This is a genomic window from Halalkalibacter oceani, from assembly GCF_040544555.1.
GTDB lineage: Bacteria > Bacillota > Bacilli > Bacillales > Bacillaceae_D > Halalkalibacter > Halalkalibacter oceani.
Genome location: NZ_JBEPKD010000017.1, coordinates 1 through 57,671, shown reverse-complemented (window position 1 = coordinate 57,671; position 57,671 = coordinate 1). Strand labels below are relative to the sequence as shown.

The 57,671-nt window shown below is 47.9% G+C and carries 57 protein-coding genes and 1 riboswitch (1 of these 58 running past the window's edge); of the genes, 7 read left to right on the top strand and 50 right to left on the bottom strand.

What is annotated here, in order from left to right; translation table 11 throughout:
• Positions 1-157, bottom strand: a riboswitch (cobalamin riboswitch) (it extends 27 nt beyond the left edge of the window).
• A 239-nt stretch (positions 158-396) separates the two neighbouring features.
• Together ABMB67_RS16515 and ABMB67_RS16510 are read left to right on the top strand one after the other, a co-directional pair.
• The gene (locus tag ABMB67_RS16515) at positions 397-981 is read left to right on the top strand and encodes a hypothetical protein (protein WP_354572740.1); all 585 of its coding nucleotides are present in this window, start codon (positions 397-399) and stop codon (positions 979-981) included.
• Between the two features lie 118 nt (positions 982-1,099).
• Entirely contained in the window at positions 1,100-1,312 is a 213-nt protein-coding gene (locus tag ABMB67_RS16510; protein ID WP_354572739.1) for a hypothetical protein, read from the top strand.
• 77 nt (positions 1,313-1,389) lie between these two features.
• Here the strand turns inward: ABMB67_RS16510 and ABMB67_RS16505 are convergent, their stop codons facing one another.
• From ABMB67_RS16505 to pssA, 15 genes are all read right to left on the bottom strand, one after another.
• Complete coding sequence (locus tag ABMB67_RS16505) at positions 1,390-1,779, bottom strand: type II toxin-antitoxin system death-on-curing family toxin (protein ID WP_251193133.1); 390 nt, start codon at positions 1,777-1,779, stop codon at positions 1,390-1,392.
• The gene (locus ABMB67_RS16500; RefSeq protein WP_251192950.1) at positions 1,779-2,036 is read right to left on the bottom strand and encodes an AbrB/MazE/SpoVT family DNA-binding domain-containing protein; all 258 of its coding nucleotides are present in this window, start codon (positions 2,034-2,036) and stop codon (positions 1,779-1,781) included. Before ABMB67_RS16500 ends, ABMB67_RS16505 begins: the two co-directional genes overlap by 1 nt.
• Positions 2,037-2,318: 282 nt before the next feature.
• The gene (locus tag ABMB67_RS16495; protein WP_251192951.1) at positions 2,319-2,621 is read right to left on the bottom strand and encodes an anti-sigma factor family protein; all 303 of its coding nucleotides are present in this window, start codon (positions 2,619-2,621) and stop codon (positions 2,319-2,321) included.
• On the bottom strand, positions 2,602-3,141 hold the full coding sequence (locus tag ABMB67_RS16490) for an RNA polymerase sigma factor (protein WP_251192952.1): 540 nt from the start codon (positions 3,139-3,141) through the stop codon (positions 2,602-2,604). Before ABMB67_RS16490 ends, ABMB67_RS16495 begins: the two co-directional genes overlap by 20 nt.
• 32 nt (positions 3,142-3,173) lie before the next feature.
• Positions 3,174-3,461, bottom strand: a complete 288-nt coding sequence (locus tag ABMB67_RS16485; protein WP_354572738.1) for a hypothetical protein — start codon at positions 3,459-3,461, stop codon at positions 3,174-3,176.
• The gene (locus ABMB67_RS16480) at positions 3,458-5,446 is read right to left on the bottom strand and encodes a hypothetical protein (protein WP_354572737.1); all 1,989 of its coding nucleotides are present in this window, start codon (positions 5,444-5,446) and stop codon (positions 3,458-3,460) included. The genes ABMB67_RS16485 and ABMB67_RS16480 overlap by 4 nt, the downstream gene beginning before the upstream one ends.
• A 110-nt stretch (positions 5,447-5,556) precedes the next feature.
• The gene (gene zupT, locus ABMB67_RS16475) at positions 5,557-6,366 is read right to left on the bottom strand and encodes a zinc transporter ZupT (protein ID WP_251222580.1); all 810 of its coding nucleotides are present in this window, start codon (positions 6,364-6,366) and stop codon (positions 5,557-5,559) included.
• 149 nt (positions 6,367-6,515) lie between these two features.
• Positions 6,516-7,757 (bottom strand): glutathionylspermidine synthase family protein, encoded by a 1,242-nt coding sequence (locus ABMB67_RS16470; protein ID WP_354572736.1) that lies wholly within the window; start codon positions 7,755-7,757, stop codon positions 6,516-6,518.
• A gap of 13 nt (positions 7,758-7,770) precedes the next feature.
• Positions 7,771-8,187, bottom strand: coding sequence for a DUF350 domain-containing protein (locus ABMB67_RS16465; protein ID WP_354572735.1), 417 nt, complete (start codon positions 8,185-8,187; stop codon positions 7,771-7,773).
• A gap of 1 nt (position 8,188) precedes the next feature.
• A complete protein-coding gene (locus ABMB67_RS16460) occupies positions 8,189-9,415 on the bottom strand; it encodes a glutathionylspermidine synthase family protein (RefSeq protein ID WP_354572734.1) in 1,227 nt (408 codons plus the stop codon).
• A 4-nt stretch (positions 9,416-9,419) separates the two neighbouring features.
• A complete protein-coding gene (locus tag ABMB67_RS16455; protein WP_354572733.1) occupies positions 9,420-9,884 on the bottom strand; it encodes a hypothetical protein in 465 nt (154 codons plus the stop codon).
• A 201-nt stretch (positions 9,885-10,085) separates the two neighbouring features.
• A complete protein-coding gene (locus tag ABMB67_RS16450; protein WP_354572732.1) occupies positions 10,086-11,450 on the bottom strand; it encodes an FAD-binding oxidoreductase in 1,365 nt (454 codons plus the stop codon).
• Between the two features lie 258 nt (positions 11,451-11,708).
• On the bottom strand, positions 11,709-13,145 hold the full coding sequence (locus ABMB67_RS16445) for an amidase (protein WP_354572731.1): 1,437 nt from the start codon (positions 13,143-13,145) through the stop codon (positions 11,709-11,711).
• Between the two features lie 20 nt (positions 13,146-13,165).
• Positions 13,166-14,221 carry a tartrate dehydrogenase gene (locus ABMB67_RS16440; protein ID WP_354572730.1) on the bottom strand — a complete coding sequence of 352 codons (1,056 nt, stop codon included), beginning with the start codon at positions 14,219-14,221 and terminating at the stop codon, positions 13,166-13,168.
• Between the two features lie 124 nt (positions 14,222-14,345).
• Positions 14,346-15,041, bottom strand: a complete 696-nt coding sequence (pssA, locus tag ABMB67_RS16435; RefSeq protein WP_251222588.1) for a CDP-diacylglycerol--serine O-phosphatidyltransferase — start codon at positions 15,039-15,041, stop codon at positions 14,346-14,348.
• A gap of 218 nt (positions 15,042-15,259) precedes the next feature.
• Here pssA and ABMB67_RS16430 point away from each other — a divergent pair, with 218 nt between their 5' ends.
• Both ABMB67_RS16430 and ABMB67_RS16425 read left to right on the top strand, forming a co-directional pair.
• Positions 15,260-15,766, top strand: coding sequence for a DUF2062 domain-containing protein (locus ABMB67_RS16430; protein ID WP_251222589.1), 507 nt, complete (start codon positions 15,260-15,262; stop codon positions 15,764-15,766).
• A gap of 35 nt (positions 15,767-15,801) precedes the next feature.
• A complete protein-coding gene (locus ABMB67_RS16425; RefSeq protein WP_354572729.1) occupies positions 15,802-17,280 on the top strand; it encodes a phospholipase D family protein in 1,479 nt (492 codons plus the stop codon).
• Positions 17,281-17,658: 378 nt separating this feature from the next.
• On the opposite strand, the gene ppc is transcribed toward ABMB67_RS16425, so the two are convergent.
• The 5 genes from ppc to ABMB67_RS16400 all read right to left on the bottom strand — a co-directional run bounded on the left by ppc (position 17,659) and on the right by ABMB67_RS16400 (position 25,143).
• Positions 17,659-20,412 (bottom strand): phosphoenolpyruvate carboxylase, encoded by a 2,754-nt coding sequence (gene ppc, locus ABMB67_RS16420; RefSeq protein WP_354572728.1) that lies wholly within the window; start codon positions 20,410-20,412, stop codon positions 17,659-17,661.
• 206 nt (positions 20,413-20,618) lie between these two features.
• A complete protein-coding gene (locus tag ABMB67_RS16415) occupies positions 20,619-21,554 on the bottom strand; it encodes an AEC family transporter (RefSeq protein ID WP_251222593.1) in 936 nt (311 codons plus the stop codon).
• 142 nt (positions 21,555-21,696) lie between these two features.
• Positions 21,697-22,992 carry a (Fe-S)-binding protein gene (locus ABMB67_RS16410; protein ID WP_354572727.1) on the bottom strand — a complete coding sequence of 432 codons (1,296 nt, stop codon included), beginning with the start codon at positions 22,990-22,992 and terminating at the stop codon, positions 21,697-21,699.
• Positions 22,985-24,403 carry an FAD-binding oxidoreductase gene (locus tag ABMB67_RS16405; protein WP_354572726.1) on the bottom strand — a complete coding sequence of 473 codons (1,419 nt, stop codon included), beginning with the start codon at positions 24,401-24,403 and terminating at the stop codon, positions 22,985-22,987. The genes ABMB67_RS16410 and ABMB67_RS16405 overlap by 8 nt, the downstream gene beginning before the upstream one ends.
• A 2-nt stretch (positions 24,404-24,405) precedes the next feature.
• Positions 24,406-25,143, bottom strand: coding sequence for a FadR/GntR family transcriptional regulator (locus ABMB67_RS16400; RefSeq protein ID WP_354572725.1), 738 nt, complete (start codon positions 25,141-25,143; stop codon positions 24,406-24,408).
• Between the two features lie 142 nt (positions 25,144-25,285).
• On the opposite strand from ABMB67_RS16400, the gene ABMB67_RS16395 reads away from it, so the two are divergent.
• Positions 25,286-25,630, top strand: coding sequence for a YflT domain-containing protein (locus ABMB67_RS16395; RefSeq protein ID WP_354572724.1), 345 nt, complete (start codon positions 25,286-25,288; stop codon positions 25,628-25,630).
• A 362-nt stretch (positions 25,631-25,992) separates the two neighbouring features.
• Here ABMB67_RS16395 and ABMB67_RS16390 read toward each other — a convergent pair whose 3' ends face one another.
• The 28 genes from ABMB67_RS16390 to ABMB67_RS16255 form a co-directional block, all read right to left on the bottom strand.
• Entirely contained in the window at positions 25,993-26,730 is a 738-nt protein-coding gene (locus ABMB67_RS16390; RefSeq protein ID WP_354572723.1) for a Cof-type HAD-IIB family hydrolase, read from the bottom strand.
• A gap of 235 nt (positions 26,731-26,965) precedes the next feature.
• Entirely contained in the window at positions 26,966-27,757 is a 792-nt protein-coding gene (locus ABMB67_RS16385; protein WP_354572722.1) for a (2Fe-2S)-binding protein, read from the bottom strand.
• 170 nt (positions 27,758-27,927) lie between these two features.
• Positions 27,928-28,146 (bottom strand): hypothetical protein, encoded by a 219-nt coding sequence (locus tag ABMB67_RS16380; RefSeq protein ID WP_354572721.1) that lies wholly within the window; start codon positions 28,144-28,146, stop codon positions 27,928-27,930.
• A gap of 102 nt (positions 28,147-28,248) precedes the next feature.
• Entirely contained in the window at positions 28,249-30,429 is a 2,181-nt protein-coding gene (locus ABMB67_RS16375; RefSeq protein ID WP_354572720.1) for a GDYXXLXY domain-containing protein, read from the bottom strand.
• Positions 30,430-30,862: 433 nt separating this feature from the next.
• Positions 30,863-32,125: a molybdopterin molybdotransferase MoeA gene (locus ABMB67_RS16370; RefSeq protein ID WP_354572719.1), complete on the bottom strand. Its 1,263-nt coding sequence runs from the start codon at positions 32,123-32,125 to the stop codon at positions 30,863-30,865.
• 12 nt (positions 32,126-32,137) lie between these two features.
• Complete coding sequence (locus tag ABMB67_RS16365) at positions 32,138-32,377, bottom strand: MoaD/ThiS family protein (protein WP_354572718.1); 240 nt, start codon at positions 32,375-32,377, stop codon at positions 32,138-32,140.
• Entirely contained in the window at positions 32,377-32,838 is a 462-nt protein-coding gene (locus ABMB67_RS16360; RefSeq protein ID WP_251222604.1) for a molybdenum cofactor biosynthesis protein MoaE, read from the bottom strand. The genes ABMB67_RS16365 and ABMB67_RS16360 overlap by 1 nt, the downstream gene beginning before the upstream one ends.
• Positions 32,839-32,874: 36 nt before the next feature.
• The gene (moaA, locus tag ABMB67_RS16355; RefSeq protein ID WP_251222605.1) at positions 32,875-33,888 is read right to left on the bottom strand and encodes a GTP 3',8-cyclase MoaA; all 1,014 of its coding nucleotides are present in this window, start codon (positions 33,886-33,888) and stop codon (positions 32,875-32,877) included.
• Between the two features lie 24 nt (positions 33,889-33,912).
• Positions 33,913-34,404: a cyclic pyranopterin monophosphate synthase MoaC gene (gene moaC / locus ABMB67_RS16350; RefSeq protein ID WP_251222606.1), complete on the bottom strand. Its 492-nt coding sequence runs from the start codon at positions 34,402-34,404 to the stop codon at positions 33,913-33,915.
• Between the two features lie 262 nt (positions 34,405-34,666).
• Complete coding sequence (locus ABMB67_RS16345; RefSeq protein ID WP_251222607.1) at positions 34,667-35,188, bottom strand: MogA/MoaB family molybdenum cofactor biosynthesis protein; 522 nt, start codon at positions 35,186-35,188, stop codon at positions 34,667-34,669.
• Positions 35,189-35,295: 107 nt separating this feature from the next.
• Positions 35,296-35,589, bottom strand: a complete 294-nt coding sequence (locus ABMB67_RS16340; RefSeq protein ID WP_354572758.1) for an EamA family transporter — start codon at positions 35,587-35,589, stop codon at positions 35,296-35,298.
• Between the two features lie 11 nt (positions 35,590-35,600).
• Positions 35,601-36,182: an EamA family transporter gene (locus tag ABMB67_RS16335; protein WP_354572717.1), complete on the bottom strand. Its 582-nt coding sequence runs from the start codon at positions 36,180-36,182 to the stop codon at positions 35,601-35,603.
• A 21-nt stretch (positions 36,183-36,203) separates the two neighbouring features.
• On the bottom strand, positions 36,204-37,259 hold the full coding sequence (locus ABMB67_RS16330; protein WP_354572716.1) for an XdhC family protein: 1,056 nt from the start codon (positions 37,257-37,259) through the stop codon (positions 36,204-36,206).
• A gap of 14 nt (positions 37,260-37,273) precedes the next feature.
• Positions 37,274-37,969, bottom strand: a complete 696-nt coding sequence (locus tag ABMB67_RS16325; protein WP_354572715.1) for an RraA family protein — start codon at positions 37,967-37,969, stop codon at positions 37,274-37,276.
• A 10-nt stretch (positions 37,970-37,979) separates the two neighbouring features.
• Positions 37,980-39,434, bottom strand: a complete 1,455-nt coding sequence (locus tag ABMB67_RS16320) for a UbiD family decarboxylase (protein WP_354572714.1) — start codon at positions 39,432-39,434, stop codon at positions 37,980-37,982.
• Between the two features lie 19 nt (positions 39,435-39,453).
• A complete protein-coding gene (locus tag ABMB67_RS16315; protein WP_354572713.1) occupies positions 39,454-39,939 on the bottom strand; it encodes a (2Fe-2S)-binding protein in 486 nt (161 codons plus the stop codon).
• On the bottom strand, positions 39,939-42,314 hold the full coding sequence (locus ABMB67_RS16310) for a xanthine dehydrogenase family protein molybdopterin-binding subunit (RefSeq protein WP_354572712.1): 2,376 nt from the start codon (positions 42,312-42,314) through the stop codon (positions 39,939-39,941). The genes ABMB67_RS16315 and ABMB67_RS16310 overlap by 1 nt, the downstream gene beginning before the upstream one ends.
• Before the next feature lie 14 nt (positions 42,315-42,328).
• Complete coding sequence (locus tag ABMB67_RS16305; RefSeq protein WP_354572711.1) at positions 42,329-43,192, bottom strand: FAD binding domain-containing protein; 864 nt, start codon at positions 43,190-43,192, stop codon at positions 42,329-42,331.
• A gap of 17 nt (positions 43,193-43,209) precedes the next feature.
• Positions 43,210-43,671, bottom strand: a complete 462-nt coding sequence (locus ABMB67_RS16300) for an SRPBCC family protein (RefSeq protein ID WP_251222614.1) — start codon at positions 43,669-43,671, stop codon at positions 43,210-43,212.
• Positions 43,668-44,381 carry a cyclase family protein gene (locus ABMB67_RS16295; protein ID WP_354572710.1) on the bottom strand — a complete coding sequence of 238 codons (714 nt, stop codon included), beginning with the start codon at positions 44,379-44,381 and terminating at the stop codon, positions 43,668-43,670. Before ABMB67_RS16295 ends, ABMB67_RS16300 begins: the two co-directional genes overlap by 4 nt.
• A gap of 17 nt (positions 44,382-44,398) precedes the next feature.
• Positions 44,399-45,427, bottom strand: coding sequence for a Bug family tripartite tricarboxylate transporter substrate binding protein (locus ABMB67_RS16290; protein WP_354572709.1), 1,029 nt, complete (start codon positions 45,425-45,427; stop codon positions 44,399-44,401).
• Positions 45,428-45,814: 387 nt separating this feature from the next.
• Positions 45,815-46,588 (bottom strand): IclR family transcriptional regulator, encoded by a 774-nt coding sequence (locus ABMB67_RS16285; protein ID WP_251222617.1) that lies wholly within the window; start codon positions 46,586-46,588, stop codon positions 45,815-45,817.
• A 62-nt stretch (positions 46,589-46,650) separates the two neighbouring features.
• A complete protein-coding gene (locus ABMB67_RS16280) occupies positions 46,651-46,953 on the bottom strand; it encodes a hypothetical protein (protein WP_354572708.1) in 303 nt (100 codons plus the stop codon).
• 120 nt (positions 46,954-47,073) lie between these two features.
• Complete coding sequence (locus ABMB67_RS16275) at positions 47,074-48,714, bottom strand: UbiD family decarboxylase (protein WP_354572707.1); 1,641 nt, start codon at positions 48,712-48,714, stop codon at positions 47,074-47,076.
• The gene (locus tag ABMB67_RS16270) at positions 48,689-50,173 is read right to left on the bottom strand and encodes a tripartite tricarboxylate transporter permease (RefSeq protein ID WP_251222620.1); all 1,485 of its coding nucleotides are present in this window, start codon (positions 50,171-50,173) and stop codon (positions 48,689-48,691) included. Before ABMB67_RS16270 ends, ABMB67_RS16275 begins: the two co-directional genes overlap by 26 nt.
• Before the next feature lie 48 nt (positions 50,174-50,221).
• Positions 50,222-50,689, bottom strand: coding sequence for a tripartite tricarboxylate transporter TctB family protein (locus ABMB67_RS16265; protein WP_354572706.1), 468 nt, complete (start codon positions 50,687-50,689; stop codon positions 50,222-50,224).
• 66 nt (positions 50,690-50,755) lie between these two features.
• Positions 50,756-51,805, bottom strand: a complete 1,050-nt coding sequence (locus tag ABMB67_RS16260) for a Bug family tripartite tricarboxylate transporter substrate binding protein (RefSeq protein ID WP_354572705.1) — start codon at positions 51,803-51,805, stop codon at positions 50,756-50,758.
• Between the two features lie 96 nt (positions 51,806-51,901).
• On the bottom strand, positions 51,902-52,462 hold the full coding sequence (locus ABMB67_RS16255) for a UbiX family flavin prenyltransferase (RefSeq protein WP_251222623.1): 561 nt from the start codon (positions 52,460-52,462) through the stop codon (positions 51,902-51,904).
• A gap of 306 nt (positions 52,463-52,768) precedes the next feature.
• Between ABMB67_RS16255 and ABMB67_RS16250 the strand changes: the two genes are divergently transcribed.
• Positions 52,769-53,719 carry an aldolase catalytic domain-containing protein gene (locus ABMB67_RS16250; protein ID WP_251222624.1) on the top strand — a complete coding sequence of 317 codons (951 nt, stop codon included), beginning with the start codon at positions 52,769-52,771 and terminating at the stop codon, positions 53,717-53,719.
• Positions 53,720-53,812: 93 nt separating this feature from the next.
• On the opposite strand, the gene ABMB67_RS16245 is transcribed toward ABMB67_RS16250, so the two are convergent.
• Positions 53,813-54,586, bottom strand: a complete 774-nt coding sequence (locus ABMB67_RS16245) for an IclR family transcriptional regulator (protein ID WP_354572704.1) — start codon at positions 54,584-54,586, stop codon at positions 53,813-53,815.
• 190 nt (positions 54,587-54,776) lie between these two features.
• Positions 54,777-55,697 (bottom strand): NAD(P)/FAD-dependent oxidoreductase, encoded by a 921-nt coding sequence (locus ABMB67_RS16240; protein ID WP_354572703.1) that lies wholly within the window; start codon positions 55,695-55,697, stop codon positions 54,777-54,779.
• A 344-nt stretch (positions 55,698-56,041) separates the two neighbouring features.
• On the opposite strand from ABMB67_RS16240, the gene ABMB67_RS16235 reads away from it, so the two are divergent.
• Complete coding sequence (locus ABMB67_RS16235) at positions 56,042-57,511, top strand: alanine/glycine:cation symporter family protein (protein ID WP_251223565.1); 1,470 nt, start codon at positions 56,042-56,044, stop codon at positions 57,509-57,511.
• Positions 57,512-57,671 lie beyond the last annotated feature (160 nt).

Here is a 57,671-nt window from a genome sequence, read left to right as displayed (position 1 = left end):
CTGGCTCAAGGTCTTACGCTGCTGCTCCTTCCCGTCCGATGGACAGTGGCTCGTGCATACAGCACTCCTTTTACAGTGGCGGGACCGCGTCGGCTTTTCACCGAACTTCCCTTTTAGAAAGTCAACGATGACTTTCACCTTTTCCCAAACATATGCAATTTCATGTTTCTTTTACAGTACGTAACAATCTGATAGAAGTCAACTATTTTTTCCTGCATTCCTTGTTTCACAGCTTACGAGAGATTCACTGTGATAAACCGGATAATCGGCGATTTCAACTAGTGGAGAAGGACATTTTCTCATTGACAACACAGCTTTTAAAAAGATAATGAGAGTAGGATTCTTTTTCCAATTCCAAAAATACTAGAAGCCATTCCTCATAAAGGAGTCATAGAGATGAACAGGAAAAAAACAATCATAATTTCAGCAATTGTTGCTCTACTCGCAGCGACGGTTTACGTGGTCGCCGATGCGACAGTCGTTAAAACGGCTCCGCTACAATTCGGCATGATGGAAACATTTGAGAATTACGAAGAACGACTGGAAGGCAGCGATTTAGCGGTCGTCGCCGTCCTGAATGGTGAGCCGGAAAACGTCGTTTACTATGAAGATGGATTACCTACCCCCAGCAGCCACCATTTGAGCGATATTTTCATACAAAAAGTGATCAAGGGTGACGAAAGTTTGGAAGGTTCTACGATCACGATACGTGAACCATATTATATTGTCGATAACGGATGGGCGCCAGGCGTTACTGAAATCTATTACGGCGACTATACCGGCATGAAAAAGGGCGCTGAGTATTTGCTGTTCCTCGGATGGACGGAAAGCTGGGGGCAATACGGTATCGCCTCCGCCCACGAGGGGAAATTTGATTTAAGCCAACACGATGAAGAAGAAAAGCGGGCGGTTGAACAAAATCCTGATTTGCAAGAACTGAGAAGCGACATTTTAGCCAATGTGGAGCTTGAGCTTGACTGATCGGGTGGTGAGGACGGTGTAACTGCTAGACTAGATTTGACAGTTTCTGCTTGATCATGAACCCAATCCGTTAAGCTATTCTTCGTACAATCAAGATGGTTTGGGGGCTAAAGAGAAAGTGAGAAACCATGATCAAATGAAGCTGCTGAAAAAGGACGATTTTCACTTTTTCAGCAGCTTTTTCGTAATGAGCGGAGCCATTACGAAAAAGGGTGCTGAATATTTGCTGTTTCTCGGATGGACGGAAAGCTGGGGGACAATAAGGAATCGCCTCTTCCATCGTTCTGAGGTTGTTCAGTTAAATGGAGAAAGCCATCGAATTAAAAAATAGGAAGTCGCTATTTTTAACGAGCAAAAATTGTTCAAAACCACTTGACGGTTACAAAGCCCTGCATCACGAGTACCAGGCTACATTTTTACACTATATTCTTTAATAATGGCCACCACTTCATCAAATTCATATTTTTGATTCACGACATCCACAACAAAATCCTCGGCTTGCTTTTGACTCATGGTAAACTGAAAACCGTTGTAGGCAAGGAATTGAATCAGTGCCAAAAAGGCCGTTCGTTTGTTTGCGTTATGAAAGGTATGATTTTTGGCTAATGACTCAAACAAAGCTCCCGCTTTTTCGAAAATGGTCGGGTAAGCCTCTTCCCCAAAAGCGGATTGTTTGGGGCGGTTGATGGCTGAATTGAGAAGATCCGGCAACTTCACACCTTTATGTTCCTTGGGACTATATCGTTCAATGACTAGTAAATTGATGGCAATCACTTCTTGTTCAGTTAAATAACGAATCAACGGTCTACCAGCCCTTTAATGGTTTCATCATACTGTTTCATGTTCTTATCTAAAATATCAAAAAAGTCGTCGCTAACACCTTTTGGCAACTGTACTTTTTTACTTTTGCGGATCACAATCGCGCCATCCTGTTCCTCAATAAAAACGTCATCACCATGCGCTACTCCAAGACGTTTTAATAATTCTGCTGGAAACGTCACACCTAAACTATTTCCGATTTTCGTTATTTTTCGTTCCAAGTTTTTCACCGCCATTCTTTTTCCCTCCTTCTATGCTATTCAAACTCCTATATTTTATAACTGTTCTAACAATTATAATTGAACACAAATCAAAATGCTATTGAAAACCTTTTACATTTACTGTTATTATTTTTTATTGTTTTAGTTACACTTTCTACCCTTATGGATTATTTTGGAAAATTGTACAAGTCAATTTTGGAACCGCTCATATAAATAGAAGGGAACTTTAGACAAAGGCTGTTTAGGGTGGGAAAAGGGCAAATCCTCTCTTTTGGCCCGGTCCCTCCCTTTTATCATTTACTTCCCGGCATGATACAACGTCAACAGAATGATATAAACGGCGAAAAACAGCAGCGTTCCTTTGATGATCATCCTGCCAAAATATTTGCGCCACACATGGCGGTCTGTTTGCACCGCCTCTTGTGATAGGATAGCGGGCACCGGCAGAGGGGCAACCGTATCGTCCGAGCGCAGTTCCGCCAGCAGCTCCTGGCAGCCGTGGCAAGTCGAGAGATGCTGTTCAACCAGCTTCTCCGATTCAGGGCGGCATTCTGCTTCGACATAGTGCGGCAGCAAATCTCTAATAATTGAGCATTTCATCGCTTCCGACTCCTTTCTTCCCGGCTTCCTTTTTGTACTGTAGGCGCGCGCGATGGATCGTCGTCTTGACCTTGCTTAACGACCAGCCGAGCACATGGGCGATTTCCTGGTAGGACAGCTCCTGCATATCACGCAAAATTAAAATATCGCGAAAAACCGGCTTCATTTCATCAAGAATGCGGTAAAGCTCGTCCAGCTTTTCTTTTTGTAAATAAAAGTCTTCAGGTGAATGAACAGCGCTGAGAAGCGGATACAAATTCGTATCTTCCATCACAGTCACGACTTGCACGTCTTTTTTGCGAAAATAAGAGACATAGTGATTATGGGCTATCCGGTAGAGCCATGATTTCATCGTTGCGTCTCCACGAAAATGCGGCAGCGCCTCAAATGCTTTTAAAAAGACATCCTGACAGAGATCCTCGGCCGTAGCGGTGTTTTTCGTCTGTCTGAGCAAGTAAGCATAAATTGCCGGCTGATAGGCTTTGTAGATCGATTCCAATTTTTCTAAATACGAGGTCATTTTTCAAAAGCCCTTTCTTTAACACAAGTCATTTAAATATACAGCCAAATCGACACCCATATTAGGAAAAGTGCGATCATGCCGACCCCCACCGCTAAAAATCTTCTCGCTTTTTTGATCGTTTCCAGCTCTGAGCTTTCGTTTTCATTACTGGGCAGCTCCGGCTGTTGCTCCGCTCTGCTTTGCTCATTTTCGCTCCAGTCAGGGCAGAAGGGACAGCTCATTTGATGATCTGCCATCCATTCAGCGGTTTCCGATTCCACCATCCCCTCCTGCCAGTCTTCTTTCAAGTCCCGAAATACAGCGCATTCCCGTTTCATGATCTCACCCCGTCAATATCGTCGTACACATCGGTAATTTCCCCTGTTTCCATGTCAACAAAATGAACCTGCTTATGCGGCTTCGCGAATGGAACGACAACAATCATCCAGACAAGCTCCGCCTCTCCCTCGCGGTTATAAATCAGCGCCAGCTCCCCACGCTGGGCATAAATTGAAAACATCGGATACTCATCAGCCACGAGCTTCATTGCCTTGCTCATGGAAACAGCTTTTTCAGCGAGTACGGTTTGATTGATCTTCTTACGATGTTGCGACGGATACCAGCCTTGATAAAAAGAAATCAGTTCGCCATCGGCCGTAAGATTGACTTGGACATGATGAGACAGAAGGCCATTGTCATACTCCCACGAATAATCGCCATATTCACCCTGCTCATATTGCGCCCCCTGCTTCGCAAACTCAGGAGATAATTTTCGCGCAAAATAAGTGGCTTGCTTTACAAAAGCTCCTTCATCTCCTGCTTTGTCTTCACTTAGTTCCAGCTGCAAAAGCTCACCAGTTTCCGCGTGAAGGTAAATCGTTTCTCCATTTTTCGTTTTGATCGTAATAGTCGGCTGCGATTCGTAAGTGAACGAGCTCCACACATGGTCAATATAAGTCGGTGAGGAAGGCCGGCCAAGCACGTTCAGAACGTCCTCTACTTTTTTATTCAGCTCTTCCTTTGTCAGCTGGACGACAGAATTCTCCAGCTCTAACGGAGCGCCGATCGGAGTCGGTGAAAACGAAATGAGCCGCAAGTCATAATCCCAAACGATCAAACTCACATCAGTGTTTACCCTTTCGCCGTCTGACCATAATGGCAGAACGGAAACTTTGGCTTGCTTTGCTGCATCATCAAATTGAACCGCGATCTCAAACCGTTCTTGATCATAATTAATTTCTGCTCTTTCAAGCAGGCCCTCCGTCTGCTGGAGCACGTCCTGTTCGGAAGGGGGCGCAGCTGCCGATGACGCTGCCTCCTCTGGATCGGTTCGTGACAAGCTGAACAATTCGCCCGAACTGTCAAATCTGATCGAATAACCGCCCCCGTCGAGCGTATAGGCATTATAAAAATCTTCGCGAATCGAGGAATGAGCATTAAAGCTTACTTCCTCGCCGATCAGCAGCCTTGCGCGCTCCTGCATCTCGGCAAGTGAAGGCATCTCCGTTTCCGCGCGATACGCAGTATGAATATAATAGTTTGCCTTTGCTTCGACGACATGCCATAGATTGTAGAATGGGTTGGCGATAACTATTAGGGTGACACTAATGCTTGCGACAGCAGCATACCACCCCTTCCCTCCGATTAGCGGGCGGCGTTCCAGCAGCTGCTTGACCCACTCTGATCCGCCGAGCAAAAGCAAAAATAACGTCAGTGGAAATAACGCTTCAAACTGACTCATTCTCGTAAAGGCCACCGTTCCGCCACTGACGACAAAGAACACGAACCACACTACCATGCTCTGGCGCCAGTAGCTCTGAAACAACATGTACATGACGGCAAAGCTGGCGGCAATCAACGCCAAAGCCGCCCACATGTACCAGTCGGACAGATCCGCAAGCCTCAGGCTCGGAAGCATCAAAAGGATCGGAATACAGAGCACAATCACATCAAACAGATAAAAAAATCCGTGCAACGCCCGGAAAGGCAAGGTGATGAGATAATGCATTCCGACAACTAGTATGTATCCGTAAAAAATCACATTCACAATTTGATTCAGAACATTATACTGAAAGCTGACATGTTCCCCGCTAATAAGAAAATGATGAAAAAATTCAAGCGTGACCGCGAGAAACAGTAACGCCCGCAGCATAACACCTGCCCTGATCATCCACTTCTCACGATTCTTCGCCGACGGACGCTGAGCCGCCAAAGCGGTCAGGCTTAAAAGCATCAAGGCAACCCCGACCAAGAACAGTGTCCATAAACTGACCGGGATGTAACGCTGGATATGGTTAATGACACTATACAAAACATCCCACATCTTCCTCACTCCTTTGTATCGTCTGTTATATAGACACATTAGAATGATAAAAGTTTCAGAGTGCCTTAAAAAAAAGCCGCTTCAACAGGCAAAAGGCCTATTAAAGCAGCTTAAATAAACAGCAGCAAACTAATCGCCATGACGGCCATTCCGCCGATCAGGCCGTAAATCGATGTATGGGCTTCATCATATTTTTTCGCCGCCGGGAGCAGTTCGTCGAGCGAAATGAAAACCATGATTCCCGCCACCGCTGCAAAAATGATGCCGAACATCACATCATTTAAATACGGCATTAAAAACAAAAAGGCGACGAGCGCGCCGACCGGCTCGGCAAGACCGGAAAGAAATGATAGTCTGAACGCTTTCTTTTTGCTTCCGGTCGCGAAATAAATCGGCACCGAGACGGCGATCCCTTCAGGAATATTGTGAATCGCGATCGCCACGGCGATGGCAATCCCGAGCGCCGGGTCCTGCAAAGCCGAAGTGAATGTCGCAATGCCTTCAGGGAAGTTGTGGATCGCAATCGCCAGCGCGGTGAACGTCCCCATTTTCAATAGCTGGCGATCCTTCACCTCCGGCTTTGCTGTTTCCATATCCTCGACTTTCTTGATCTCGTGCGGGTTTCCCTGCTTTGGAAGAAGCCGGTCAATCGCCGCTGTCAGCACCATTCCGCCGAAGAAGCCGGCGGCCGTCAGCCAATGGCCAAGCTCATTTCCAAGCGAAGCAACGAGCGCGTCCTGCGCCTTCATAAAGATTTCCACCATCGATACATAAATCATCACCCCGGCTGAAAAGCCTAAGGAAAAGGACAAAAATTTCGTATTTGTTGTTGAAGTAAAAAAGGCAAGCAGACTGCCAATGCCTGTTGCAAGACCTGCCATTAAAGTTAAACCAAATGCCAAAAGCAGATTTTCCGTCATGATGTCCGCCTTCTTTCAAGGGCTTTTTGCTCTATCATTTTAGACTATATGTCATCCAAATCAAAAAAGTGTTTGTTGCACCCATTTTTTTATTTTATCGAAAAACACCCTTGAAAGAAATCTTTATTTTAGCCATTCCTAAAAATCAGCTAGCTGTCTGTATAGGCGACGAACATCGAGAGGTTGCCGGTGATCGCCTCTCCCACTCTGAAAAACAAACCGGCCGGCTGCCCGTTCAGCACATGCGAGCCAATCAGCAGCTTGCCTGTATAGGGGCCATCCCATGTCGCTACCGTCTGCTCAGGCATCGGAAAATAGTGCTGATAAATCACTTCCTGATCCTGATAATGATCAACATCCTCATCAAGAACCGCCCCATTTTCCACAATCTGAATCCCGCCACCTTCCCGGCCTAACACCGGCTTTTTCACATAGGAAGACATTCCGTTCGCCGTATGGAAGGTCGGTAAAAAATACGTATCGATCGCCCTCTGTTCACTGCGCGAATACCATTCGTGACGCTTTTCCCAAATCAAGGCGAATACTGCCTTTGACTGCATCAGCAAAGCGGAAGGCGGGTTAATGATTTTTAGCTTGCGGTCAAGCAAATGGACGAGAAATTGCTCGCCTATCAATTCCCCGGTATGGCTCTTTTCCGCGAGAAAATAGTCAAGCGGGTACAACCGGTAGAGAAATTCGATTTTTTCGCCATTCGGCGTCCGCACATCGTCTTTTTCCACAACGATCTCCTCCAGCGGGATGTATCTCGCTTTCTGTGGATAATGCTTCATCAGCAAACCGACCGTTTGCTTGTCTTCTTCATGCCAGTCGGCACAAGTAAAATAAAGCGTATCGCCGCTGCCGATCTGATAATCCTTGATCACTTGATTCCACGCTTCTGCCAGCTTTTTTGTTAGACCGGCATTCGGATTGCGCGCTCCATGCTCGCGGCAGATCACCTCCTGGGCGACAGCCGCCTCAACGAGACCGACCGGTGTATCGGTATTGGCCTCAATCACCTTTAAGCCGTCTGCCGAAGCGATGAAATCAAAGCGGCAAAAGTAGGAAAATGCCGTTTTCACCTCGGCTAACAGCAGATCCCAAACATAAACGGAAATCCCCAGCCGATGGATCAGCGAATGATCGGCGAGAATGCGCTGATACGTTTTCGCCAAAATATCGTATACGGCGCGCGAAGCATTTTCGACTTCCTGAACGAGCGAAGCCGGCACGCGGAGCAAAGAATCGCTCATATATTGATTGTCCTCATAGTTTTCGTACAATGTCGCCCACGTAAAGCCCTCGCTGGCGACCTTCCGCTCAAGCTCCAGCCACCTTTTCAGGTACGCTTCCTCAGAAAATGGCTCTGTTAATGATTGATAGGGTAGCATCGCAAGCCTCCTTTTAATAGCTGATCGTCGCAGCGACGATCAGACCGACAAGGACCGATACGCCGCCGAGCAAGAGGCCGACTGCCGTGTTGCCGTTTTCAACCTCTTTCGTTAAATTCGTATTGCGCGTCAGTCCGTATTCAATGACGAGATGAAGGACAATTTGAATCACGATCGCGATAAAAGCCCAAATGATCAAATCAAGTAAATTTATCGAGTGACGAATCGCCGACTGCAGCACGACGACGACCCCGGCCATTTTTCCGAGCAGCTTTAACGTCACGGCGATATTGCCGCTCTTTATCAGCTTTCTTTCGGAATACGGGGTGATCAGCTTGAAAATATACGTCGCTATCGCGAATAAGGCGAGGGCGACAAGCAAATAAATGAGAAACCGATCGAGAGTATCCAAATAATAGGAAATGTTCATGTTATACTCCTTTCACTCCACAAGGTAAGAAATAAGCCAGATTATCGGTAATTTGCGCTCCGGCTCGAATGCCGAACGCGCTTGCTTTTCCATTGACAATAAAGCTGCCAAACAATAGATGAGCCTGCTTTTCACCTTTTTCTGTCCGGATCGTCCCGGACGGCAGCTGACAGAAGGCTTGATACACTTTTTCATAATGCTCATAGCTCGCCGCCTGTTTTTCGCCCAAAAGCTTGCCGTGCTGCTTAATCTCGACGGTATCTCCTTCTCGACCGAAAACGGGCTTCGCCACATAGCGCTCCCCTGCTTCGATAAACGGCTCTTCATCCAAATAGGTCGGCAGAAAATAACGGCTGATCGTCTCATGCTCAGCAGTCGTAAAATAAGGTGACTGCTGCTCATGCATTCCCCAGATTGCCGCCAGCACTGCCTTGCTTTGCAGCAAAAAAGCAGAAGCCGGGTTCAGCATCGCCACCTTTTTTTCCCGGACGAGGTTCATAAATTCAAGCCCGATCGGAAACCGATCATCCGCTTCGTCCTCGATCAGCGCTTCAAGTGGATATGTATGTCTGTACACAACATCAATTCGGCGCCCTGCTTGATCAAAAACGCCGACTCCTTCTACAATTTGCAGGTGATCGAGAGCGACGAAGGCGGCGTCTTTCAGCTGCGTGATTTTCAATAAATAGTTCATCGTTTCCCGATCTTCAATATCATCCGCATGAGCGGTAAAGACAACATAAGGATGACGTTCCAAGGCGATTGACGTCATACTGTGGTAAATGCTGTTGCGGATCGCCCGCCCAAGCCGCTCCTCTTCGCCTTCATTCGGATCGGCAGCAGCAAAGGACCGGCAAACACGGCCGTTCACCTCAAATAGCTCGCGAATAAAGGTCGGCGTATCGGCGTTAAATTCCAGCAGCTTGAAGCCGTCTTTCACCTGGACAAAATCAAAGCGCCCGATCACCGTCTCATAAGGGATCGTTTTCATTTGCAGAAAGGGCACCGCTTTGACTGGAAAGCCGAGCTCATGCAAGGTCTCGACAGGAGCGTTCCGCAGCAGCGGCGCGATCTTGGCAAAAATCCGATAAGCAGCCTCGGTCGCCGTACGAATCTCTGCTACTTGTCCTGCTTCAAGCAAATAGCAATCATATAAGGCATATTCCTCGCCGTAGAGGCGGTCCCAAAAAGCGGGGATCTCCTGATAAAACAGATCCCGGCTGCTCATGTGCTTACCCGCCAAAGGAACCACCGCTTCCCATTCCGGAGCGTGGATTCGTTGCCCGGTTTGGCGTTCTCTGCTGTTCGTTGTCCTGCCTTGGCGGCTGGGTCACATTTTGATCCGGACGGTTCGGCGCCGGCTGTCTCACCTGCCCCGAGCCACCGCCCATTGCTCGTCCGGCCATAAAAGCAGCGATCGTCGGGAACCACATTCCTCCGTAATAATAATGGCCATTGTTCTCGTTGCCTTCTTCGGCGCACTGATAGCCTTGCGCTTCTTCATCCCACGTCCATGTCTGGCAATCAGCTTCTTCCGGTGATGGTAGCGCCGCCGGATCAGGCTCAACCTCCTCGGTTTCCGGAGCAACAGAAAAGAACTCCTCCTGAATCCCCTGCGAGCAGCCTGTCACGCCTAAAAGTGCGACGCTGGACCCGACCAGTCCTTTCAACAGCCGGTCTGTTTTCGGCTTTTTCATCCTTCACACCCCCCTCGTTCTTTCTACGCATTCTTTTTTACATGGTTTCACTTTGTTTTGATTGTACCAATAGTATGACAATCAATTGAAGCTTTTTATCCCTTTTTCTTTTCTGCTAACAAAATTGCACCGTAGCCTTTATAAATTATTTAACAAAAAAAGAGCATCCGCAATGTCTCTTGCGTTCTGCCCTCTTTCTTATCAATCGATAAAAATCTTCCCCGGATTCATGATCCCATTTGGATCAAGCGCTGTCTTGATCGCCTTCATCACCTCGAAAGCGGCGCCGTGTTCCTGACGCTGATAGATCGCTTTTCCGACGCCGACGCCGTGTTCGCCCGTACATGTACCGCCACGGGCCAGCGCATAATGAACGATATGCTCGTTGAGTCGTTTTGCCCGCGCCACTTCCTCTTCATCCTTCATATCAATCATGAACAACGCGTGATAATTTCCGTCACCGACATGACCCAAGACAGCACCATCAAGATCTTCTTTCTCAATCGCGGCACGAGTATCCTGAATCGCCCCGGCCAGCTCGGTTAACGGCACGCTAACATCGGTCACCATCATTTTGCGGCCGGGAGAGCCGTGGATAAAGGCATAGGCCAAATTATGACGCACCTCCCACAGCTGCGCCTGAGCTTTCGTATCGAGTTCAAATTGCAGCTCCTCACAGCCAAAATCGTTCACTATTTCCTGGGCGAAGGCGACATCTTGTTTCAGCCCGGCTTCATTGCCGTGAAATTCAAGAAAAAGCGTTGGCCGCTCAGCGTAATGCAGCTCGTTGATTTTATTTACCTGTTGAATCGAGCGGGCATCGACCAGCTCCATTCTGGCGATTGAGATTCCCGATGTCCGGATCATCGTCACGGCGTCCACAGCAGCTTGAACTGTCGGAAACGTCGCCCGGCCTGCCATGATCGCTTCTGGAATGCCATACACTTGCAAGGTCAACTCAGTGATCACTCCAAGTGTTCCTTCAGAGCCGACGATCAATCCATTTAAATGGAGGCCGGATGATGATTTAGCGGCCATCCCCCCGGTATGAATGACCTTACCGTCAGGCAAAACGACCTCCAGATCCTTCACCTGATCCCGCATAATGCCGTATTTGACTGAGGTCGTGCCGCTCGCGTTTGTCGCCGCCATCCCTCCAAGTGTGGCGTCAGCTCCGGGATCGACCGAGAAAAACAAGCCATGCTTTTTCAATTCTTTATTAAGCTGCGTCCGCGTCAGTCCCGGCTGTACTTTGACGAGAAAATCCTGAGGCCTGACATCCAGTACCTTGTTCATCAGCGAAAGGTCGAGTGAAATCCCACCTTGATACGGAATGACATGCCCTTCGAGGCTTGTGCCAAGTCCGAACGGAATGAGCGGAATGCGCCGTTCATTCGCAAAGGCGACGACTTTTTGCACGTCCTCTGTGGAAGCGGGAAAGACAACAGCGTCGGGCAGACTGAGCGGATGATAGCCTTCATCACGTCCGTGCTGCTCAAGCGTCGTCTCATTGGTCGAAACCTGCTTCGGTGTAAGGAGTTGCTGCAATTCTTCGATATAACTCATGGATAAATCAGCCCCCGTCATCGTTTGATTATTCAGTTAATAAAGAATGGAACAAAAGGTCGTTTTTTACCTTTTGCCGAGCCGTTACAACGGTATTCGTTCTCCATGAAAGCGTGGGTCTTTCATGGAGAACGTAAGCGCGGTGCGAAGTGCCTTTCTGGAATCTTCCCGCAAATTTAATCTCTTTTCTGCAAATCATCCTGCGAGACAGTCCTGCTTTTCCCTGTCCTGTATCGTTCAGAGGGCACTGCCGTTTAGTTAGTTTGATTGCTTCTGCCCAATTTGCCATTTGGCCGGCTGAAGAGCGAGTCCCTGCTCTAACGCATAGCCGATTTGATACAGCAACGCCTCCTCCAGAGGACGGCCGATCAGCTGCGCTCCGATCGGCAGCCCGTTGTCAGCTCGGCTTGACGGTAGCGATAAACTTGGAAGGCCGGTAAAATTCGTCGGTGCGGTCAGCTTCATAATCGACCAGCGGATGTGCTGCTTTTGATAGGACTCGATATCAACATGGCGCCCATTAATTTCAGGAGCTAAAATCGGAACCGTCGGTGTAAGCAGTACATCTACCTGCTGTAAAGCCGCGGCGAACTCTTCTTTCGCCTGCTGACGTATTTGCAGCGCTTCAGCGTATTCAAAGCCTTTCGTCTCCAACCCGGTCAAAAGCCGCTCTTTGACCTCATCATCCCACTCGTCGGGATGGGCTGCCAACCGCTCGCGGTGAACTGCATAGGCATCCGAACGGAGAATCACTTTATGCGCTTCTGCGAACTGCTCGATATGCGGCACGTGCACCTCTTCGATCACCGCTCCGCTTTCACGCAGGACGGCAATGCTTCGTTCCATGCTTTCCCTCACTTCCGGATGCAAATCCGTATAGTAAAAGCTTGATGGAAGGCCGACTTTTATTCCTTTGATGCTTGCTCCGATCTTTTTTGACACATTCTCTTCTTCGACAGCGAGGCTGTAAGGATCGCGCCGGTCGTAGCCCGTAAGCACCTGCAACAGCAGCGCATTATCTGTCACCGTACGCGTCATCGGCCCGACATGATCGAGCGTCCAGGAAAGCGGGAACACCCCGTGCTTGCTCACTCGGCCAAAGGTCGGCTTCATCCCGACAATCCCGCAAAAAGCCGCTGGCACACGAATCGAGCCACCCGTATCGGTCCCCAAAGCGCCAAAGCACATGCACGCAGAGACGGCGGCGGCCGAACCGCTGCTTGATCCGCCTGTCATTTTCGTCAGATCGTACGGATTCTTAACCGGACCCGCATGAGAGCGGTCGCCTGTAGGACCGTACGCGAATTGATGCGTGTTCAGCTTACCTATGATAATCGCTCCGGCCTCTTGCAGCCTCTCGACGACTGACGCATCAATAGATGGCACGTAGTCAGCAAAGAGCGGCGAACCCATCGTTGTTTTCATATCCTTTGTGTAAATCAAATCCTTAAGCCCGATTGCAACCCCATGCAAGGGGCCTTTATAGCGGCCGGCCTGTATTTCCTGTTCCGCCTCTGCCGCCTCGCTCATCACCCGCTCCTGATCAATCGTAATAAAAGCATTAATCTCCGGGTCGACCTCCTCAATCCGCAAAAGCAGCTGCTTCGTCACTTCCACCGGCGAGAGCTTTTTTTGCCGGAAATGCGCTGCAACCTCTGCCAGGCTTAATGTCAGCATCTCTTCCTGTCCCTTCATCCGCGTCTCCTCCACCATTTCTACTTTTTCAGCTGCTCACAAATCGCAGCCGTCACTTCTTCCGTCGTTGCGCTTCCGCCGATATCAGGCGTCTTCACCCCGTTTTTCGTTACTTCTTCGACCGCCGCCAATATCCCGGCGCCAAGCTCGGTCTCCCCTAAATGGTCAAGCATCATTTTCGCCGTCCAAATTTGCCCGATCGGGTTGGCGATATGTTTGCCGACAATATCCGGTGCTGAACCGTGGACAGGCTCAAACATCGATGGAAACTCACCGCTTAAGTTGATATTGGCTGCCGGGGCAATACCGATGCTGCCCATGACCGCTCCGCCGATATCGGTTAAAATATCGCCGAACAAGTTGCTCGCCACGACGACATCAAACGCTTCCGGCTTCGTCACAAAGAAGGCGGCGAGCGCATCGATATGCGTGCTCTCGGCTTCAATCTCCGGATAATCAGCCTTCACATCGGCAAATACTTCATCCCAGAACGGCATCGTATGGACAATTCCGTTTGACTTCGTCGCGCTCGTCACATGACCCTTGCGCCCTTTAGCCAGCTCAAACCCGTAGCGCAGCGCATTTTCAACCCCCGGCCTCGTGAAAATCGAGTTTTGGATCGCGATTTGCGAGGACCCTTGGTGAATCCGGCCGCCGACTTCACTGTATTCCCCTTCGCTATTTTCACGGACGACAATGAAATCAAACTGTTTCGGATCAGCTAACGGCGAGCGCAGCCCTTCAAAATATTTCGCAGGCCGAATGTTGATCGATTGCTGAAAGCCGCGGCGGATGTTAATTAACAGCCCCCAGAGGGAAATATGATCTGGAACGAGCTGCGGATTCCCGACCGCTCCAAGGAGAATCGCATCAAACTTCTTTAATTGCTCCAGCCCATCTTCAGGCATCATCTCGCCATGCTCCAAATAATATTCGCAGCTCCAGGGGAACTCCGTATAATCAAAGGCAATGCCGCCATGGGCGGAGGCCGCTGTATCAAGCACATTAAGCGCGGCAGGCACAACCTCTCTTCCGATTCCATCCCCCGGTATTACAGCAATTGAAAACCTTTTCATAAATGCACACTCCTCTAGTATTCTATTATTTTATTTATGTACAATGACCGCCTGAGACGAGTCAATTTTACCGAGCTTCCCCCTGCACGGTTGCAGGGGAGAGTGCTCAACCAAGAAAGACGTCTTACTGCTGCTTTGACTGCTTGCCCCGTTTTACGAAACGGTAGGCAAGATAAGCAATATAAATCGGCGTTGCGATGTAAATCAAATAAGGAAACGAGCTGTACGTTCCTCGATAAATGATAAAGAGAAGACAGCCTAGAAAAAGAGTTACAATCGTTCCGTATTTCGGCAAAGGAACTTCCTTCAGGCTTGGAATCCTCAGCTTGCTGATCATCAAAAAGCAAAGCGCGGTAAAGATCACCGTCGTAATAATTTGCGGGATATGATTACCGAATAACGTCAGCAACGCTAAAATTCCGCCCGCAGCCGTAATTGGTACACCGATAAAATAGCTGGTTGACTGCTTAGGAGAACCGATATTAAAACGCGCAAGCCGATACGCCCCAAACAACGGAAACAAGCCGGCGACAGCCAGTCCTAAAAGGCCAAATTGATAAAAGTAGGTATAATACATTAAAAACGATGGCGCCACACCGAACGTAACAACATCGGCCAATGAATCCAATTCCTTCCCAAGCTGACTGTCCGCCTTCAGCATTCTTGCCAAACGCCCATCCATACTGTCCAGCATCATTCCGATTAAAATTAAAATCGCCGCATTGTTAAATTGACCGTTTGCGGCAAAACCGATCGAGAGAAATCCACAATAAAGATTCCCCTGGGTAAACATATTTGGAATGCTTTTTGTCCAACGCATATTCTATCTCACTTTCCAACATCAATTTCATCGCCCATAGAGACATCCTTTATCTCTCTAGTATAGCATGGGGATTTAGCCTTTACTATGGATGAAAACAATTACAGGTTGATTCAAGTATAAATTGGTAGACCAGCAATGGCTTTGCGCTGAATTCAAAAAAGAAAAATTGTAAAAATGTCAAAAAACGATTATGATCAGATAAGAACAAATTGATTATGACAACATGGCTGGTGGACACTATTAATAAATATATTCGTAAATTCAAATTTTTATTAATCCGTTTGTTACGCATTAAAGATAATGCCCATCACATTGCAATTGGTTTTACTGCCGGTCTGTTAATTAATTTCGTCCCTTCGTTCGGAATTGGCCCGATTATCTCCATTGCCAGCGCCAAACTTGTAAGGGGAAATTTAACGAGCGGTTTCATCGGCGGCATATCAATTATTTGGGCGTTCCCGCTCTTGTTTTATTTAAATATGGTCGTGGGAGAAAAGCTCATTCCTATTGAGCTTGATGAATTAGGTGAAAGTATTGAGGAGACGGTAGAAGTCCTGAAAGTAGGCGTCCGAATCGGCAAGGCTTTTTTTATTGGGATGTGTATGAATATGCTCGTATTTGGTCTCATTATCTATTTCCTGACGTATACGATTATTAAACGCTATCGCAAAAGCGCGCTCACATTTCTCACAAAGAAATGGAAAGTCCCCAAGTCATCATAGTCAGCTGTCACGCTACTACAAAGGAGAATCATCTTATGTCAACCGTGATTAGACAGATTATCTTTACGTCCAATCAAAGGAATCGAAAAGTGATGTGGCTTGGAACTTTTTTCTTTGTTCTCTTATTATTAGCCTGTGTCGCGATCTACCATTATCTTAAGCCATTGCCGGCCGGGCTTTCCTATGAGAGCGAGGTCCATCACATTGAACATATTGAATTCCTTTATGACTTGACTTATATGAAGGAAGGCGTCCCTTATCAGGAACAAAGGATCTTTCAAAAAATGAATACGATGATTGAGGAAGCTGAGGAGTTTATTCTGCTTGATATGTTTCTCTTTAATGAAGAGTATGACAGCTCGCTTGAATTCCCTGCGCTCTCTCAATCTATCACCAGCCTGCTAGTAGAAAAAAAGCAGCAGCAGCCGGATCTTGATATTATCTTTATTACGGACCCGATCAATACGTTTTACGGCTCATACGCATCGCCGCTGCTCAGCGCGCTGGAGCAGCAAGGAATAGACGTCATCATCACCGACCTGACGAAGCTGCGTGATTCAAACCCCGCTTACTCCGGCGTTTACCGCAGCCTTTTTCAATGGTTCGGCACAAAGGGAGACGGCTGGCTGCCAAACCCATTCAGCGATGTGGCTCCGCCTGTCACCCTGCGTTCATATTTGCAGTTAGTCAATTTTAAAGCGAATCATCGCAAAATCATCGTGACGGAGAAACAGGCGATGATCAGCTCAGCCAATCCACATGATGCGAGCAGCTATCACTCCAATATTGCGTTCGTCGTCGAAGGCAACATTTTGCGTGACATTATTGAGACGGAGCGCGCCGTCGCCCAAAGCAGCGGCTATCGTGGCTCTCTGCTTGACCGGCTTGAGCTACCCCCTTCCCCTCCTGCTGACGAAGGCTATCAGCTCCAGCTTGTAACGGAGGGAAAAATCAAACAGCATTTGCTGGCAGAGATCAAGGCGACCACAGACGGTGATGCGATTACAATTGGCGCCTTTTATCTTTCTGATCGCGACCTGCTCGCAAGCCTGCTTGCCGCCTCAAAACGCGGCGTTGACGTGAAATTGATTCTCGATGCCAATAAAGATGCGTTCGGCCATGAAAAGAACGGAATTCCTAATCGTCCTGTTGCGGCAGAGCTGAAGAAAAAGTCAAAGGACCGCATTATGATTCGCTGGTACGACACACACGGCGAGCAGTACCATAGCAAGCTCGCTTTGATTGAAAAAGCAAAAGAAGAAGAAGGAATCGTTATCGGTGGCTCCGCCAATTTCACCAAGCGTAATCTGGACGATTTCAACCTCGAAACCGACGTGAAAATCACCGGCCCAATTGACGAAGGCCTGATCGCGGAAGTCGCCAATTATTTTGAGACGTTATGGACAAATGAAACGGCAAGCTTCACCCTCGATTATGAAGCCTATGCCGATCACTCCACCCTCGCCCATCTCCTCTACCGCTTTCAGGAATGGAGCGGCTTCTCGACATTTTAAGAGGCTGGACAAAAGGTTGTTTTTTTACCTTTTTGTCCAGCCTCTAAGCAATGAGCGGCGCCACTGCAAAGTTTTAAAGTCTGCTAGAAACGGGGTTCTTCTTGCAGACGGGCAGCGGGCAGAGCCATTGAGAGCTGATTCTCCCACCCAAAGGCGGGGTTTGCTCGGGCTTCCTCGGCGCCCGGGGGAGGACACTTCACCTCCCCCTTTTTAAAATCTTGCGCCGCTCCGCCCTAACCTTGCCGCGCTCTCCCGACTTTAGCAGCGGCTTCGTTCGCTACTCGCCCGGAGAGGAGAAACCCGCTCCTCTCCGGGCTTTTTAAAAACGGTAGCGACTTCGCTCACTGCTTCGGCTGATCCTCCCAAAACCGGGGAGGATCAGCCTGTATTCACGAGTCCGGCGGCGATGCCGCTGATGGTGAGGAGGACTTCGGTGAGGAGTTCGTCTGATTGCTCGTCGGATTCTCTCATTTTTTGAATCAGGTTGACCTGCAGGAAGTTTAGCGGGTCGACGTATGGATTGCGGCGGTGCACTGATTCCTGAATGTTAGGTGTGTGATCAAGCAGCTGCTTGCTGCCGGAAATCTTCAGCAATACGTCTTCTGTCCGCTTGTACTCGGCTTGAATATCATCAAAAATCCGGTTGGCCATCGCTTCATCCTCGACGAGTGTAATATACTCCTTCGCTGTCGATAGATCAGCCTTCATCAGCGCCATTTGCAAATTATTGACCGTTGACTGGAAGAACGGCCATTTTTGATACATCTCCTGCAGCAATGTAAGATTTTCGTCGCTCTTGGCAGCAAAAGCTTCAAGTCCAGTTCCCGCCGCATACCAGGCCGGAAGCATTTGCCGGCATTGCGTCCAGGCAAACACCCACGGAATCGCGCGCAAGTCCTCGAAACGTTCACTGTTTTTGCGGCTCATCGGCCGTGAACCGATATTCAGCTCACCAAGCTCTCTGAGCGGCGTTGCCTGCTTGAAATAGGTGAGGAAATCCGGATCACCGAACACGAGCTGCTGGTATTTCTTGAGCGAATGCCGGGAAATTTCCTCCATCGCCTCTTCCCATGCTTTTTCACGGAAATGACGCGGTTCTGCTTCATTGCTCACTTTAGCCGACGCTGACAAGAGCGCGGATGCCGCTTGTTCGAGGTTCCGGTAAGCGATATCCTCAAGCAAATAACGCGAGGAAAGCACTTCGCCCTGCTCGGTAATTTTCACGCCGTCGCCGAGCGTTTCCACAGGCTGGGAGAGAATGCTGCGGTAAAGTGGACCACCGCCCCGGCCGAGCGATCCGCCTCTTCCGTGGAAAAACTTCAGGCGAATGTTGAAGTCCTTCGCCATTTCATGAATTTCCTGCTGCGCTTTAAAGAGCTTCCAGTTCGCCGTCAGCGTCCCGCCATCCTTGCTGCCGTCCGAGTAGCCAAGCATAATTTCCTGATGATTCCCGCGCTGCTCAAGATGCTTTTTGTACACATCCATCTCAAACAACTGCTTCATAATATGCGGTCCGGCAATCAAGTCATCAACGGTCTCCAAAAGCGGCGCGACATGCAGCCCGCTCTCAACCGTGCCGTCGGCGTGCAAGCGATAAATTCCCGCCTCCTTCGCCAAAACAAGCACCTCCAGCAAATCGCTCGCTGATTGCGTCATGCTGACGAGGTATACTTCAATCGAGCGGCTGCCAAATTCCTGATGCGCCTTTTTAATCATTTGGAACACTTTAAAAATTTCCTGCGTCTCTTTTGAATAATCTTCCTGAAGCAGCATTAAAGGCCGCGGCTCACTTAGCACCTGCTTCAAAATACGAACCTTCTCGTCTTCGTCCAGGCCGGCATAGTTGTCACAAAGGTTGACGACACGTAAAATTTCTCCAATCGCCAATTCATGCTCGCCGCTATGATTCCGAATATCGAGCGTCGCCAGATGGAAGCCAAACAGTTGGACTTGCCGAATGAGCTTGCGCAATGTTTTCAGCTTGCGTCCGGATGGCTGATGCTTTTCAGCACTTTCTTGAACCTGTTGGAGATCTTTTAGCAGCTCCTCGGCTGATCGATAGCCGGCAGCCGATTGGCCGACATGGCGCAGACGCTTAAGCATAACAGCAAATTTCCGCCGGTAAAGCTCGGCTTCAATCGGCCATGCTTCCCCTTCCTCCAAATAAGTGTTCTCTTCACGTTCAATCGCAGAAAGAAATTCCGGCTGAAGCTCGACGCGCATCGTCGACTGGCTGAAGCGCCGCATCAGTTCGATCACCGCTTCCTCATACTTATCCAAAACGAGCCTGCGCTGCAGCTTTAACGTTTCCCATGTTATTTCAGGCGTAACGTTCGGGTTGCCATCACGGTCCCCGCCAATCCAGGAGCCGAAATGGAGAAAATTCGGTACATTCCAAGCATGTCCAGGAAAATAGTGATCCAATTGCGTCTCCAATTCCTGATGAATGTCCGGCAGCACATCAAATAGTGTTTCCTTAAAATAATAAAGCCCATTTTTCACTTCATCGAGCACGGTCGGCTTCCGTTGCCGCAATTCATTCGTTTGCCACAATGCCGTTACTTCATTAAACAGACTTTCATCCAGTCTCTCTTTCTCTTTTTTCGTCAGCAACGGATGGTCAAACTGCTGCAAAATAAGCGAAATTCTTTTCTGTGTCTCCAGCACCGTCCGCTTCGTCGCCTCCGTCGGATGAGCTGTCATAATCAGCTCAATTGACAGGTCATCAAGCACTTCCTGTACTTGCTGATCAGGTAGGCCGTACTGCTTGACCGCCAGGACAGCCTCTTCCAGGGAAAACGGCTGAACCCCTTCCTCATCCTGGAGCTGATACTCACGCCGACGGCGAATCCGATGCGTCTGCTCGGCAATATTCACTAAATGAAAGTAAATCGAAAATGCCCTGATCACCTGCTGACGCTCCGGCGGCACGAGTGTCTGAATTTGCGCCTTCAGTGCCTCATACGCATCCTGATTGTAGCTCTGGCGCAACTGTTTCGCCGCTGTGCGAATATCTTCCACTTTATTAAAAAGAGACTTCCCGCCATGATGGACTAAAATCTCTCCTAAAATGCTTCCTAATTTGTTAACATCACGCCGTAATAACGCATTATGATCCGCAGTTTCTACCATTTTCTCTCCTCCTAAGCAAAGCTTTTTCTTTCTGAATATAAAGGGACATAATAAGTCCCTTTAGGACAAAAAACGTCCCTTAATGAGTACAAGACTCGTTATTGTTTATTATCATACTGAAACAACTGACAAAAATCAATTATTTCTGACTAATCGCACAAGCTCTTGGGAAGCACGCTGCTGTAAAGAAGAGAAGTCACCCTTTTTTACAGCAGATTCGCGATGTAGATGACGACCGGGATTGACACTAGCGACAGCAGAGTCGAATAGACCGTCGTCACGACAGCCGATTCTTCGTCATTCGTGTAACGAGCGATCAATACCGTTGCCAGCATAAAGGTTGGCATCGCCACTTGGATATACGTAATTTGCTTCAAAAGGTCAGAAATAGAAAGCGTTTGCAACAAGCCGATTAAGACGAGTGGAATGACGACAAGCTTCATCGTCACGGAAGCCGTAACAAAGCGAGCTGCGACTTTCCTTTGCTTATTCCGCAAAAATCCCGGAATTAACAGGCCGATATAAATCATCGCCAGTGGCGCTGCTAAATTGGCTAAAAAGCCGGCCAGATCTTTTGCAACAGCTGGCGGCTGATAATTAATCATCGCCATTGTTAGTCCAATCATAATCGCGATAAACGGAATATTAACAAGGGCCTTCAGCTGCCGGAATGAGAAAACCCGCCCCTGCTGAAGCAGCATAATCACTAAGGAAAATGTGACAACATCAAGCGCCGAATCAAAAATCGCCGCCAGCAGTCCGCCGACCGGTCCGAAAATTTGCGCGCAAAGCGGTATGCCGATAAAGCCGGTATTGCCAATTCCGGCCAGCACAGCCAGCTTTTTCGCTTCCAGCGAGCGAAAGCCGAATAAATATGCAGCTCCCCAGCCAAGCAGAATACCGATCGTGTTAAGCGAAACCGAAAGCAGAAAAATCGTCAGCATATCCGCCAGCAGCTCATTTGTAATCTCCGTATTGAAAATTCCGTTAAAAATAATCGCCGGAACAGCGACATTGACGATAATCGTCATCAACAACTGCTTCGCCTCAAGTGTAACAGCCAGCCTTGAGCCAATCAGCACGCCGATCAGAATAATAATCGCCATTAATGAAATCGAGGTTAGGATAATCGTAATGTCCACGCTGCTTACCCTTTCTGCCTTTAATCCTTTACGCAGGCCTTTACACACTGCTTGAGGATGCCGCAAAGGGGTACCTCACCCTTTACGACATCCTCACATTGACTGTCAGCTTTTTGATTCTTTTACTATATCATTCTTTCATTCACTTGCCTAGCTCACATGCTTCCGCCAACAACTCAACCAAATGAACAACTTTCACCTTCCCAGCCAGTCCTTCCCGCTCCACCCCTACTTTCATTTGCAGGTGGCAGCCCGGATTTGTCGTCACAATCAGTTCTGGCTCGGTCTCCTTCACATGCTCCATCTTCTGATCGAGTATTTTCATTGATTCATCAAAATGAACCAAATTATAAATCCCCGCTGATCCACAGCACATATGAGGCTGCTTATGCTCTTTATACGTAATGCCTGGAATCGAGGTTAAAAGGGCTAAAGGAGCGGCAGTATTTTTTTGGACATTCGTCATATGACAGGAAGGCTGGTATGTCACAACCTTATTCACTTCCTTTTTCATTGGCAGCTCAAGCTCTGCCAGCAAATAACTGATATCCTTATTCTTAGCAGCAAAGGCTTTCGCCCGCTCGTACCATTCAGGCTCATCTTCAAATAAATGATCGTACTCGACGAGCATCGCCCCACAGCCGCCGATGCTGTTAATGACGAAATCAAACTCATACTGTTCAAAGGCGGCAATGTTTTTCTTGGCAAGCTCCTTCGCAATTTCGCGATCCCCACTGTGATTTTGTAAAGCACCGCAACAGGTCTGCTCTTCGATTAAGACGACTTCGCAGCCGCTTTCCTGTAACAGCTTCATGCTTGCATCATTGATCTCGGCAAACATCGTATCCATTATGCAGCCTTTAAAAAAACCGACGCGATAGACCGGTTCACCCTGCGGCTTCAGCTCCATTGGCCGCTTTTTCTTCCGCCCGGGACTCGCGACAGTCGGCGTCACTCGTTCAAAAGCCGCCAGCCTTTCGGGAAAGAGCTTTAGCACACCGAGCTTTTGCGCAACTTTTTGCAAGCCGGTTTGCTGATAAAAGCGGAGTCCGTAGCCGGCAAGATCAAGCAGTCGCTCGTTTGGAAATGTGTGCTTAAACACCGCTTCATTGGCGAGGCGGATCCGCTTCGATTGCTCGTATTTTTCCTTTTGCAGCACGGCCTTCGCCGATTCGAGAATTTTCCCATATTGAACATTGGTCGGGCAGACTGTTTCACAGGCCCGACAGCCGAGACAAAGGTCGATCGGCTCCTTTAACGTATCAAGCGACACCTTGCCCTCGGCGGCCATCTTAACGAGATTGATCCTGCCGCGCGGCGAATGCGTTTCCTTTTCCATCGACTGATAGGTCGGGCAATCGGGGAGACAGTAGCCACACTGGACACAGCTAAACGTTTCATGATAGGCGAGTTCTGTTTGATAGCTCTGCTTACTCACTGCGCAACACGAACCTTTGACCTTCTTCAGGGAAGATTTTCCCCGGATTTAAAATATTATCCGGATCCCAGCTTTGCTTCATTCGCTTCATCATCTCCAGCCCCACCTTTCCTAATTCAAGCTCCATAAACGGTGCCTTCATCGTGCCAATGCCATGCTCCCCGGACAACGTCCCTCCCAATTCAATCGCCGCCTGAAAAATTTCTTCAACCGCCTGCTCGACGCGGCGCATCTCCTCCTGATCACGCTGGTCGGCAATAATATTCGGATGGAGGTTGCCGTCGCCGGCATGCCCAAAGACGACGAGGTCAATTTGATATTTGGCGCGAATCTCCTTTAACCGTTTGAACATATCTGGAATTTTGCTGCGCGGCACGGTCGCATCCTCAGAGATCTTTGTCGGTTTCAGCCGGACGATTGCCGGTGAAACGAGCTTGCGGGCCTTCCACAGCTCCAGCGCCTCAGCAGCGTTGCGCGCCACCTTGACTTCCCGCGCCCCGACTTCAACACAAATCGTCTGCACGCGCTCGATTTCTTCTTTAATCGCCTGCGGATGACCATCCAGCTCAATTAAAACGATTGCTTCAATATCGGTCGGCAAACCGAGCGGCTGGTAGTCTTCAACAGCCTGAACGGAAGCCTGATCCATAATCTCCATTTTCGCCGGCATAATTCCTGAGCTTAGCACCCGCGAGATCGAGCTGCCTGAATCGACAATATCATCAAAAACAGCCATCAAGGTTGCCGTCGCCGGCGGCTTCGGAATGAGGCGCAAAATCGCTTCGGTAATCACGCCCAATGTCCCTTCAGAGCCGACGATGAGCTTGGTCAAATCATATCCTGTCACATTTTTCACCGTACGCCCGCCTGTCCGAATGACGTCTCCCGCGGCGGTCACAACTTCCAGTCCAATGACGTAGTCCTTCGTTACGCCGTATTTCAGTCCTCTCGGACCGCCGGCGTTTTCCGCTAAATTGCCGCCAATCGTCGAAACATTGGAGCTGCTCGGATCAGGTGGATACATCAGTCCAAACTGATTAGCCTTCTCGTTAATCGCCGCTGTTTTGACACCGGGCGAGACAATTGCCACCATATCATCCGGGTAAACATCCAGCCTGCTGTCCCACTGTGAAAAATCGAGCACGATTCCGCCTTTTACCGGCAATGGACCGCCGCTTAAGCTTGTTCCCTGCCCGCGTGGGTATACTGGAATTTTATAAGCGCTCGCGATTTTCATAATCGCCTGTACCTCCGCTGTTGCAAGCGGTTGCACAACGACCTCTGGAATATGAACGCCGAAGGAGGCGTCATAAGAATAACTTACGCGATCCTCCTCTTTCGTTAACACTCTGCTTTCATCAAGAACCTGCTTCAGCTGCTCAATGACCGCACCCTCTACCGTGCTTCTCATGCTTATCTCCCCCGTTTCTCCTCGTCTTGCAGTCGTTTATCGCCGAGCTTGAGCCGCGCCGTTTCTAAATGCTTCTTCATCGCTCGAGAGGCCGCTTCCGGCTCACGTCGGCGAATCGCCTCGAAAATCGCTTGATGCTCTTCAAACACACTTTTTCGCTTTAAACGCAAACCAACATTTTGCTTCAAGGAAAAGGTCATTGCTTTTTGATAAAGATCTGCAATGTTTTCCATCGTCTGAACGAAGAACGCATTTCCCGCCGCCCTGACAATCGTCTGGTGAAACTCGTAATCGACTTCACTTCCAATTGACTCCACATCATCGAGCATCTGCTCTTCTAAGCCTTGCAGCGCCCCGGCAAGCATCTCAATGTCCTCTCTGTTGTGCCGGACGGCCGCCAATGCCGCCGCTTCGGTCTCAATCGTTGTCCGCAGTTCAAGCAGATCATAAATTTGCTGTGCATCAATCATTTCCATCGTCATCGGCTCAAACATGTTGACCAGCTCTACTTTGCGGACCCAATTTCCGCCTCCCTGGCGCGACTCGACAATGCCGCTTGCCGCCAGAACGCTGATCGCTTCTCTGACCGGCGAACGGCTAACCTGAAACAGCTTGGCCAGCTCCGTTTCGGAAGGCAGCTTTGAATCAGCCGGGAATGTCCCATCTTTAATTAATGCTTTGATTTCATCTAAAATCTGTTCCGACATTTTACGCCGTTGAATAGGTGAAATGATGTCCATCCGCTTTCCACCTTCCTTAAATTCGTCTACTTGTATTACAAGTATACAACACATCATTTGATTTGCAACTCTTTTCTGAACATTCACTTCGATGTTTAGCTTTCGGCAAGCCGGGTATTTTTCTACCAAGGAGGCGATAAACATGAACCCATTCTATAAGGAATTTCAAAATGACGAAGACGTGATTCAAGCTGTAAGACGGTTGCAGGCTGACGGGGTCAAAGATGACGATATTTATGTGATCACCCATGACGATGACCGGACGAAGCGCCTGACCGAACAGGCCGAGGCAAATCAGGTTGGAACAAGTGAATTGGGAGTAGGAACCTCTATAAAAAATCTGTTTCGAAAACAAGGGGACGAGCTGCGCGCGCAATTCAAGGAGCTTGGCTTCTCCAAGCAAGAAGCAGAGCAGCTCGAAAAGAAACTCGATGCCGGCAAGGTGATCGTCGTTGTCAAAAACAAAACGGCGTCCATGAATCTATAGGTAGAAAAGGGGCAGGGCCAAAAGGAAAAACCTTTTGCCCTGCCCCTTAAGCAATGGACAGAACCGCCACGATCTTTTAAGTCCGGTGTGAGCTTTTTAATTAAATGAGGGCTGCCAGAAGGATCGTATTTCCTTTTGACAGCCCGATGTTTTTTGTTCAGCTTTATTATGCTAGCGCTGGCGACTGGCCGGATACGTACCACGCTTCTTCTGATTCCGCTTCGCCATCCATTTCTTCACAAATGGGTAAGCAATCACGCCCCATTTGACCAGCTTCGATAATTTCCCCATCACAACAGCCTCCTATGCTCGTTTCCCTTGTTATTCCCTGCTTTCTGCAAAGCTAAACAAACGATGAGCCCTCACGCCAAGGCGAATTTCCGGATCGCGACGGCTACTCCATCATCAAGATTCGTCTCCGTCACCCAATCAGCGGCATCCTTGACGACCTGCTGGGCATTTCCCATCGCCACCCCACAGCCGGCCGCTTTGATCATCGCTAAATCATTTAAGCTGTCGCCCATCGCCATCACATTCTCCATCGTAAAGCCAAGGCGCTCGCATACCTTTTCAATCGCCGCGGCTTTATTGACACCGGCCGCATTGATTTCCAGATTCGTTGGGCTGGAATTGCTAATTTCCAATGCTTTATTTTTTTTCAGCTCTTCGAGAATGATGTTTCGCACCCGGTCATCCTCAATGTCGAAGCCGAACTTCATCCATTGATAATGGGAAAGATCCTCTGGAAACGGCTCGCGCCACACTTGATCAACCGTAGCCGCCCAGCATGCTGTCTCGTATTTATTTTTTAACGACCACATTTGTTCAATATGCTCCAGATCGAGCAATTGGCGCTCAAGCAGATTGCCTTCCCCATCCCAAATTTCGCTGCCGTTCACCGTAATTAAGTATGTACCAAGCTCAAGTGAGGCGACAAGATCGCCACAGGACATCCGGGTTCTGCCCGTGCTAATGACGATGTGAATTCCGTGATCGCGCGCTTCCCGAATCGCCTCGCGGTTCCCGTCCGAAATGTCCTGCCGGTCATTTAGCAAAGTACCATCCATATCAATCGCGATAAGCTTAATGTTCTTTGTCATGATTTCATCTCCACCTCTGCTCCATTTGCTTCTATTCTAACAGAAAAAAATAAACAGGATAAGAAAACCGCGTAATGGCTTTTTTATTTAGCAGGGTTTGGCTCTTCGCCCTCCCGCGATGGGGGGCGCGCTTTCCGCAGGCGGGCGTTGCACCTGAAGGGGCTCGAAAAAAAGTTCCATGCTCACGATGCTTGCGTAGCGGCTTTTCTATACTAAAAAAGAAGAGATGCGACGGTTACCCAATCGCGATCTCTTCCTTTATCTTCGCTTTATCGGCCGCAGTCAGTCGCGGACAAGTGACGCACTTCCGTTTCGCCTGTTCCGTCTGATAGTAAAGACAGCAGGTCGGCTTCATCCGCTTCATGACTCCAGGCTCCGATAGGCTTTCTACAAGCCGATGCGGGAAGTCCAATGCGTTTTTCCGGCTGGCAAACAGGGCTGGATCGGCATCCTTCATCAGCCACTGAAAGTCCCGTTCAATCCGTTCCGCTTCCTCATCATCCCCTGCAAGCGACAACCCGACCGTTTTGCCATATTCCAGCCCGGCGGCAAGCTGACCCCACAGCTCGCGCGGACGAATGTCAACAGCTTGCGAGAAAGTCGTCACAACAGGAGTGAGAAGATTGTGGATCATCTGCTCAATTTCAGTACGCCGCCATTCATCCGTACGCGGCCCCTCCTGCCAGTTAAGCGAATTGATTTTGAACACCATCCCATCTACCTGATAAGTATCATCCCAATAAAATTGCGCGCTTAGCGAAGCCGGCGTCATCGGCAAAAGGAGATGATGGCGGGCAAGCATCGTCACAATTCCAGCAGCGGCAATCCCCAGCTTACTGCAAAAATAGGTTGCCGGCGGATGGGGCGTCAATGCTTTAATTTGTTTTCCGTATTTATGTAAAAAAGCTTTTGCTTCCTCCTGCAGAAGCAGCTGCTCAACGACAAATTCCTGATGAACGACTGGCTGATCTTTTGTATAGAGAAAAAAACGCGCTTCTAATTCAGCAACCATTTGATTGTAGTCCACATTCTTTCTCTCCCTTTATCATGTTTCCGTCCCGGCGGACAGGTAATTAAAATCAATAATCATTCTCAACTAAAGTATACGCGCCTGCAGCAAAAAAAGTCAACTGAATTCAGTTGACTTTCAAAAAAGACAGACTATGTCTAAAGGTCAAACAGCTTTTTTCACGCGCCCTACTTACTTTGATCTGACAAGCCATTTAAATAGACGATCGCTCCCTTTCGACCAAGTCCTTTTATTTGTTGAAGTGTGCCGAGGACATTTTCAGAGCTTCCCTCCCTTTCAACCTGGAGAAGCAGCTCTCTGACAACGACCTTTTTATTCGTTACCGGAGAGATCAAAATGTCTTCCCTCATAATACCAAAGGACTCCTGTAAATATTGCTCGAGCATTTCATCCCTCCTCATAAGTGTCATTCAGGTCGTCTGGCTATAGTGTAGCGGGCGCGCTCTGCTTTCATCAACTTCTATGTGAGATAATCTCCCTTGAAATCTCTATTCAATCTCAACGAGCAGAGCATTGCCGTTCTCTGCAACTTTCACATAAGCATATTCCGCTTCCGATTCAGCTTCACTCCCGCTGCCTTCTTCAATAAAGTAGCTTTCGATCCCGAACGAAAAGCGGTCATAGCCCGTCGCTTTCCCATTCATCAGCACATCCTCCTCCTGCAGCGTATACGGCTGATTATATGCGCCATTCTGCTGGTAAATGCCTGTATAATGGTAGACGTTCTGGTCGTCAGGAGACAGAACGAGCTTCAGCTTCTCCCCTCGTTGCATCTTCCCCTCCAGCTCAGGAATATGCGAGATCGAGAATTGCAAAGTCAGATAATCTCCCTGCAAGAGCGAGCGGGGATCAAGCGGTTCCAGTTCAAGCTTGATCAAGCTTCCATTGGCAAGCTGCCGTTCATACTGCGCATACTGAAAGCCGATAAAAGCAAGCTGTAAGCATATAACAACGACCAGCGCCCATTGATTGGCAAAATGAGCCGGTGGCAAGTCGTCCCTCTCTTCCTTCCTCTTTCGGTCAAGCATAATCGCGACAGCAAGCAACAGCAGGCCGAGCAGGAACAAGGCGACTGATTTGTGAAGCAGCCTCCAGACGAGGTCGTAATATTTATAAAAAAGAAAGGCGAACCAAAATACGAGCACCGTCCGTGCGAGTACCTGCTCATTGCTTCGGACAAAACGGAAGCCGAGGTAAGTCGTCACGGCAAAAAACAGCGCATTATACAAATAATAGGCCGACGGGGGTGATGTCGTTAAAAAGGTCAGTACAAAGCCGAACAGCAAGCTGTATAGCATCGCCTGCACGGTCAGCCTTTTTTTCAACAGCGGCTCCTTCAGCAGCAGACGGCCAGCCAGCGCTAGCAGATTGAGCCCAACCATCAGCCACATGATCGCTTCGGTTGAACGATCAGGCCAGAATATGAACAGAAGAACCACGTTAGTCGCTCCATAAAGAAGCAGATCCATCCAGACGCTTTCCTCTTTATACCATAGCAGCAAAAGCAGCAGGACACTGACGAGCGCCAAATAAGTCGGGACATCCCAGACAAAGGCGAGTGTAAGAAGGACGCCTACATGAACGATCGTATGACGCCATACTTCCTCCAATCTTTTGCCAAAGATCAGCACCGTTACCAAAAGAGCGGCTGCAAGAAGGACATACAAAGCTGAAAGCAGCGATTGGGCCACCATCGTCATCAGGCCGATGAATGCGGTGGTCGCCACGACAGCACTAACCGTGCTGACGGCGTGGACGATCAGACTTTGCCACCAGCGTACCTCCTGATTCTTTTGCTTTTCATAAACATTCCGCAGCTTTTTTATTACAAAGCCTGCCGCAAAAACAGTCAGCCCGGCAAGCAGCAAAATAAGAACAAAAAACAGCTCAGACCCGTGCTCGAGCATCCAGAGAATCGCTTTCGCCGCCACGTAAACCGCCACACTGCCAACCGTAAGCAGCAATAGAACGCGGTTTGGCCTTTTCTTCCAAAGCCAATACAAGAACACGATCGAAACAAGCAGATAAAGGCTGTTAAGCAGATAGGTGTACGATTCAAACACCCAGCGCATCGTTATCACTAGCCAAATGAGCTGACTGACGAGATAGGACAAATACGATAAAGCGCGATAAGGACTTTGCCTTGCTTCAAGCCCTAGGCCGAGTAAAGCGTTACCTAACGCTAGGCAAACAAGCCACGCAACCAGCTCTCCTTCAGAGCGGTAAATCGCAACAGAGCTAGGAAATAAGAAAAAACCGATGGTCGCATGCAGCAGCATATAAGATAAAAGATAAAAAGATTGCAGTTTCGTCAATACCGCAAATAAAAAAGCCGGCGCAAGCCAGACGAGAAACAAAAGATAACTGTCCGCATGTGAATTGTACATTTGACCAAGCAAGGCAACGCTAACGCCAAAGGCGATAACGCCTCCAAGTAAAAACAGCTTTCCGACAAATGGGCGCCATGGCAGGCGATAACGAAAGAAAAACGCAATGCCGTAGAAGCCAAGCAGCAAGAGCGTGATCAAGCTGATTTTGCTTCCGTGCCCGAGCGCGCTCCAATTCGCGGCAAAAAAATAAACAACAGCAGCCACTAAAAGCGAAACGCCAAAGAGGTATGCCAGATCAATGATGCGGGAATGACCCAATCTCTGTTGCTCCTGATCCATTCTGATTCCCTCCTTTTTTCTTTTATTGTACTCCATTTCAATCAGTGTGTGGCAAAACTTTTATACCGGGGCTAGGCGGAACAGGATTCCGCTATTGCTCATTTTTACGCATTTCTTCGCAAACAAGAGGAACGAGATTCCGTTCATAAACCAAAACAAGCGATCAGTCCCCCTTGCAGCAATCAATAGAGGAATGACGTTCCTTTTCTATCAATAAAAAGGGCAGTGCAAGCCGGATAACGGAATGAGGTTCCTCTTTCACTGCCGCATTTCCCCCGCTAACTCTCAGTCTTTCGTCCAGCCCTCGTTCTCATTCATTGATTGTCCGTTTATCAAATCGCAAACGAGAAAAAAAGGATGCCTTAAAGGGCGATTTTCCCTTTTTAAGACATCCCGAAACAGCAAATCAATCGAGCTGCTGAAAGCTTTTATGTTAAGCGCCGGGCAAGCCCGGATTCATCTCTAAACAAATGACATCCACCTTCTCGCCTGCTCGCAGCTTCTCCGTTCGCGGCGGGACGACGAGCAGGGCGTTCGCTTCGGCGAGAGACGACACGATCCCCGACTTTTCCAGCCCAACCGGCGTGACAGAAAGCGTCGCGTCCTCCAGCGTCAACCTTGCCCGGACAAAGCGGGCAAACTCGTTCGGCCGGCCGAGATCCGTTGTCAACAGCGCTGCTGCTTTGCGAAGATGTGGTGTTGATGAACCTAAATAGGTTTTGACAATCGGACGGACAAACAGTTCAAAGCCGACAAAGCAGGCTGATGGATTGCCGGACAAGCCGAAAAACCATTTATCGCCAACTGTCGCTACCGTCGTGACACTGCCGGGCCGCATTTCAACTTTATTAAACAGCACTTCGGCCTGAAGCTTGTCCAAAATCGCCGGCACATAATCAAAATCGCCGACTGACACGCCACCGGTGGTGATGACATAGTCGACTTCTTTCAGCGCCCCGACAACCGCCGCGTAGCTTTGATCGAAGTCATCGACGAGAATCCCGTAATAGCGCGGAATCGCGCCTGCCTGCCGAATCTGCGCCTCAAGCATCGGTGAATTGCTGTTTCGGATCTTCCCCGGAGCAAGCGGTTCATCGACGGAAACAAGCTCGCTTCCCGTCGCAAACACACCGATCACCGGCTGCTGAAAGACGTTGATTTCGCCGTAGCCAAATGTCGCCAGCAAGGCGATTTCTCCCGCTGCCATTTGTCTGCCGGCTTCAAGCAGAACCGTGCCCTCCTTCATATCCTCGCCGCGCCGGATAATGTTTTCTCCCGCCGCCACCGGTGAAGTGACCTCAATCACCGGCTGGTCCCCTTCCAGCGTTTCGGTCACATGCTCCAGCATAATCACCGCATCGGCGCCTTCCGGGATCGGCGCTCCGGTCATAATCCGCACCGCTTTTCCACCGACCACCGGCTGGGTGGCGACATAGCCGGCGCCGAGCGTTTCGACAACCACAAGCCGCCGCGGCGTATCCGGTTCTGCGCCCTTCGTATCTTGCGCTTTAATCGCAAAGCCGTCTACCGGCGAACGATCGAAAAAAGGCACATCATGCGAGGCGACGATATCCTCCGCGAGAGATCGTCCTTGCGCCTCCGCGAGCGAAATACGCTCTGTCGCTCCTGTCTTGACACGCTCCATAATCCGTCTAATTGCTTCATCTACAGGAATGCTCTGCCGAATTTCTACCATCTTCCCGCCCCTTTACCCGCCGCTTACCGGCGAAATGATGGCAAGTGTATCGTCATCACTGAATGTTTCGCTCAACTCGGCATATTCCTCATTTTTCGCCCAGATCACCTGCTCCAGATCAGCGCTTACTTCAGGATGCTGTTCAATCAGCCATTCACGCACTTCGGCGATTGTGTTCAGCTCCGGATCAATCGTTAAAGCATCTGTCTCCAGCTTTTCTTTTATTGATGCAAATAGCAATAAACTTGCCATTATTCCACCTCCGGCTGCCCAGTTTTGTAATAGGTTGTTTCTTTTTGGTCACCAACCCAAAATTCCCCGTTTTCCCAATGCTCTTTTTTCCAAATTGGAACAATTTCCTTGATGCGCTCAATCGCGTAGCGGCTCGCTTCAAATGATTCCGCCCGGTGCGGAGTCGCGACGGCAATGACGACGGCAATATCTGAAATCTCAAGCCGGCCGACACGATGCGAGATCGCCACTTCTGCTCCCGGCCATTTTTCCTTGATTTCAGCTCCGACCTTTTGCAGCTGTTTGACCGCCATCGCTTCATAGGCCTCATAAATTAAATATAATGTCTTTTTTCCTTTTGTCAGTTCACGAACGGTTCCAATAAACGTATTCACCGCTCCGGCGTTGGCGTGCACAACCTTTGCCACAACGGCCTCAATCGAGATTGGTTCTGCTGTAATCTCAAATAAAGATGTTGTCAAAGATAAACCTCCTCTGCTGTCTCTTCCTGGCAAAGCTTACCCGCCAATTCGTGACATTTCGACTTTTTTCTTTCTTTTTTTCGTTTGGCTTAAACGCTCCTCTGAATAACGGTCTGTTCGCCCGTTCCAAATCTCGCGAATCCGCTCCTTTACCCGCTCATCATCGGCTTGTTCTCGTAAAGCCGGTAACAGATCATGGCCCTTGGCGGCAAATAAACAATTGTACATTTTGCCGTCGGCCGACACCCGGGCGCGGGAACAGGTCGAGCAAAACGCGTTCGTCACCGACGTGATCAGGCCGATTTCCGTCGTCGTTCCAGCATAACGGTAGCGCTTGGCGACTTCGCCGTAATACTCAGGTCCGACCGCTTCAAGCGGATGCTCGCGGTTGATCATTTCGACGATTTCCCGGCTCGGCACGACTTGATCCAGCTTCCAGCCGTTTGAATTGCCGACATCCATGAATTCGATAAAACGCAGCGTATGGCCCTTTTCGCGGAAATAGCGGGCCATCGGCATAATTTCCTGGTCGTTCACCCCTTTTTGCACGACCATATTAATTTTGACCTCAAGTCCTGCTTCAGCCGCTGCTTCAATCCCTTCGAGCACCGGACCTGTTCGAAAACCGCGGCCGTTCATCCGGCCAAACAACTCGTCATCAAGGCTGTCGAGGCTGACATTTACCCGCTTCAAGCCGGCTTTTTTCAGCGCTGTGGCATGCTTTTTTAATAGCACGCCATTTGTCGTCAGGGCGATATCGGTGATGCCGTCTATTTGCTCAATATCCGAAATAAGACCGGCAATTCCTTTGCGCAGCAGAGGCTCTCCCCCTGTAATCCGGATTTTGTTGACACCCAGCTCCGCAAAAGAACGAATGAGCCGCACCATTTCCTCAAAGCTCAGCAGCTCGCTGTTTGTCAAAAAGGGATAATCATTATCAAAAATCTCGGCAGGCATACAGTAGCCGCAGCGAAAATTGCAGCGATCTGTAACCGATATCCGTAAATCATGGAGAGGACGATTCAGCTTATCCACAATATGTTTTTTCATACGATCACCCTTCCTCCTGATAGCTTACTTATCTGACTGTCTTTCATAATCCCCGCTTTTTCCACCTGTTTTTCTCATAACATACGTCTGACCGATTTCCATTTCTTTATCGACAGCTTTGCACATATCATAGATCGTCAGTGCCGCGACACTGGCTGCCGTCAACGCTTCCATTTCAACACCGGTTTTTCCTGTCGTTTTGACAGTTGCTTCAATTATAACAACCGCATAGGTGTCAAAACGTTGGGGACGGAAGGTAATATCAATTCCCGTCAGCGGCAAGGGGTGGCACATCGGGATGATCTGCGCTGTATTTTTCGCCGCCATTACTCCGGCAATTTGCGCCACCGCAAACACATCACCTTTGCCGATTTCCTGCTTCTCTATTTTCTCAAGGACAAGCGGGGCGACTTTGATTTCACTTCGCGCAACCGCCGTTCTTTTCGTTTCTTTTTTCTCTGAAACATCGACCATTTTCGCCCGTCCTTGACTGTTAAAATGTGTGAACTCCATCATCCATCTCACTTTCTCTCATTTACGAGCAATCAGCAGCCCGGCGCTCTCCGCCGATGCTGCCCAGGCTGTGATAAGCCCTCTTTATATTCATTGTAGCACCAAATAGCGAGATCACTCCAGCAAAACCCCATTTTCATAAAGCTAGTGAAAAAGGACGCTTCACTCTTTTTCACTAGCTTTTCTTCACGTTACGAAAAAGGACGCTTTATTCTTTTTCACTAGCTTTGGATGTTTTTCAGGGACCTCGTTTACATCGTTTTCTTTACCGAGCCTTGGCATCCTTGTAGATTTCTCTCATTACATGTCCAAGCTCAGGAACGATCAGCTTCGTCATTGCCAGGCGAACCGCTCCTGATGAGCCTGGCGTTGAAAAGATCGCTTTATCCTGGTAAATTCCGGCGACAGCCCGGCTGAGCATCGCCGCCGAGCCGATATCCTCGACATAGCTCAAATAACGAAACAGATCACCAAAACCGGGCATCTCTTTTTCCAACAGCTGAGATACCGCCTCATATGTCCGGTCGCGCGAAGCGATCCCCGTTCCGCCATTGATTAAGATCGCTTCGACATCCTCCCGTCCGGCCGCCTCCTTAATCACCGCCTGAATCTCCTGTTCACTATCTTTGACAATCTCATAGCCGGTAACACAATACTGCCCTTCCTCCAGCAATTGCTTCATTAACGCTCCACTCTTGTCCGTCTCCTTCGTCCGTGTATCAGACACAGTCAGAACGAAACAGTTTACCGTCTTCGGCGCTTCTTGTTTATGCTCAGATACTGACATGGCAAAGCTCCTTTTCCAAAATTCTAAATGTAGCTTCTATTTTACCATTTTTTTAATAGACGAGATACTAAACAGCCGGAAAAACAGCATTTTCTCTTTCTTCCGGTTCAGGCTGTAAGAGAGATCATTCCGGCGCCAAGAAAGATCAAACATGCACAGACGAGCAGTGGAACCGTCACCTTTTCTTCAGAACCGAGCATCACTTTACTGAGCATAATCGTCACAATCGGTTCAATCGCCAAAATCGCCCCCGCATAGGCGACCTGGATGAAGGAAATCGACATAAAAAATGATAAAAGCGCAAGACTGGTGAAAATACCGCCAAGAATATAGTAGCGATTCGGCAAGGTAACATTGTTTTTGATCGTTTGCAAAAGCTCCCTTTTGAACGCCGTGATCAAAACAAAGCTGATTAATGCTGCCAAAGCGCCAAAAAAGCGCCGGCAAAAGGATCGGGAAAGTAATCAAGCGCCTGCTTGCGAACTCCTTGCCCAATCCCGAATCCAAGCGCGGCCCCCAGGGAAATCAGAAAACCAAATTGATCGACTTTGCTTCCTTCATTATGAAACAGCATATACCCTTGCACAAACAGCCCGAGAAAGATCAATCCAATCCCGAGCCAGGTCACACCGATAATCGTTTCATCTAATATGATAATTGCAAACATCACGGTAAAAATAGGGGCTGAGTTTTTAATCCCCGCCGCCCGTGATGATCCTATTTTTCGAATGCCGTTAAAAAGCATCATTCTCCCTAAAAAAGCGGTTAAAAATCCAGCAGCCAAAAATAACCAAAGTCCCATTTCATCGCCTGTGTTTCCGTTCACCGGAGCCAACCAGCGGGAAATCCCGAGCAATGAACCGAGCAAGCAAATATTGATACAGAGGGTAATCAGCATTCCATTGTCTGTTGCTGAGTGCCTCATTCCTTTTTTCATCAGAACATTGCTCAACGAATAAAAGACCGCTGACAAACCCGCAATCAAAAAGCCCACACCTGATTACTCCCTCTCTTCTCATTTTATCGTCTGTAGTGAAAGCTGTTCAGCAGCATGAATCGGACCTGCTTTATCTTTTAGAAATTGCAACTGTCTGTTGTTTTTTCGGATCATGATTTCTGACAGAATGCTCACAGCGACTTGTTCCGGTGTTTCAGCCCCGAGATCAAGGCCAACCGGGGCATGGATATACGGCGATAGCCTTTCCATCTCGGTCTTATCTAAACCAAGAATCTCTCCGGCGATTTGCTCCATTCTTCGTTTCGGACCTAAAAAGCCGAGATAGCCCGGTGCACAGCTTCGATAAAAATCAAAGGCAAGCGCATCGTGATCAATACGGTGCGTCATAAATAAAACATAGTCATTTTTTTCAGCTACGATCTTCTGCCGATAGTCTTCTGACCGGGCAAGAATTAGCTCAGCGGCTTTCGGAAAGCGCTCCTTCGTTAAAGCGCTCTCCCGGTGATCAACAACGACGACTTCAAAACCGCATTGGCCGGCCAAATCAACGACCGGCACCGCGTCCTGTCCGGCACCGAAGATGACCAGTCGGGCGTCCGGATTGATTTTTTCACAGAACCCGCCTGGCGTCGGTTTTGCTTCACCAGCGTGATACGACCTCGCAAACGCCATTTCTTCATTAATAAAAGGACGGGAAAAGGTAAGCTCCTTTGAAAATGCGTGGCTGATGGTCAATGCACGCTTTGTCGTGAGCGCCTGCGTGACTTCGTTTCTCCATTCCCGGCCCTCGGCTGTTTCCAGTGACTCAATCAAGATGAAGACGCTGCCATTACAGCCGAGGCCGAGCCCCCAGACGCTCGTGTCACTTAAGTGATACAAGTGCAGGCGCGGCTTCCCAGTTTGAATCACTTGCAGCGCAACCTCGATCACATCCTGATCAAAGCAGCCGCCGCCGATCATTCCGGCCGATTGTCCATTCTCCGCAATAAGCAGACGGGCTCCCGGTCGCCGGTAGGCCGAGCCGTTAATCGCGACGACAGTAGCCATCGCGACGCGCTCGCCCTGCTCCTTCCATTCATCCAACTGCTTCAGCAATCCACGGAGCTCATTCATCCGTATTCCTCCCTTCACTCAAGAACTCGATTTTCCGTGACCAAATCCACTTCCTTCATTTTATCCTCTACCCATGCCGGGAGAACCTGACCGGCCGCAATCTCCGCTACCCGTTGCTCTTCCCGTTTCTCAATCGCGCCAAGCTGTTCGATTACGGCGGCGACATTTTCCTGCTTGATGACAACGATGCCATCGTCATCCCCGACGATGACATCACCGGGGCGGACCGTTACGTCCCCGCAGCTGATTTCACCATTGACGAAGCCGGGACCATTTTTTTCAACGCTGACCGGAACCGCTCCCTGGCAAAAAATAGGAAGGTCTCTTTCCTGATTGGCCGTTTTATCGCGAATTAAGCCGTCAATCACAATCCCGCCAAGACGAAGCGCCTGCGCAGATTGCGTCATTAACTCCCCCCACACGGCCTTTGTTTGATTCCCTTGCGTCGTGACGACGAGAATGTCACCTGGTTCAGCAAGCTTTAATGCGACATAAAGCATGAAATTATCCCCCGGTGGCAGTTCCACCGTAAGGGCGTTCCCGACGATCCTGCTCCCCTTGGCGATCGGCTTGATTCGCGGATGCATCGTTCCTGTCCGGCGCTGCGCATCGGTAATAGTGGAAGAAGCAACCCCTTCCAGCTGTTTAAGCAGGGCAGGCGGGGTACGCTTCACTTTTTCGTTATAGCCAAATCCGATAGTTCCTTTCATCGCTCTCCTCCTAAAATAAATGGGCCCATTTTTTTAACGTACTTTCTTGCAGCTCCTTGCTCGCTTCGGCGACTTCCGGAAATTCGTTTATATAATCATATGGCCGGCATGCATCGATAATTGCTCTTGAGCTGAAGGGCGCTTTATATGGATAAGCAATCTTCATCGGATCATTTTTCGATCCCATCGCTCTTTTAATAATATCGATATCAAGCTCCGGATCCGTTCTCGTCGAAACAGCCCACATCACTTCAGCCAGATTCGCAGGATCAATATCCTCATCAACGACGATCGAATATCTTCCTAAATAGGATCCCACGCCGCACTGACTGAGCACATGACCGGCCTGGCGGGCATGACCTGCATACCGCTGTTTGATCGAAATCACCGTAAACATGCGGGAGCCGCCGATTTCATGGGCCCATACTCCCTTTACGTCCGGAATCCCGGCCGCTTCGACCGCATCGAACAGCAGCGCTGAGCGCATGACCGCTTTTGAATAGGAATAATCATTAGGCGGCTTCGCCGGAGGACTTCCCATAATAATCGGGTTGTCGCGGTAGTAAATCCGTTCGATTTTGACAACAGGAGCCGGCGAGGCCGCGGCAGGATAATAGCCGTGGAATTCGCCAAACGGCCCTTCTATTTTCGTCTCCCCGGGATGAATCCAGCCTTCGATCACGATTTCCGAGGCGCTTGGTACCGGAAGTCCAGTCAATTGCGTCTGTACGACCGAGACAGGTTCCTTTAAAATCGAACCGATGTAATGATATTCGCATTTTCCAAAAGGAACCTCAATTCCGGAAATAAGATAATGAAGCGGATCTGCGCCAATGACAATCGCTACCGGAAAAGGCTTGCCGGCTTTCTCGTATTTTTCATATTGAATATGACCATGCTTGCCGGGCACCATATCGAGTCCAACATGGTTTTTATCATGAATCATCACCCGATAGGTACCGACGTTGATCCAGTCCGAGTCATAATCCTTTGTGACGACTGAACAGCCGGTGCCGATATAACGACCGCCGTCCTTTTCATGCCATAAAGGAGAAGGAAAAGTAAAAAGATCGACCTCTTCCCCGCTTTGTACGTTTTCAAAAATCGGACCTTCCTCTGTATAAACAGGCTCGTAGTCAACAGATTCCTTTTCCCATTGTTTCGGCTTGCCTCTTAATCCTGTTACGAGGCTTTTATGCGTGCTGTCGACATCGAGCCGTAAAATCGAGGCTAACCGCTTCGGGCTGCTCGTGCTGCAGGTCAGTACCCTGAAGCCTTCTCGATAACCGATAATTTGATCGAATAATAGAGCGGAATTTTGCGCTTTTTTTACGTTCAATTCACTGATGGCGCCAATTTCTAAATTCCAGTCAGCTCCATCGACTTTCGTCAGCTCTCCCTCTGCCTCAATCTCCTCTAACCAGTGGCGTAAATCGAGCGGATTGCCTTCCTGTTTCTTGATCATCTTCCCACATCCTTCTCTATCACAGCTTCACTTTCTCCTGTTTCAGGAGGGAAGCCGCTTCCTGAATCGCTGCGAAAATTTGTGCATAGCTGGCACAGCGGCAAATATTTCCGACCATATAGTCTTTTATTTCGTCTTCTGTCGGGTTTGGATTTTCTTCCAAGAGCTTTTTCGCCATTAAAATCATCCCGGGCGTACAGTACCCGCATTGGAATGCTTTTTGTTCATAGAAGGCTTCCTGAATCGGATGAAGCCCTTCTTCGGTTTCCAGTCCCTCAATCGTAACGATCTCTTCCCCGTCAATCGAAGAAGCGAAATGGAGGCAGCCGCTTACCGGCTTGCCGGACACAAGGACGGTACAAACGCCGCAAAGTCCCAAGCCGCATGTCTCCTTTGCTCCCGTTAATTGAAATGTATCGCGCAATAGATCAAGCAATGTTTCATGCGGAGCGACATCCGCTGTCACAGGCTTTCCATTAAACGTAAACTGTATTTGTCTTTTCATTAACGCTCACCCTTCGCTTCATTAGTCACACTGACCTTCTGACGGCTGTTGCTGCTTTCTTCCGCTTCTTTTATCGCCGCCAGCACTCTTTCAGGCGTGAGCGGCATATCTTTAATCCGCACACCGAGAGCATCGTGGAGTGCATTGGCAATCGCCGGCTGGACACCAAAAGAAGCCGTTTCTCCCACCCCTTTTGCGCCAAACGGGCCTTCCGGATGCGGGTCTTCGACAATAATCGTTTCAGACCGGGCCGGCAAATCTTTGAAAGTAGGAACTTTATAATCTGCCATGCTTGCATTGATCATCTGTCCATGATCATATTTACATTCCTCGAACAGCGCCTGGCCGATTTGCATAATCGCCGCTCCATACAATTGCTGATGAACTTGAAACGGATTAATCGCCTTTCCGACATCACCGAGCGATACCATATTCAAAATGTCAATTTTGCCCGTCTCGCGGTCAACTTCGATTTCTACCGCAGTTCCACCGGCAAACCAGAAGATCGCCACATCATCAGATTGACCGGTTTCCGGATCAGGGCTTTGATAGTGGCTTTCAAATACATAGCGCCCGATAATGCTTCCGGCAGGCATCTTAAATATTTTCTTAATCACTTCGGTAATGGCCAGCTTTTTATCCGGCTCGTTGCGGACAAATATAGCTTCGTCCTTCAATTCCAACTCTTCTGAACCTACTTCGTAATATTCGCTCACGAACTCAAACAATTGACGTTTGACATCTTCCGACGCTTTTTGAATCGCATTTCCCATATAAAAAGTTGAACGGCTCGCAGCGGTGATCGTATCGTATGGCGTCACATCCGTATCCGGATGAACGACGCGCACCTTTTCACTCGGAAGTCCGAGTACTTCTGCGGCAATTTGCCCGAGGATCGTATCAGAGCCTTGCCCCATATCAACCGTGCTGGAATAAACAGAGGCGCTTCCATCAGCAAACAATGTTACCACTGCTCCTGAAATCGATGGCGTAAGTACGGCCTTCAGTCCGATCGCCATCCCACGGCCACGGATTCTTGGGTTTTGCTGATCCGGTTGCTTCGCTGTGCTACGGTACGTTTTCCAATCAAGCCGGTCATCAATTTTTTCTAAAATTTCGCCGAAGCCAATCGAGTTCATAATTTGCCCGGTTGCGTGCTCTTTTCCTTCGATTAGCACTTGCGATTTGCGAAATTCGAGCGGATCCCAGCCCATCTTGTCGGCGATAATATCCATCTGCGATTCATAGGCCCAGACTAATTGCGGGATGCCGAAGCCACGGAACGCCCCGGCTGGTGCGTTATTTGTATAAACGCAGTACGAGTCGATCTGCACATGCGGGATGTCGTAGGGACCGGCTGCTGTGAAGCCTGATTTTTGCGTAATGCGCGGGCCGATGTCAGCATAGGCGCCTGTATCCCAGGCAACGGTACATTTTCTGGCGACAATTTTGCCGTCATTCGTCACTCCCGTCTTCAACGTGAAAACCGTCGCATGCTTCGTTAGCGTAATAAACACTTCATCCATCGTCAGCGCCAGTTTAACCGGCTTTTTCACAATGAGCGCTAACACGGCCGTCAACGCTTCAATTTTCACATAGAGCTTCGTGCCAAACCCGCCACCTAAATAAGGGACACGGACTCTCACCTTACTTTCAGGAAGCTTCAATACATGAGAGACCTCACTTCTGACAAACGATGGACTTTGATTGGCTGTCCAAATGTTCATTCTCTCTTCGGCATCGAGATAGGCGAGTGCGACATGCTGCTCCATCGGTAGATGAACCGCCGCCGGTGTCGTAAACGTATCTTCAAAAATATGATCTGCTTCTTCAAAGCCTTTCTCAATATCACCGTGTCTTAATTTATAATGAAGACAAATGTTACTTCCGCTTTTCGGCAACAGCGACTTTAAATCTGCAAAGCTTCCGGCCGGCCGGATCGTGTCATGAACAATGGGCGCGTCTTCCTTCATCGCATCCAATACTTGAAATACCGGCTCGAATTCCTCATATTCCACTTCAATGTAGTTAACTGCCTTTGCCGCTATTTCAACCGACTCGGCGATAACGGCTGCGACCGGATCTCCGACGTAACGAACTTTGTCAATCGCAATGACAGGCTGATCGCGAAAAGCCGGCCCGTAGTAATAGTTAATATCGAGCTTTTGCAAATCTTCTCCGGTGACGACTTTAATAACGCCTTCGATTTCTTCCGCCGCTCGTTTATCGATGTTTTTAATTTTCCCATGCGGAATTGTGCTCCGTAACAGCTTGACGTGAAGCATTTCCGGCATCGTCATGTTCATGACATAGTCAACCTTGCCCGTCACTTTCGCCTTTGCTTCGACTCGACGAATTGATTTTCCTAACGCCACACCTATCACTCCTTTTAGCTTTCTGTCTTCAGTTGCTCAAGCGCCCGTTTGATATGAACTTTTACCATCTCTTTTTTGTACCAGACCGAGCCTCTTAAATCTTCTAACGGTTTTACCACTTCATACGCTTTTTGTGCAGCTTCCATGATTGTTTCTTCATTTAATGATTTGTTTCGCACACATTGCTCGACCTCAGGCAGTTGAGTCGGTTTATCTGTTGCTGCGCTGATTACGATCCGGACGTCGGCGACAATTCCTTCGACCGTCTTCAGGAAAACCGCGACCCCTACCGTCGGCCAATCATCATTTGATAACGTCGTATATTTGAAATACGTTCCGCGCAACCCTTCGATTTTTTTCGGGATCAACACTTCGGTTAAAATTTCATCAGACTCCATGGCGGTCTCATAATAGCCTTGAAAGAAATCATGCAGCTCCAGCCATCTGTCCCCTTTGCTGCTTTCAACCTTTATTTTCGCGCCAAGAGCCATGAGAATCGGCGGCAAATCCAAATGTGCATCCCCGTGCGCCAAATTTCCGCCGAGGCTGGCGACATATCTGATCCGCGGGTTGGCGACATGGGCTAACGCTTCGGTAATGACCGGCTGTTCCGCTTTCATAAGAGGATCGATTTCGATTTCCCGCAGCGTTGTCATGCTGCCAATGCGGATATTTTGCTCTTCATCGTGGCGAATAAAGCTTAATTCGTTTTTCACTTTTTTTAGACTGATCATCTTTTTCGGATCGAACATCCCCTGCTTCATAATGAGCGACAGAGCGGTTCCTCCACTTACAACCCTGATTTCGGGATCTCCCTGGGCCAGGATCTCCTTTACACCTTGTAATGTATCAGGTTCCATCCATACTGTATCTTCCATTTCATCTACCCCTCTCTTTACCGTTTTACAGCGTTCTCCTCAAGGGCTTCTCTAATATTGGCCGCAAATTCCGCTCCCATCTCTGTTGCCTTTGAACGAAAAGCAGACTGACCGATTGAGCCCAGCTTTCCGGCTAAACTTAAATCCATAAAATATTGAACATCCGTCGACCCTTCGTCAACTTCGACCAAATCCAATTTCGCTTTTACTTTCAATTGACCGACTAACGAAAATGGCTTTCCTAAAATCTCTGATTGCAGCTGATTCGGCGGATCCAAATCTGTGATGCGGACATTGAGATTGAACTTTAATTTCATAAAGGCGATTTGCACTTTGGCTACAGCCTGGTAAACGCCTTCTTCCACTTCATCGACTTCTTCGCAGCCCGGCAGGCAGCGCGCTAATTGCTCCGTGTCCATTAAAAATGTCCACACATCCTGTTTTTTTGCCTGTACGTTAAACTGATCTTCAATAATCATCGTAGGCCTCCCTCTACTATCTCAGCATTTAAAATCGCTGCTGCTCTCGTTAATCCGGCTGTTCCCTTTTTAATTTTTAATGGAAGTCCAATGTAAAGGAAACGCTTGCCGGCAACCTCGCGTAAATCTCCGAGATTTTCCGTGTTTAATAGATTCCGCTCAGCGCAAACCGTATGAGCGGGCTTCCATTCCTCTCCTTTGTGAGGACTGACATCAATGCTGACGGCGTCAATTCCGATATGCTGCACCCCTTGATCGGCGAGCCATTCTGTTGCTTCGCGGTTCAATCCTGGATTCTGCTGGTTGTAGACCGGCTTTGGAAAATGCCGTTCATACGTGCCTGTGTACAATAAGACGATTTTAATCCCTGTCAGATCCAAACGCGCTTGTTCACATCCGTTGATTAGATGATCCTTTGTAATAAAATCTGAATCGGGCACATCGGAGACGTCTAAGCAGACCGCAGGCCCGGCAAACCGTTCCAATTCGATCTCCTCAATCGATTTCGCATCCGGGTTGCCGTCCATGTGAATAAAAGAGTCGGTATGAGTTCCGGCGTGCTCTGACATTAAAATGGTATTAACGGCAAACGACCGTTTCCCCCCGCCGATTTCCTTCAGCTCGGTCATCGGAAAGACAACAGTCGGCTGATGACCGGGATAAACCGGCTGCCCTTTGAAAATTTCCTGTGAAAGATCAATGATTTTCAATTTGCTCACCTCTTTTTTTAGTCAACTTCAAACATATCCTGCAATTCCGTGATCCGGTTATGAATATATTCAATGTTCTCCCCGAATTCCTCGGCATTCCGCGTGCTGACAATAAACCCTGAATTGGTCCCCATTTCAATGAAGGACTCTTCTTCAACCGCCTTTGTAAAAGCGCTTTCAAGAATTTCGATTATGTCAGCCGGCGTTCCTGGAGGAGCAAAAAAGCCATAAACGATTTCAAAATAAGCGTCCTCATAACCTAACTCAACCATTGTCGGGACATCAGGATAAACTTCAGAACGCTGCTCGCCGAGATAGCCGATAATCCGGACTTGATTATCTCTTACCAAAGCTTCGGCCCCGGCTTCACTAATAAGTCCAAAATCAACATGTCCTCCAGCTACCTGCGTCGATGCCCCGGCGTCGCCTTCAAACGGGATATATTGATGCTCAAGACCGCTTTCACGTAAAAGAATACTGGCGAGCGTTGAGTTCGTTGCCGCCCCTGTTCCTGCAGCGGTAAGTGCCTTTTCCTTCGAAGCGTTAAATAAATCTTCCATCGTTTCAATTTCTGAATCAGACGGAACGGCGACAACGGTGGAATTATTACCGAAGATTTGGTAAACAGGTTCAAATTCCAGCACCTTAAAATCATCGTTATTAACGAGCTCACCAATCGACATTGACGGCATCGGACTTGTTAAAATCGTGTAGCCATCGGGTTCTTCGCCAAATACTTGCGCTCTCGCAATACTCCCCCCAGCGCTTTCAACATTACGAATGACGACAGGCACCCCCAAATGCTCAGACAATTGCTGGGAAATAGAGCGCGCGACAAGGTCATTACTGCCTCCCGCTGCATTAGGGACGATAATCTCAATTTCATGCTCTGGATAGCTATTGTCTGCTGATGCTGCTTGATCACCTGATCCTTCCTGCTGTCCACTTCCTTTACTTTCGGCATTTTCTGTGTTGGACCCACAGGCTGCAACCACTAAAAGCATCAATATGGCTATGATGACGAGCAGTCCTTTTTTTACGTTCATTACCAACCCTCCGTTTCTTTCACTTTGTGTGTTGATTTCCTCTCGTTTTTTCTATCCTCCTCTCTACACCTAGTTGTATTAAGTAACTTATTTTTAAGAGGAAACTTTGTTTCTTCTTTGATTATAGTATGATCCCTTTTAACAATCAATGAAAAAATCAAAATTATTTAACAATTTTATATAAGAAAAACGCCTGAGTCGTTTTTCTTTGAAGCGGCGTGCAGTGCCGTTACAATTAGGGAGGCTTTCAGCCATCCTCGAATAACTTTAAAAGGTGAGGAAGGCAAGACAAAACAGAGGTTACCAGCTCGTGACGGTCCAGCACATTGGTTAAGGCCGGGCAAAAGGTTGTTTTTAACCTTTTGGCCCGGCCCCATCACCCAAGCTTTATTCAATTGTCGGCAGCTGATCCTTCAATGGTCCAATCGAGGCGTTGCATGTTTGAACGATTTGCTTAATTTTTTGTTCAGACATTCTGACAGTCGGAGCGGTTATAACGATGCTGGCCATCAATTGCCGTTCTTTGGCATTGGAATAAACCGGCACCGCCACACCCGTAATTCCATGGTTGAATTCTTCGAGCGAGAGTGCATAGTCAAGCTGTTTTATTTTTTCAAGCTCCTTTAACAATTCATTCAGATCCGTAATTGTATTTTCTGTGTAACGGGACATTCCATGCTGGCTGACAAGCCGGATAATCTCTTCCTGCGGCAATGTCGACAGCCACATTTTCCCCGCGGCCGAGCAATGAAGAGGAGCTTCCTTCCCGAGCATATCAGCGACCTTCAACTGATTGTCACCTTCAATTTTTTGCACAAAATAGACCTTCTCCTGACTTACGACAGATAGCTGCACGAGTTCCTTCACTTCTGCTGATATCGTTCTTAAAGCCGGGAGAAATAGTCCATCTATCCCCAAAGCATTAAAATGCTTTAATGACAGCCCGATAAAGTCATAGGACAAGCGGTAAAATCTCGTATCAGGATCCTGCTCGACATAATGGTTGTCCTTTAATGTTTTCAAAATTCGTGAAACGATGCTTTTGGATATTCCTGTTTCTTCGACGAGTTTGGAGACGCTCAACCCGTTCACTTTCCCGACAAGTGTTTTAATAATCACGAACGTGCGCTCTACTGCTGCTAATGAACTGTATTCGGCCATCGACTTGTATTACCTCCTGTTTTCCTACTTTTTCTATTGGTTAAGTAAGGTATATAATAACACTATTTTTTTTCGAATGTCCACATATTAATTTTCTTCTTCCCTCCTAAAATATAAGAATTGAACGTTTGCCAAAAATCAATTCTTTCTTCTTCGCGTATTCTTTTCATTTTTTCATATGCTTGCATATTTGGCAGCAAAAACTGTTCGACAAAAAGACCTGGTTGATCTACGCCCTCATAAATGATTACTTCCCGACCACCTAAAGCTTCAATTTGTTCTTTTAATTCGTCTATTGCGCTGAGCACGTTTTCCTTCTTTCCATCCTCCGCTTTATACTCTGTTAGCACTGTGATCTTGTTCATTCCTCTTCCTCCTCTTATTATGAATAATGCAAGCTTTTATAAATAGACAATACAATATGTATAAGCATAAATACAACTGAGTCTGGCAAGAGACTCAGTTGTGAACGCTTTCTATCAAATTTATTCTTGTTCTTCCTTGTACCATTTCGTATCTTTGTTGATCCATTCCGGACCAACCCGTTGATTCACCTGTTCGGCTCCCGTTTCAAAATATTCTCCTCTGACCGCCCGTTCAGCCATTTTTTCATTAAATTCATCCCAATCTCCCATTGAGAAGCCGTGCCACGGCCATTCCGGGCGCAGCGTTGGCAGCTCCAGCTCTTCCCAAATATCCTTCGCTCTTTCCATATATTCTTTCTTCGGTAAAGATAATGGCGGCAAATCTTCTTTTTTCGTTGCGTTCATGAGAAGGGTACCATCAACTGCATCATCTCCTCTTTCAGCACCTGAAGTTCTAGGTCCATGGCCTGGATCCCTACCGTGTAAAATTTGCACATCCTTTACAATGTTCATCCTATATGCCATCGACCAAAATATAGCATCGCTGTTCTCAGGATTAATATCATCACTCACAGCAACAACCAATTTTCCCACTGCTGGCATAAATGCTGCTGCTCCAGTTAAAGCTCTCCACACATCTGTTTCTGTTGGATTCTTCATTTGTACAATAACCAGTTTCCGTAAGTTAGTAAGTGGTTCATGCATGACGACCTTTTGTACACTTGAAATACGAAGATGATTTTTAAGATGATCGAGAAATACCGGCTCGAATGCCACCTTTTTAATTAAGCTGCTTTCACTCGGCGTTACCTGGCTAATAATCGAGACAAAATTAGCCTTTTTCTTACGCGTAATCGCCGTGACGTTCATATACGGGTTAAATTCCTGTAAATTGACATGGCCGTGTGATTCGCCAAATGGCCCTTCCGGCTCAAGCGAGTCAGTCGGAACATATCCTTCTATGACAATTTCTGCATCAGCCGGTACGAGCAAGTCTACCGTTTTTGCTTTTACGACTCTAAGCGGTTCGCCCAATAACGCCCCGGCGACGGAAAATTCATCCGTATTATATGGCAGCTTTTGCACAGAACAGTAGGACACGGCCGGTGGTCCACCGATAACTAAAGCGGCGGGCATCGGTTTGCCCATCTTCTTATATTTCAGCCAATGCTGATAGATTCCCTGGCCCATCTCGATAGACGGATTCATACCGAGCCGCCTTGAGCCTTTTATTTGCGCCCGATACGTTCCCATATTTTGAATGCCGTTCTCCGGATCGACTGAAATGTATTGTGAGCAAGTCGTATAGGGAGCATTATCAAAGCCCGGCGTCGAAATCGGAACCGGAATGTGTTCAAGGCCCTGGCCTTCAACATCTAATTCATCTTCTATATAAACGACCTCCTGGCAAGCCGCTTCTTCCACTACGACCGGGTCAATCGGATTCGCTCTCGCTTCCGCCCATTTCTTGCCGATATCTTCGACTTCCACACCCATTCCGATGCTGTACACTTCACGGTTAACCGATAATCCACCAACGACGACCGGCATTTCATATTTACGCCCATTGCTGTCTGTCACATTATGAAACACGAATACTTTTCTTTCACTCTCCGGAATTCCGCCTCTAAATTGCCAGCGTACAAGCGGATGCAATTCCGTATCTTTATTAATCTCTTTATAAATATGACGAACGAGACCCTTCTCTTCTAATTTTTCCAAATGCGTTTGAAAACTAGGATAAAGTTTGGTTGTTGTCATAATCATTCTCCTTTTTATTGATATTTTTTATCGTCTTAATCAAGAATGGGAAAACCAGAATGAGAATCGTGATAATCAGGATCGTCAATGGGAACGGCGTAAAGAAAATACTATGAGAGCCGTCAGACATCAGCAATGCTCTTCGGTAATTACTTTCCACCATACTCCCGAGCACGAGGCCGAGAATAAGCGGAGCAAGAGGATAATGATACTTCACCATGATATAGCCGAGTACACCAAAAGCGATCGCGATAAACATGTCGGTAACTTTATACTGGTACGCATAGGAGCCGACCAGCGCCAGTGTAATAATCGCGACACCGAGTATTTCATTGGGCACTAACGTCACTTTGACAAAATACTTCATTCCGATCATCGCCAGAACAAAAAAAGCAAATTGTGACAGGAGCATGCCGACAAAAACAATATAGGAAATCGCCGAATCGCTGGAAAAGAAAGCCGCTCCCGGTTGAAGACCGTGCAATGTGATCGCCGCCAAAAAAATCGCCGAAGTCGCTCCCCCGGGGAGGCCAAGCGTAATAGCCGGTATTAATTCAGCTACCGATGTTGCATTGTTCGCACTTTCCGGCGCGATAACGCCCCCGACATTTCCTTTTCCATATGATTTTGGCTTTTTAGAAGAGCGCTGCTCAAACAAATAAGCAACAAAGTTGGCGATTGAAATTCCAACACCCGGAATCGCCCCCAATACAACCCCTAACGTACTGGAACGGATTAAATTGACCGGTCTCTTGAACGTTTCAACCATTCCATCACGCACTTTGGAGATCGTTCCTTCGATTTTGGAAATCGTTCCTCCTTTTCCAAGCAGGATAAAGGCCTGCGATAAAGCAAACAGACCAATCGCCGCCGGAACAAAGGAAATCCCATCCTCCAAATAAACATTATCAAAGGTAAAGCGCAAGCCTCCACTTACCGGGTCGCGGCCGATGAAGGAAATAATCAGACCAAGTCCTGCCAGCATTAATCCTTTTAGCGTGTTCCCTTGAGAAGCAAAGGCGACCATCGACAAACCAAAAATCGCTAACATAAAGTAAGTCGCCGCATTAAATTGCAGGGCGATGCTGGCGATTAAAGGAGACAGCCCTGCGAGCGCGATGAAGCCGACAATCCCGCCGATTAATGAGGCGGTCGCCGCCGCTCCTAAAGCTAATCCACCCTTTCCCTGCTGGGCGAGAGGATAGCCGTCAAACGTTGTCGCCACAGATCCGGGAGTTCCGGGTGCGTTAATCAGAATAGCCGTAATCGCACCACCGAAAACGCTTGCCGAATACAAGGCGCCCAAAAAGACAAGCGCAACAGCTGGGTCCATCCCGAAGGTTACCGGCAGAAACAATGCCAGCGTAAACGCAGGCCCCAGACCCGGCAGAGCACCAAGCGTAATGCCGATGATCGTTCCTCCGACAAGAACGATAAGATAGTCAAAACTTAAAAACATGCTAAACGCTTCTAACCACAAATAAATCACCTCACAATTCTCATAAAGTTACAGCAAAAACCCACTAGGGAAACGAACATTCATCAGCCACGAGAAGCCGCCCCAGTAAATGACGAGCATCGAAATCGTCGAGATTATAATCAGCTTCCAATTTCGAAACTTATACACATAAGGAATAACGAGCAGAAACAGCACAGTTGAAACAAAAAAGCCGACATAAATAATCAACAAATAATAGATAAGCGTCAAAGCTAAGATAAACCACATTGGCTTTTGGCTTTCCCCTGTTTCTTCAGCAGCTTCTTCCTCACCTTCATCGGTTGCGGGCTTATTTTTTTTGCGATAGTCTTCGACGATCGCAAAAGCGGCTACGATAATCGTCAGCGCACAAACGAGTATCGGCGCAGACGCAGATTCGGAGGATAGCCCGGTTATCGCTAAAATTAAAAACAAAAGTGAAAGAAGCATGATAAACAAATTGAGTAAAATCGGAACAATCACTTGATTACGTGTCATACGATTTCCCCTCCTTTTCTTCTTGATAAAGGGCTGTCCCACTATCGAAGCTGGGACAGCACCGCTTTATTCCACTTCAAATTGATCTTTCAGCTTTTCAACTAAAAGATAGTCGATATCTCTTCTTTCTCTGAATTCATCAGGCATCATAATTTGCTCCACAAACCCGACTCTTTCCGCCGCTTCGCTGAATGCCGGATCCTCGCTTGCCTCAAGGAAGGCATCAGCCAAAATCTCGATCACATCAGGCGGCGTATTAGGCGGAGCCCAAATGCCATATAAAATTTCAAACCCGAGCTCCGGATACCCCAATTCAATTAACGTTGGCGCGTCTGGAAAAATACTTAAGCGCTCTGTCGCAGTCGTGGCAATGACTTTTACAAGCCCTTCTTCTTCAAGAGACTTCGCCGCAATCTCACTTGCGATCCCAAAGTCGACATGCCCGCCGGCGACCTGCTGGGCCGACTCGCTTCCGCCCTCATAAGGAATGTATTGATGGTCGACACCGATTTCCTTCAGGAAGATACTGCCGAGAGCCGTATTTGTCGCCACCCCGGAACCGGAAGCCCGCAGCTTCTGATTCTCTGAAGCCGCAATTAACTCTTCGATCGTTTCAATTTCTGAATCAGCCGGAACGATGACAACATTCGAGGAATGACCAAACATATTAAACACCGGCTCAAATTCCATCGTCTGAAAATCTCCCTCGGCTACTAATTCGCCAATTGACATCGACGGAATCGGTGTTTTCAACAATGTATAACCATCTGGTTCAGCATTAAACACCTGGGCCCGCGCGATATTTCCGCCTGCTCCGTCAACGTTTTCGACGACGACCGGGACACCGAGCACCTCCTGTAACGGCCCTGCAATCGATCTCGCTGCAAGGTCATTACTTCCGCCGGCACTATTGCTTACAACAATCGTCACCTCCTTCTCCGGAAACGTTGACTCATTCGTTTGAGCCCCTTCTGCCGCTGCCTGGTCACCTGCTTCTTCCCCTTCTGCTTCGGTGCCCCCTGCAGACTCCTGATTTGTTTCTCCACATGCCGTCACCATTAGAAAGGAAAGTAACATAACAAAAAATACAGCTGTCCATTTCATCTTTTTATTCATCTCATACCCCTCTCCCTTTTCGTGCCTGGTGCAACATTTCTCTGCTATTCTTTCTCCTGCATCCCATCCCCCCTTTCGCTGTGTGACAGGAACTGTTTACGCTTTTTGCAGCCAGCGCTTCGTCATTTGATTTGGAATGCCAAACTGATCTAACGTCCGCGCGACAGTATGATTGACAATGTCTTCAATCGTTTCAGGATGATTATAAAAAGCTGGCATCGGCGGTAAAATGACAGAGCCCATCTTTGCCAGACGAAGCATATTTTCCAAATGTATTTGGTTCAGGGGAGACTCGCGTGGCAATAAAACAAGCTTTCGGTTTTCTTTTAAGACGACATCCGCCGCCCTGCTCAGTAAATTATCAGCAAGACCATAGCTGATTGACGCCAATGACTTCATACTGCACGGCGCGATAATCATCCCGTCTGTCATAAATGAACCGCTCGAAATGATCGCCGCTTGATTCGTCGCGCTATACGTATGCGTTGCGAGCGCTTTCACTTCTTCAACCGAATAAGAGGTTTCGATTGAGATTGTTTTTTCCGCCCAGCTGCTCAAAATTAAATGGCTTTCCACCTCTGCATACTGTAATGCTTCCAAAAGCTTAATTCCGTAAATGGCGCCCGTTGCACCAGAAATGCCAATGATTAATTTCATCGTACCCGCTCCTTTATCCGTTTGATGATACCGCTTTCAAATATGAGTTAACTTGATTTCCACAGGAAACAAAGTGTCATATACATGTTAGTGTATGTATTCAGAAAATTCAAGGTCTTTTTAAAATTATTTTTCCGTGTTCTCGTTTTGCTGATTTACAAATCTTTCTCAATTAATTTTTTAAAGTTCAGCTTGAAAAACGAAAATTTATCAGATAAACTTACTAAAAAATCAAACTACTTGACGGAATTCATTGTCTTGTTTATTGTTTGGTGAGGATCATGAGATAAAAAGGAGTGGGAGTAGTTGAGTGAACAGAAAGTAAAAATACTTGATTGTACGATTCGCGATGGAGGATTAGTAAATAATTGGGATTTTGAAGTGTCCTTCGTTCGCGATTTATATGAATCCTTGAATAAAGCCGGTGTCGATTACATGGAAATCGGCTATAAAAATTCACCAAAGCTGCTGAAAGCGAAGGATTCAGGACCGTGGAGATTTTTGGATGATGAGTTTATCAGGGAAGTCATTCCCGAGAAAAAAGCGACAAAGCTGTCGGCATTAGTCGATATCGGCCGCGTCGATGAGCATGATATTTTGCCGCGCGAAGAAAGTTTGATTGATTTAATCCGCGTCGCCTGCTACATCAAGGATGTCAAAAAAGGAATTGAACTCGTTAAGAAATTTCACGGGCTTGGCTATGAAACGAGCATTAATATTATGGCTGTTTCCAATTCGCTTGATCATGAAATTAACGAGGCGCTTGAAGAGATTAACAACAGCCCCGTTGATGTCGTCTATATCGTCGATTCGTTCGGCAGCCTTGACGGCAAGGATATTAAAGCACTCGCTGAAAAATTCCGCTCGTATTTGCCTGAAAAAGAGCTCGGGATCCATACGCACAACAACATGCAGCTCGCTTTTGCCAACACGCTTGTCGGAATCGATCATGAGGTGACCTTCCTTGACTCTTCGGTTTACGGAATGGGACGGGCTGCCGGAAACTGTCCGACCGAGCTGCTCGTCAGCCATTTAAAGGACGTCAAATATGACGTCGCGCCGGTAATCGATGTCATCGAGCGCCTGTTTATCCCTCTCCGCCGCAAGGTTGAATGGGGCTACATTATTCCTTACATGATCACCGGTATTTTGAATGAGCATCCTCGCTCGGCGATGGCGCTGCGCAGCAGTGATGACCCTGATCAATTTATGGCCTTTTATGACAAAATGACTTCGGTTGAGCCGAATGTAGAGTAATAAAGTCCGCCTGACCTATAAGCAAAACGCCTTTGAGAATTAACTCTCAAAGGCGTTTTTGATTATTTGACAACTGCTCTCTTGCTTTCCTCTTCACTGAGTAGCAGACTGCTGCGTATGTAAAGCGTGAATATGTTTATGACAGACGTTTACGGCGTTTTTCATTTTTGTTTCCGTCATTCTGATCGATGGAGCTGCTATGACGATGATCGCTGTTATTTTATTTGGCTGATAATGGAATAAGATAGGGACCGCTACCCCTACAACCCCTTGATGAAATTCTTCGCGTGACACGGCATAGCCGGACTGGCGAATGCTTGCTAGTTCATTGAGTAACTCCTGAAGTTCGGTAATTGTTTTTTCAGTGTAGCGTTTCATCCCGCGTTCGCCGATGATCCTTTTTACTTCTTCTTCTGGCAAGCTCGACAGCCACAGCTTACCAGCTGCCGAGCAATGGAGAGGAGCCTCTTTTCCTACCATATCGGCAACTTTTAACGGGTTATCCCCTTCCGCTTTTTGAACAAAATAAATCTTTTCATTACGGACAAAGGTGATTTGAACCAACTCTTTTAGCTCTTGGGCTATTTTTCTAAGTGTTGGCAAAAACATTCCATCTATTCCTAAAGCATGGTAGTGCAACAGTGCCAGGTTTATATAGTCATATGTCAGACGATAAAACCTAGTCTCCGGATCTTGTTCCACGTAATGATTCTCTTTCAAGGTTTTCAAAATTCGAGATACGACACTTTTGGAAATTCCTGTATCAGCCATCAATTTAGAAACACTTGCACCATTTGTTTTCCCCACAAGCGCTTTTATAATCACCAGTGTTCGCTCCACTGCGGCTAAGGAACTGTATTCAGACATTATTTATTTCGCCTCCTCATCCCAGGACTTCACGAAAAGTCGCAGATTAGCCAGTCCTTCATTAAAAGCATTACTAAGTATCATTTCATATAACTAAATATAACTAAATAATATCAATTATATCTAAACAATACAATAGAAAAATGCTTTTCTTCCTTCGAACCAAGCTTAAAGCGGAGGTTTACTTGATTTACTCTATGCTGCGCCAGTCCTCTTCCACCAGCTCGTGATTCAGGGCAATCCCTGCTTCATAGCCTTCGCTCGCTGCGCCCATCAGGCCTGTAAATCGTTTGGCCGCATCGCCAATCACATAAACGCCTTCGACCTCTGTCTTACCATGGCTTTGCGTTTCAAAGCTTCCTTTATCCGTCAGAGGAATGCCGAGCTTCTGCGGGAGAAATGTACTCTGCTTCGCTCCTGTATCGAGTAAAAATCCCGCTTTCCGCGCTAGTCGTTCACCTGTTTGAAAGACGATTTGCTGCAGCTGGCCTTGATCTGCAACGAGCTCGCGGATCGGTGTTTCGATGAATGAGATCGAGTGACGCTCCAATTCGTTCTTCTCATCCTCTGAAATCATCGCTGTACCGTTCGTGCAAACAATCAGATCACGGCTCCAATTATGAATGATCTTCGTATAGGCTAACAGCTTCCTGCCATTGCCAATAATCACAAGCGGCTGATCCTGAAACTCCCACCCATCACAATACGGACAGGAAAAAAATGACTGCCCATATACATCGCTCAATCCTTTAATGTCAGGCAGCTCTTCCCGTAGTCCGGTGGCGACGATCAGCTTGCGGCTGGTCAGAATTTCTCCCTTGCTCGTTTTCGTAATAAATTGATTTTGCTTCCGCTCAATATCAATTGCTTCATCCTGATGCAGATCGACCGTCGGATATTTCTCCATTTGTTCTCTTGCTATTTGCCGCAACTCAAACGGCTTGGCTCCATCACGCGTTAAGAAACCGTGCGAGCGCTTTGTGATTGCGTTGCGCGGATGTCCTTCGTCAACAAGAGCGACGGTCCGCCGCGCTCTGCCCAGTACTAATGCCGCACTCAATCCCCCTGGTCCTCCGCCGATAATGACAACATCAAGTATGGAATCGCTCACGTTTTCCCCTCCTTCACCGAAAATTTTTCTCGTCTACATTCATTCCCAACCATTCCCTTTCTAAACCTTGCCCCCTCTTCTGCTTACCGACAAAATAATCTGAAAAAAGAAAAAAGGATTTTAATATATTAGTGTAGAAAAGTATATTTCTAAAGTGTTTTTCGCAAAATGATTGGAAGATTACCTGCCAATGACGGTGTTAATTTTTCACAGTTATAGTAGGATAAAGGGCAGTGAACAGGCAACACTCGCCTGCTAATCTTCCACCTATTCCATCATGTAAGGAGGGTTATTCTTCAACACTTTCGATTCTTCACATTAAAATCGATTCAGGAGGAACCAAGATGGTAGAATTTTTACAAGCGATTAATAATGTATTATGGAGCACACCTGTCATTTATATTTTGCTTCTTATCGGCTTAACATTCAGTGTGCTGACTCGTTTTCTGCAGCTGCGTTATTTCAAGGAAATGTTTTCTCTGATGTTCAAAGGAAAAAGCTCAGAAGCTGGCGTTTCCTCTTTTCAGGCCTTATCAGTCGCCCTTGCCGGACGCGTCGGAACCGGTAATATTGCCGGGGTGGCAACAGCGATCTTCTACGGAGGTCCGGGAGCTGTCTTCTGGATGTGGACGATTGCCTTTTTAGGTGCATCCAGTGCCTTTATCGAGTCGACGCTTGCCCAGATTTACAAAGTAAAGCAAGGCGGGCTGTATCGCGGGGGTCCTGCTTTCTATATCGAAAAAGGGATTGGAATTAAATGGTTTGCTGTTCTTTTTGCGGTTGCCGCGCTCTTAGCGATGTCTTTCTTAATGCCTGGTGTCCAATCAAATTCCATTGCAGTAGCCATGAATAATGCTTTTACGATTCCAAACTGGGTTACTGGTCTTATTCTGATTGTGTTTCTCGCTCTCATTATCTTCGGCGGTATTAAACGCATCGCCAGTACAGCAGCCTTTCTTGTGCCGTTTATGGCGATTGGTTATATGATTATGGCTGTCATCATTATCGCGCTGAACATCACAGAAATTCCGGCGACGATCAGCTTGATCATCAGCAGTGCTTTTGGGATGGATTCGATCTTTGGCGGCCTGCTTGGAAGTGCGATTTCATGGGGCGTCATCCGCGGTATTTATTCAAATGAAGCTGGACAGGGGACAGGGCCGCATCCGGCGGCTGCGGCTGAGGTTTCTCACCCGGCGAAACAGGGTCTCGTTCAGGCAGCCTCGGTTTATATCGATACATTGCTCGTCTGTTCGGCTACAGCCTTTATGATCCTCTTTACCGGCCTGTATAATACAGAAGCTCCGGACGGCACGATGATTGTCAATAATTTACCGGGCGTTGAAGTTGGCCCGGGATTTACCCAGGAAGCGATTAACAGCGTCTTCTCTGGCTTCGGAACCGGCTTTGTCGCAATCGCCCTTCTGTTCTTTGCCTTTACAACGATCATGGCGTACTACTATATTGCCGAAACGAACGTCACCTATCTTTTGCGTGGCAGACAAATCAACTGGCCGATTCTGCTCGTTAAGCTCGCTCTTCTTGTGGCGACGTTCTATGGCGCTTTGCGTACAGCAGATACGGCATGGCTGCTCGGTGATATCGGGCTCGGCATCATGGTCTGGCTTAATATTATTGCGATCGTCATCCTCGCCAAACCAGCGCTCCGAACGCTGAAAGACTACGAACGCCAAAAAGCGGAAGGACTCGATCCAGTTTTCAATCCGAAAGATGTGGACATTCAGAACGCCGAATTCTGGGAGTCTTATCAAACCGACAATAAACAGGAAGCGAAGAAACAACAGCGTTATTAATATGAAAAACGCGTAGCGTCCTTTCTCGCATCATCGCGAAAATGTTTATACTTTCTTATCTTTTAAAACATACTAAGATTAGTGGGTAAGGTCATCGACGGGTGATCGTACCCACTATTTCTTTTTTAAGTTATAGTGAGGAGTGAAAGAAAGCCCGAAC

Coding starts and splice junctions, on each gene's coding strand:
- ABMB67_RS16515 (WP_354572740.1), top strand. CDS start 397: ATGAACAGGAAAAAAACAATCATAATTTCAGCAATTGTTGCTCTACTC.
- ABMB67_RS16500 (WP_251192950.1), bottom strand. CDS start 2,036: ATGGCGGTGAAAAACTTGGAACGAAAAATAACGAAAATCGGAAATAGT.
- ABMB67_RS16495 (WP_251192951.1), bottom strand. CDS start 2,621: ATGAAATGCTCAATTATTAGAGATTTGCTGCCGCACTATGTCGAAGCA.
- ABMB67_RS16490 (WP_251192952.1), bottom strand. CDS start 3,141: ATGACCTCGTATTTAGAAAAATTGGAATCGATCTACAAAGCCTATCAG.
- ABMB67_RS16485 (WP_354572738.1), bottom strand. CDS start 3,461: ATGAAACGGGAATGCGCTGTATTTCGGGACTTGAAAGAAGACTGGCAG.
- ABMB67_RS16480 (WP_354572737.1), bottom strand. CDS start 5,446: ATGTGGGATGTTTTGTATAGTGTCATTAACCATATCCAGCGTTACATC.
- zupT (WP_251222580.1), bottom strand. CDS start 6,366: ATGACGGAAAATCTGCTTTTGGCATTTGGTTTAACTTTAATGGCAGGT.
- ABMB67_RS16470 (WP_354572736.1), bottom strand. CDS start 7,757: ATGCTACCCTATCAATCATTAACAGAGCCATTTTCTGAGGAAGCGTAC.
- ABMB67_RS16465 (WP_354572735.1), bottom strand. CDS start 8,187: ATGAACATTTCCTATTATTTGGATACTCTCGATCGGTTTCTCATTTAT.
- ABMB67_RS16460 (WP_354572734.1), bottom strand. CDS start 9,415: ATGAGCAGCCGGGATCTGTTTTATCAGGAGATCCCCGCTTTTTGGGAC.
- ABMB67_RS16455 (WP_354572733.1), bottom strand. CDS start 9,884: ATGAAAAAGCCGAAAACAGACCGGCTGTTGAAAGGACTGGTCGGGTCC.
- ABMB67_RS16450 (WP_354572732.1), bottom strand. CDS start 11,450: ATGAGTTATATCGAAGAATTGCAGCAACTCCTTACACCGAAGCAGGTT.
- ABMB67_RS16445 (WP_354572731.1), bottom strand. CDS start 13,145: ATGAAGGGACAGGAAGAGATGCTGACATTAAGCCTGGCAGAGGTTGCA.
- ABMB67_RS16440 (WP_354572730.1), bottom strand. CDS start 14,221: ATGAAAAGGTTTTCAATTGCTGTAATACCGGGGGATGGAATCGGAAGA.
- pssA (WP_251222588.1), bottom strand. CDS start 15,041: ATGCGTTGGACAAAAAGCATTCCAAATATGTTTACCCAGGGGAATCTT.
- ABMB67_RS16430 (WP_251222589.1), top strand. CDS start 15,260: ATGACAACATGGCTGGTGGACACTATTAATAAATATATTCGTAAATTC.
- ABMB67_RS16425 (WP_354572729.1), top strand. CDS start 15,802: ATGTCAACCGTGATTAGACAGATTATCTTTACGTCCAATCAAAGGAAT.
- ppc (WP_354572728.1), bottom strand. CDS start 20,412: ATGGTAGAAACTGCGGATCATAATGCGTTATTACGGCGTGATGTTAAC.
- ABMB67_RS16405 (WP_354572726.1), bottom strand. CDS start 24,403: ATGAGAAGCACGGTAGAGGGTGCGGTCATTGAGCAGCTGAAGCAGGTT.
- ABMB67_RS16400 (WP_354572725.1), bottom strand. CDS start 25,143: ATGGACATCATTTCACCTATTCAACGGCGTAAAATGTCGGAACAGATT.
- ABMB67_RS16395 (WP_354572724.1), top strand. CDS start 25,286: ATGAACCCATTCTATAAGGAATTTCAAAATGACGAAGACGTGATTCAA.
- ABMB67_RS16390 (WP_354572723.1), bottom strand. CDS start 26,730: ATGACAAAGAACATTAAGCTTATCGCGATTGATATGGATGGTACTTTG.
- ABMB67_RS16380 (WP_354572721.1), bottom strand. CDS start 28,146: ATGCTCGAGCAATATTTACAGGAGTCCTTTGGTATTATGAGGGAAGAC.
- ABMB67_RS16375 (WP_354572720.1), bottom strand. CDS start 30,429: ATGGATCAGGAGCAACAGAGATTGGGTCATTCCCGCATCATTGATCTG.
- ABMB67_RS16370 (WP_354572719.1), bottom strand. CDS start 32,125: ATGGTAGAAATTCGGCAGAGCATTCCTGTAGATGAAGCAATTAGACGG.
- ABMB67_RS16365 (WP_354572718.1), bottom strand. CDS start 32,377: ATGGCAAGTTTATTGCTATTTGCATCAATAAAAGAAAAGCTGGAGACA.
- moaA (WP_251222605.1), bottom strand. CDS start 33,888: ATGAAAAAACATATTGTGGATAAGCTGAATCGTCCTCTCCATGATTTA.
- moaC (WP_251222606.1), bottom strand. CDS start 34,404: ATGATGGAGTTCACACATTTTAACAGTCAAGGACGGGCGAAAATGGTC.
- ABMB67_RS16345 (WP_251222607.1), bottom strand. CDS start 35,188: ATGTCAGTATCTGAGCATAAACAAGAAGCGCCGAAGACGGTAAACTGT.
- ABMB67_RS16330 (WP_354572716.1), bottom strand. CDS start 37,259: ATGAATGAGCTCCGTGGATTGCTGAAGCAGTTGGATGAATGGAAGGAG.
- ABMB67_RS16325 (WP_354572715.1), bottom strand. CDS start 37,969: ATGAAAGGAACTATCGGATTTGGCTATAACGAAAAAGTGAAGCGTACC.
- ABMB67_RS16320 (WP_354572714.1), bottom strand. CDS start 39,434: ATGATCAAGAAACAGGAAGGCAATCCGCTCGATTTACGCCACTGGTTA.
- ABMB67_RS16315 (WP_354572713.1), bottom strand. CDS start 39,939: ATGAAAAGACAAATACAGTTTACGTTTAATGGAAAGCCTGTGACAGCG.
- ABMB67_RS16305 (WP_354572711.1), bottom strand. CDS start 43,192: ATGGAAGATACAGTATGGATGGAACCTGATACATTACAAGGTGTAAAG.
- ABMB67_RS16300 (WP_251222614.1), bottom strand. CDS start 43,671: ATGATTATTGAAGATCAGTTTAACGTACAGGCAAAAAAACAGGATGTG.
- ABMB67_RS16290 (WP_354572709.1), bottom strand. CDS start 45,427: ATGAACGTAAAAAAAGGACTGCTCGTCATCATAGCCATATTGATGCTT.
- ABMB67_RS16285 (WP_251222617.1), bottom strand. CDS start 46,588: ATGGCCGAATACAGTTCATTAGCAGCAGTAGAGCGCACGTTCGTGATT.
- ABMB67_RS16280 (WP_354572708.1), bottom strand. CDS start 46,953: ATGAACAAGATCACAGTGCTAACAGAGTATAAAGCGGAGGATGGAAAG.
- ABMB67_RS16275 (WP_354572707.1), bottom strand. CDS start 48,714: ATGACAACAACCAAACTTTATCCTAGTTTTCAAACGCATTTGGAAAAA.
- ABMB67_RS16270 (WP_251222620.1), bottom strand. CDS start 50,173: ATGTTTTTAAGTTTTGACTATCTTATCGTTCTTGTCGGAGGAACGATC.
- ABMB67_RS16265 (WP_354572706.1), bottom strand. CDS start 50,689: ATGACACGTAATCAAGTGATTGTTCCGATTTTACTCAATTTGTTTATC.
- ABMB67_RS16260 (WP_354572705.1), bottom strand. CDS start 51,805: ATGAATAAAAAGATGAAATGGACAGCTGTATTTTTTGTTATGTTACTT.
- ABMB67_RS16255 (WP_251222623.1), bottom strand. CDS start 52,462: ATGAAATTAATCATTGGCATTTCTGGTGCAACGGGCGCCATTTACGGA.
- ABMB67_RS16245 (WP_354572704.1), bottom strand. CDS start 54,586: ATGTCTGAATACAGTTCCTTAGCCGCAGTGGAGCGAACACTGGTGATT.
- ABMB67_RS16235 (WP_251223565.1), top strand. CDS start 56,042: ATGGTAGAATTTTTACAAGCGATTAATAATGTATTATGGAGCACACCT.